The sequence below is a fragment of the Deltaproteobacteria bacterium genome, assembly GCA_005879535.1.
Lineage (GTDB): Bacteria > Myxococcota > Myxococcia > Myxococcales > 40CM-4-68-19 > 40CM-4-68-19.
Genome location: VBKI01000098.1, coordinates 1 through 52,802, shown reverse-complemented (window position 1 = coordinate 52,802; position 52,802 = coordinate 1). Strand labels below are relative to the sequence as shown.

At 68.4% G+C, this 52,802-nt stretch carries 51 protein-coding genes and 1 pseudogene; 15 read left to right on the top strand and 37 right to left on the bottom strand.

Annotated elements, in window-relative coordinates:
- Positions 1-238 precede the first annotated feature (238 nt).
- From E6J58_23405 to E6J58_23395, 3 genes are all read right to left on the bottom strand, one after another.
- Positions 239-457: a hypothetical protein gene (locus E6J58_23405; protein ID TMB32313.1), complete on the bottom strand. Its 219-nt coding sequence runs from the start codon at positions 455-457 to the stop codon at positions 239-241.
- A 149-nt stretch (positions 458-606) separates the two neighbouring features.
- Positions 607-1,704: an exo-alpha-sialidase gene (locus E6J58_23400; protein ID TMB32312.1), complete on the bottom strand. Its 1,098-nt coding sequence runs from the start codon at positions 1,702-1,704 to the stop codon at positions 607-609.
- The gene (locus E6J58_23395; protein TMB32311.1) at positions 1,701-1,970 is read right to left on the bottom strand and encodes a MoaD/ThiS family protein; all 270 of its coding nucleotides are present in this window, start codon (positions 1,968-1,970) and stop codon (positions 1,701-1,703) included. Before E6J58_23395 ends, E6J58_23400 begins: the two co-directional genes overlap by 4 nt.
- A gap of 49 nt (positions 1,971-2,019) precedes the next feature.
- Between E6J58_23395 and E6J58_23390 the strand changes: the two genes are divergently transcribed.
- Entirely contained in the window at positions 2,020-3,075 is a 1,056-nt protein-coding gene (locus E6J58_23390; protein TMB32310.1) for a 3-deoxy-7-phosphoheptulonate synthase, read from the top strand.
- A gap of 8 nt (positions 3,076-3,083) precedes the next feature.
- Here E6J58_23390 and E6J58_23385 read toward each other — a convergent pair whose 3' ends face one another.
- Positions 3,084-3,467, bottom strand: coding sequence for a hypothetical protein (locus E6J58_23385; GenBank protein ID TMB32309.1), 384 nt, complete (start codon positions 3,465-3,467; stop codon positions 3,084-3,086).
- A 129-nt stretch (positions 3,468-3,596) separates the two neighbouring features.
- Here E6J58_23385 and E6J58_23380 point away from each other — a divergent pair, with 129 nt between their 5' ends.
- The 5 genes from E6J58_23380 to E6J58_23360 all read left to right on the top strand — a co-directional run bounded on the left by E6J58_23380 (position 3,597) and on the right by E6J58_23360 (position 6,570).
- A complete protein-coding gene (locus E6J58_23380) occupies positions 3,597-4,511 on the top strand; it encodes a metallophosphoesterase (GenBank protein TMB32308.1) in 915 nt (304 codons plus the stop codon).
- Positions 4,511-4,834, top strand: coding sequence for a cytochrome c oxidase subunit II (locus E6J58_23375; protein TMB32307.1), 324 nt, complete (start codon positions 4,511-4,513; stop codon positions 4,832-4,834). Before E6J58_23380 ends, E6J58_23375 begins: the two co-directional genes overlap by 1 nt.
- Positions 4,831-5,256 (top strand): hypothetical protein, encoded by a 426-nt coding sequence (locus E6J58_23370; GenBank protein TMB32306.1) that lies wholly within the window; start codon positions 4,831-4,833, stop codon positions 5,254-5,256. Before E6J58_23375 ends, E6J58_23370 begins: the two co-directional genes overlap by 4 nt.
- A 100-nt stretch (positions 5,257-5,356) precedes the next feature.
- Positions 5,357-5,857, top strand: a complete 501-nt coding sequence (locus E6J58_23365; GenBank protein ID TMB32316.1) for a sigma-70 family RNA polymerase sigma factor — start codon at positions 5,357-5,359, stop codon at positions 5,855-5,857.
- A complete protein-coding gene (locus E6J58_23360) occupies positions 5,854-6,570 on the top strand; it encodes an anti-sigma factor (GenBank protein TMB32305.1) in 717 nt (238 codons plus the stop codon). The genes E6J58_23365 and E6J58_23360 overlap by 4 nt, the downstream gene beginning before the upstream one ends.
- Here E6J58_23360 and E6J58_23355 read toward each other — a convergent pair.
- On the bottom strand, positions 6,567-10,076 hold the full coding sequence (locus tag E6J58_23355; GenBank protein TMB32304.1) for a response regulator: 3,510 nt from the start codon (positions 10,074-10,076) through the stop codon (positions 6,567-6,569). The genes E6J58_23360 and E6J58_23355 overlap by 4 nt on opposite strands.
- On the opposite strand from E6J58_23355, the gene E6J58_23350 reads away from it, so the two are divergent.
- Entirely contained in the window at positions 10,024-11,328 is a 1,305-nt protein-coding gene (locus tag E6J58_23350) for a hypothetical protein (GenBank protein ID TMB32303.1), read from the top strand. The two genes, E6J58_23355 and E6J58_23350, sit on opposite strands and share 53 nt — an antisense overlap.
- Before the next feature lie 156 nt (positions 11,329-11,484).
- Here E6J58_23350 and E6J58_23345 read toward each other — a convergent pair whose 3' ends face one another.
- Genes E6J58_23345 through E6J58_23315 form a run of 7 tightly spaced genes read right to left on the bottom strand, consistent with a single transcriptional unit; the run spans position 11,485 to position 18,532 of the window.
- Positions 11,485-13,854: a carbon-monoxide dehydrogenase large subunit gene (locus E6J58_23345; protein TMB32302.1), complete on the bottom strand. Its 2,370-nt coding sequence runs from the start codon at positions 13,852-13,854 to the stop codon at positions 11,485-11,487.
- A 9-nt stretch (positions 13,855-13,863) separates the two neighbouring features.
- The gene (locus E6J58_23340) at positions 13,864-14,340 is read right to left on the bottom strand and encodes a (2Fe-2S)-binding protein (protein ID TMB32301.1); all 477 of its coding nucleotides are present in this window, start codon (positions 14,338-14,340) and stop codon (positions 13,864-13,866) included.
- A gap of 2 nt (positions 14,341-14,342) precedes the next feature.
- On the bottom strand, positions 14,343-15,215 hold the full coding sequence (locus tag E6J58_23335) for a xanthine dehydrogenase family protein subunit M (protein ID TMB32300.1): 873 nt from the start codon (positions 15,213-15,215) through the stop codon (positions 14,343-14,345).
- Positions 15,216-15,230: 15 nt separating this feature from the next.
- The gene (locus tag E6J58_23330) at positions 15,231-15,806 is read right to left on the bottom strand and encodes a hypothetical protein (protein TMB32299.1); all 576 of its coding nucleotides are present in this window, start codon (positions 15,804-15,806) and stop codon (positions 15,231-15,233) included.
- Positions 15,807-15,814: 8 nt separating this feature from the next.
- Positions 15,815-16,708: a YHS domain-containing protein gene (locus tag E6J58_23325; GenBank protein TMB32298.1), complete on the bottom strand. Its 894-nt coding sequence runs from the start codon at positions 16,706-16,708 to the stop codon at positions 15,815-15,817.
- Positions 16,708-17,310 (bottom strand): nucleotidyltransferase family protein, encoded by a 603-nt coding sequence (locus E6J58_23320; protein ID TMB32297.1) that lies wholly within the window; start codon positions 17,308-17,310, stop codon positions 16,708-16,710. The genes E6J58_23325 and E6J58_23320 overlap by 1 nt, the downstream gene beginning before the upstream one ends.
- The gene (locus E6J58_23315) at positions 17,300-18,532 is read right to left on the bottom strand and encodes an XdhC family protein (GenBank protein TMB32296.1); all 1,233 of its coding nucleotides are present in this window, start codon (positions 18,530-18,532) and stop codon (positions 17,300-17,302) included. Before E6J58_23315 ends, E6J58_23320 begins: the two co-directional genes overlap by 11 nt.
- On the opposite strand from E6J58_23315, the gene E6J58_23310 reads away from it, so the two are divergent.
- The 3 genes from E6J58_23310 (at position 18,517) to E6J58_23300 (ending at position 21,907) form a co-directional block, all read left to right on the top strand.
- Positions 18,517-19,395 (top strand): MoxR family ATPase, encoded by an 879-nt coding sequence (locus E6J58_23310; GenBank protein TMB32295.1) that lies wholly within the window; start codon positions 18,517-18,519, stop codon positions 19,393-19,395. The genes E6J58_23315 and E6J58_23310 overlap by 16 nt on opposite strands.
- Positions 19,392-20,498 (top strand): DUF444 family protein, encoded by a 1,107-nt coding sequence (locus E6J58_23305; GenBank protein ID TMB32294.1) that lies wholly within the window; start codon positions 19,392-19,394, stop codon positions 20,496-20,498. The genes E6J58_23310 and E6J58_23305 overlap by 4 nt, the downstream gene beginning before the upstream one ends.
- Before the next feature lie 794 nt (positions 20,499-21,292).
- On the top strand, positions 21,293-21,907 hold the full coding sequence (locus tag E6J58_23300) for an iron-sulfur cluster assembly scaffold protein (GenBank protein ID TMB32293.1): 615 nt from the start codon (positions 21,293-21,295) through the stop codon (positions 21,905-21,907).
- On the opposite strand, the gene E6J58_23295 is transcribed toward E6J58_23300, so the two are convergent.
- From E6J58_23295 to E6J58_23275, 5 genes are all read right to left on the bottom strand, one after another.
- Positions 21,888-23,594 carry a hypothetical protein gene (locus E6J58_23295; protein ID TMB32292.1) on the bottom strand — a complete coding sequence of 569 codons (1,707 nt, stop codon included), beginning with the start codon at positions 23,592-23,594 and terminating at the stop codon, positions 21,888-21,890. The two genes, E6J58_23300 and E6J58_23295, sit on opposite strands and share 20 nt — an antisense overlap.
- A 129-nt stretch (positions 23,595-23,723) precedes the next feature.
- The gene (locus E6J58_23290; GenBank protein TMB32291.1) at positions 23,724-24,596 is read right to left on the bottom strand and encodes a xanthine dehydrogenase family protein subunit M; all 873 of its coding nucleotides are present in this window, start codon (positions 24,594-24,596) and stop codon (positions 23,724-23,726) included.
- Positions 24,597-24,607: 11 nt separating this feature from the next.
- Positions 24,608-26,953: a xanthine dehydrogenase family protein molybdopterin-binding subunit gene (locus tag E6J58_23285; protein ID TMB32290.1), complete on the bottom strand. Its 2,346-nt coding sequence runs from the start codon at positions 26,951-26,953 to the stop codon at positions 24,608-24,610.
- A 3-nt stretch (positions 26,954-26,956) separates the two neighbouring features.
- A complete protein-coding gene (locus E6J58_23280) occupies positions 26,957-27,418 on the bottom strand; it encodes a (2Fe-2S)-binding protein (GenBank protein TMB32289.1) in 462 nt (153 codons plus the stop codon).
- A 165-nt stretch (positions 27,419-27,583) separates the two neighbouring features.
- Complete coding sequence (locus E6J58_23275; GenBank protein TMB32288.1) at positions 27,584-28,099, bottom strand: hypothetical protein; 516 nt, start codon at positions 28,097-28,099, stop codon at positions 27,584-27,586.
- Between the two features lie 244 nt (positions 28,100-28,343).
- Between E6J58_23275 and E6J58_23270 the strand changes: the two genes are divergently transcribed.
- A complete protein-coding gene (locus E6J58_23270; GenBank protein TMB32287.1) occupies positions 28,344-28,559 on the top strand; it encodes a hypothetical protein in 216 nt (71 codons plus the stop codon).
- Positions 28,560-28,639: 80 nt separating this feature from the next.
- Here E6J58_23270 and E6J58_23265 read toward each other — a convergent pair whose 3' ends face one another.
- Together E6J58_23265 and E6J58_23260 are read right to left on the bottom strand one after the other, a co-directional pair.
- Positions 28,640-30,232 carry a 4-hydroxyphenylacetate 3-hydroxylase gene (locus tag E6J58_23265; protein ID TMB32286.1) on the bottom strand — a complete coding sequence of 531 codons (1,593 nt, stop codon included), beginning with the start codon at positions 30,230-30,232 and terminating at the stop codon, positions 28,640-28,642.
- Between the two features lie 42 nt (positions 30,233-30,274).
- Positions 30,275-31,036, bottom strand: coding sequence for a hypothetical protein (locus tag E6J58_23260; GenBank protein ID TMB32285.1), 762 nt, complete (start codon positions 31,034-31,036; stop codon positions 30,275-30,277).
- 109 nt (positions 31,037-31,145) lie between these two features.
- Here E6J58_23260 and E6J58_23255 point away from each other — a divergent pair, with 109 nt between their 5' ends.
- Both E6J58_23255 and E6J58_23250 read left to right on the top strand, forming a co-directional pair.
- A complete protein-coding gene (locus E6J58_23255; GenBank protein ID TMB32284.1) occupies positions 31,146-32,369 on the top strand; it encodes an NAD(P)-dependent oxidoreductase in 1,224 nt (407 codons plus the stop codon).
- A gap of 10 nt (positions 32,370-32,379) precedes the next feature.
- Positions 32,380-33,162 (top strand): TIM barrel protein, encoded by a 783-nt coding sequence (locus E6J58_23250; GenBank protein TMB32283.1) that lies wholly within the window; start codon positions 32,380-32,382, stop codon positions 33,160-33,162.
- On the opposite strand, the gene E6J58_23245 is transcribed toward E6J58_23250, so the two are convergent.
- The 9 genes from E6J58_23245 to E6J58_23205 form a co-directional block, all read right to left on the bottom strand.
- Positions 33,159-33,563 carry a tautomerase gene (locus tag E6J58_23245; protein ID TMB32282.1) on the bottom strand — a complete coding sequence of 135 codons (405 nt, stop codon included), beginning with the start codon at positions 33,561-33,563 and terminating at the stop codon, positions 33,159-33,161. The genes E6J58_23250 and E6J58_23245 overlap by 4 nt on opposite strands.
- Before the next feature lie 10 nt (positions 33,564-33,573).
- On the bottom strand, positions 33,574-35,145 hold the full coding sequence (locus E6J58_23240; protein ID TMB32281.1) for an AMP-dependent synthetase: 1,572 nt from the start codon (positions 35,143-35,145) through the stop codon (positions 33,574-33,576).
- Positions 35,145-36,953, bottom strand: coding sequence for an amidohydrolase (locus tag E6J58_23235; protein TMB32280.1), 1,809 nt, complete (start codon positions 36,951-36,953; stop codon positions 35,145-35,147). The genes E6J58_23240 and E6J58_23235 overlap by 1 nt, the downstream gene beginning before the upstream one ends.
- Positions 36,575-37,411: a class I SAM-dependent methyltransferase gene (locus tag E6J58_23230; protein ID TMB32279.1), complete on the bottom strand. Its 837-nt coding sequence runs from the start codon at positions 37,409-37,411 to the stop codon at positions 36,575-36,577. The genes E6J58_23235 and E6J58_23230 overlap by 379 nt, the downstream gene beginning before the upstream one ends.
- Before the next feature lie 12 nt (positions 37,412-37,423).
- The gene (locus E6J58_23225; protein TMB32278.1) at positions 37,424-38,503 is read right to left on the bottom strand and encodes a P1 family peptidase; all 1,080 of its coding nucleotides are present in this window, start codon (positions 38,501-38,503) and stop codon (positions 37,424-37,426) included.
- Positions 38,504-38,641: 138 nt separating this feature from the next.
- Positions 38,642-38,896: a hypothetical protein gene (locus E6J58_23220; GenBank protein ID TMB32277.1), complete on the bottom strand. Its 255-nt coding sequence runs from the start codon at positions 38,894-38,896 to the stop codon at positions 38,642-38,644.
- A gap of 85 nt (positions 38,897-38,981) precedes the next feature.
- Complete coding sequence (locus E6J58_23215; protein ID TMB32276.1) at positions 38,982-39,737, bottom strand: hypothetical protein; 756 nt, start codon at positions 39,735-39,737, stop codon at positions 38,982-38,984.
- A gap of 92 nt (positions 39,738-39,829) precedes the next feature.
- Positions 39,830-40,168 (bottom strand): P-II family nitrogen regulator, encoded by a 339-nt coding sequence (locus E6J58_23210; GenBank protein TMB32275.1) that lies wholly within the window; start codon positions 40,166-40,168, stop codon positions 39,830-39,832.
- Between the two features lie 7 nt (positions 40,169-40,175).
- Positions 40,176-41,510 carry an ammonium transporter gene (locus E6J58_23205; protein ID TMB32274.1) on the bottom strand — a complete coding sequence of 445 codons (1,335 nt, stop codon included), beginning with the start codon at positions 41,508-41,510 and terminating at the stop codon, positions 40,176-40,178.
- A 164-nt stretch (positions 41,511-41,674) separates the two neighbouring features.
- Here E6J58_23205 and E6J58_23200 point away from each other — a divergent pair, with 164 nt between their 5' ends.
- Together E6J58_23200 and E6J58_23195 are read left to right on the top strand one after the other, a co-directional pair.
- Positions 41,675-43,426, top strand: a complete 1,752-nt coding sequence (locus E6J58_23200) for a GAF domain-containing protein (protein ID TMB32273.1) — start codon at positions 41,675-41,677, stop codon at positions 43,424-43,426.
- Between the two features lie 269 nt (positions 43,427-43,695).
- Positions 43,696-45,456 (top strand): hypothetical protein, encoded by a 1,761-nt coding sequence (locus E6J58_23195; protein ID TMB32272.1) that lies wholly within the window; start codon positions 43,696-43,698, stop codon positions 45,454-45,456.
- Here E6J58_23195 and ureG read toward each other — a convergent pair.
- The 9 genes and pseudogenes from ureG to E6J58_23150 form a co-directional block, all read right to left on the bottom strand.
- Positions 45,450-46,139 carry an urease accessory protein UreG gene (gene ureG / locus E6J58_23190; GenBank protein TMB32271.1) on the bottom strand — a complete coding sequence of 230 codons (690 nt, stop codon included), beginning with the start codon at positions 46,137-46,139 and terminating at the stop codon, positions 45,450-45,452. The two genes, E6J58_23195 and ureG, sit on opposite strands and share 7 nt — an antisense overlap.
- Positions 46,140-46,151: 12 nt before the next feature.
- Positions 46,152-46,799 carry an urease accessory protein UreF gene (locus tag E6J58_23185; GenBank protein TMB32270.1) on the bottom strand — a complete coding sequence of 216 codons (648 nt, stop codon included), beginning with the start codon at positions 46,797-46,799 and terminating at the stop codon, positions 46,152-46,154.
- A gap of 9 nt (positions 46,800-46,808) precedes the next feature.
- Positions 46,809-48,518 (bottom strand): urease subunit alpha, encoded by a 1,710-nt coding sequence (ureC, locus tag E6J58_23180; GenBank protein ID TMB32269.1) that lies wholly within the window; start codon positions 48,516-48,518, stop codon positions 46,809-46,811.
- Positions 48,515-49,279 (bottom strand): urease subunit gamma, encoded by a 765-nt coding sequence (locus tag E6J58_23175; GenBank protein TMB32268.1) that lies wholly within the window; start codon positions 49,277-49,279, stop codon positions 48,515-48,517. The genes ureC and E6J58_23175 overlap by 4 nt, the downstream gene beginning before the upstream one ends.
- Positions 49,280-49,292: 13 nt before the next feature.
- Entirely contained in the window at positions 49,293-50,015 is a 723-nt protein-coding gene (locus tag E6J58_23170) for an urease accessory protein UreD (GenBank protein ID TMB32315.1), read from the bottom strand.
- A gap of 37 nt (positions 50,016-50,052) precedes the next feature.
- Complete coding sequence (gene urtE, locus E6J58_23165; protein TMB32267.1) at positions 50,053-50,745, bottom strand: urea ABC transporter ATP-binding subunit UrtE; 693 nt, start codon at positions 50,743-50,745, stop codon at positions 50,053-50,055.
- Positions 50,745-51,568 (bottom strand): annotated as a pseudogene (gene urtD / locus E6J58_23160) (urea ABC transporter ATP-binding protein UrtD). Before urtD ends, urtE begins: the two are co-directional and overlap by 1 nt.
- The gene (gene urtC, locus E6J58_23155; GenBank protein ID TMB32314.1) at positions 51,478-52,620 is read right to left on the bottom strand and encodes an urea ABC transporter permease subunit UrtC; all 1,143 of its coding nucleotides are present in this window, start codon (positions 52,618-52,620) and stop codon (positions 51,478-51,480) included. Before urtC ends, urtD begins: the two are co-directional and overlap by 91 nt.
- 8 nt (positions 52,621-52,628) lie before the next feature.
- The coding region (locus E6J58_23150; protein TMB32266.1) for an urea ABC transporter permease subunit UrtB at positions 52,629-52,802 on the bottom strand (174 nt) is incomplete at its 5' end.

Below are 52,802 nucleotides of genomic sequence, written 5' to 3'. Positions count from 1 at the left end.
CAGGCATCGAATCGGAGATAGTACCGTCGCGCTGTCCGCGACGTTCCGGGCATCAATGCTACCCGACGGCACGAATCGGTTTCGCGCGGCGCCAACCGGTCGCGAGTAGCCAGGTCGTCGGTGGCGATGTCAACGGCGGGTCTTCCGGGAGCGCGGCCGAGGAGAACGCATCCAGCTCGTCGCCGCGATCGACGATGACTCCCATGCGCCGTTCGTGGATCTGGTCATTGCGCAGGACTTAGCCAAGGGCGTTTGCAACCTCGCGTGGGGTCCGCAAGACGCGCGCGAAGAAGCGGTCGTCGAACACGCGCCCGCGGCGGCCGCTGACCCGATTGATCCGTTTCGAAATCGAGGCGCCGAGCCCCTGCAGCCCGCGGGAGAGCGATTGGACGTCGTCGCCTTCGGCCACGGCGTGGACGTGGTTGCTCTGCACCGAGATCGATGCCAACGCTCTCACGGCGAGTCACGTCGAGGTCATGCCGCGACGTCGAAAGCGATCTCTGCCCAATTCAATTGTTTGATGGCGACATCCCGACAGGCGCGTCGCTTCCAAGCGCACCGCCGTCATACGCGGATTGAAAAGGGCAGAGATCGCCCAAAGGGCGGCTAGGCGGCGCCGCCGAACCGTACGCAGTACACCGGCGGCAAATCGCGTGACAGGGCCGTCCAGGATTCTCCCGCGTCGCGGGACAGCCAGAGCGTGCCTGTGGTCGATCCCATCGCCAGCGTCTGCCCGTCCGGCGCAACCTCGAGGCCGTGCCTGTAGATGAGGTGATACGCGTGCCGCTGTGGCAGCCCCGACCGCAGCGTCTCGAATGACTTCCCGCCGTTCCGCGTCCGCGTCACGACCAGTGCTCCCTCCACCGGCACCCGCAGCTCATCCTTGATCGCCGGGACGAACCACGCGGTGTCCGGGTCGCGGGGATGCACTGCCACGGCGAACCCGAACGACGACGGATTGATCTTCACCTCTTGCCACGACTGCGCCCCGTCGATCGACCGGAACACCCCGTTGTGGTGCTGCGCCCAGAACACGTCGGGCGCGCCGGCGCAGCGCACGATCCGGTGTGGGTCCTGGATCACCGGATCTTCTGCCTTCTCCGGCGGCATGTACGCCGCGAACATCCCGCGGGACGCGACCGACCACGACTCGCCGCCATTGTCCGTCTGCCAAGCCCCACCGCACGAGACGCCGACGAGAACACGCCGAGGATCGCGAGGATCGACGCAGATCGAATGGATGCCGGGGAAATCATATCCGCCGCCGAACCACTGCCGGCGTTCCGGCTTGTCCCAGAGCGGACGCAACAGCCGCCACGAATCGCCGCCGTTCGTCGAGTGGAAAAGCCCGCCCGGAATGGTTCCGCACCAGAGCGCCTGGGGCTCGCGTGGGTCCGCCTCGAATACCCACATCTGATTGAGGCTCCACGGCACCGGCGCGCCCGTGGTGGGGCTCCGATCGTCGATGTCGGCGGGCTTCTCCGGCCACTTCGGCGCCGCCACCTCCTGCCAGGTTTCGCCCTCATCCATCGACCGATGCAGCTTGGCTCCGAAGTGACCGTGCCCCACCGCGGCGTAGATGGCTCCGTTCCGCTGCAGTACCGCGGTCACTGCCGTGCCGAGAAACGAGACGCGGGCGACCTCGTTGCCGCGCAGCGTGAAGAGGCCCTTGCGGGTGCCGACGAGCAGCGTATCCATGTTCATCCTCCCGAGAGCGCCTGCATCACTGCGATCTCTGCGTCCGGCGCGACGGCGTCCGTCAGCCGCACGCGATCGCGCACCGCCTCGCCGCCGACGAAGACCACTACGTGCCGCCGCAACGCCCCTTGGTCGTCGACGATGTAGCCGCGCAGTTGCGGGGTCCGCGTGAACACCGCCTCCAGCGCCTCGCCCACCGTTGCGCCCGCCACCTCTGCTGCCGGGCAGTCGACGAGCCGTCTCAGGTTCGCGGTGAACGTCACGCGGGGCACGGCGGCTATCCTACGTGATCTGGAGCGTCGGGATACAATCACCGCGGCGATGAAAACCCGCGACCTGCACGTCGAGAGCAACCGTCCCCTGCTTCCGCCTGCGATCCTCCTGGAGGAGCTTCCGCTGACGGAGAGCGGGTCGCAGGTGGTGGCCCGCGCCCGCGACGAGATCAGCCGCATCCTCAAGAGCGACGACGACCGTCTGCTGGTCGTCGTCGGGCCCTGCTCGGTCCACGATCCGAAAGCGGCGCTCGAGTATGCGCGGAGGCTGCAGGCGCAGGCGTCTGAGCTCGAGGCCGACCTGCGCATCGTCATGCGCGTCTACTTCGAGAAGCCGCGCACGACGGTCGGATGGAAGGGCTTGATCAACGACCCGCATCTCGACAACTCGTTCGCCGTCAACGAAGGGCTCCGCTTGGCGCGGAAGCTCCTGCTCGATCTGGTCGACCTTGGCCTGCCTTCCGGTTGCGAATTCCTCGACCCGATCACGCCGCAGTTCATCTCCGACCTGGTCTCCTGGGGAGCCATCGGCGCCCGCACCACCGAGAGCCAGGTGCACCGCGAGCTCGCCTCCGGCCTCTCCATGCCGGTGGGATTCAAGAACGGCACCGAGGGCGGCATCCAGATTGCCATCGACGCGGTGCGCGCCGCTGCCCACCCGCATCACTTCATCGGCGTCACCGAGGAGGGGTTGGCGGGCATCGTCTCCACCCGTGGCAATCCCGACTGCCACATCATCCTCCGCGGTGGCACCGCGGGGCCCAACCACGACCGCGCCAGCGTGCGCAAGGCGCTCGACGCATTGCGCGACGCGCGTGTCGCGCAATGCCTGCTGATCGACGCGAGCCACGGCAACAGCGGCAAGGACTATCAGCGGCAGCCCGCTGTCGCCGGCGAGATCGCTGCCCAGGTCGCGGAGGGCGAGCGCGGCATCGTCGGGGTGATGATCGAGTCGTTCATCGCCGACGGCCGCCAGGACCTGAAGGACCCGAAGCAGCTCGCCTACGGCCAGTCGATCACCGATGCGTGCATCGGCTGGCAGCGGACGGTGCCCGTGCTGCAGGAGCTGGCGACGGCCGTCCGCGCGCGACGTTCCGCGCGCTGACGCTGCGGTCAGGGACCGGCCTGCAGCGCGTCCCAGTCGAGCTGCTTCGCCAGCTGGAACGAGCCGGCGCCCTGGGCATCCACGAACGTACCTTCCATCGTCTCTCCTGCGATCTCGCCTTCGAACACGCCCATTCGCGGCACCTCGAAGCGCACCGAATGGCCGAGCTCCACTCCGGCCAGCGCCACCCGCTCGCCAGGCGGAGCCATCCCCCAGTAGTTCCCGCGATAGCCGGCATCCGTCCGCGTGAAGTCGAACCACACGACGCTCTCGACCAGGCCCTTGCGGACCACGCCGCGCCATGTCCCGCTCAGCGCGTCGTCTCCAGATGAACGGGAAAGGGTCGCGCAGGCGCACACCGACAGCAGGGCAATCAGCATCTGCTTCTTCATCACATCCTCCTTCGGCAAAAAGCCGTCGGCGGAGCGATTGCGAAAGTCTCGGACAAATTCCCGCGCACGGCGCCCGGGAATAACCAGACAGCGCTTCGAGTCCCCGCGGTGGACCAACCGGAGGGCTTCATGAAAACGAGGCGTGAGTTCATCCAGCTGTTGGGAGTGGGCGGAGCCGTTTTCGCTTCCGGCCTCGCCGGAGCTTGCACGCGGATTCTCAAACGCACCGAGGCCGACGACTTCTTCTTCGTCCAGCTCAGCGATACCCACTGGGGCTTTCAGGGTCCTCCGAACCCCGATGCGGAAAACACGCTGCGAAAAGCGGTCGCAGCGGTCAACGCGCTGCCGCGCGATCCCGACTTCGTCGTCTTCACCGGAGATCTGACGCACACCACCGATGACGACTCAGAGAGACGGCGGCGGATGCGCGAGTTCCAGTCGATCGTCTCCGGCCTGCGCGTGCAGACCCGCTGGTTCATGCCGGGCGAGCACGACGCCTCGCTCGATCGGGGCAAGGCCTACGAGGAGAGCTTCGGACGCATGCACTATTCGTTCGACCACAAGGGCGTTCATTTCGCCGTGCTCGACAACGTCTCCGATCCCGCCGCGGTGATCGGCGACGCGCAGATCGACTGGCTGCGCTCGGACCTCAAGCCGCTCGCCGCGGATGCTCCGATCGTCATCTTCACCCACCGCCCGCTCTTCGATCTCTACCCGCAGTGGGACTGGTCCGCGAAGGACGGCGGCCGCGCGATCGATCTGCTGCAGCACTGGAAGAACGTCACCGTTTTCTACGGCCACATCCACCAGGAGCACCACTTCATGACCGGGCAGATTGCCCACCACGCGGCGAAGTCGCTCATCTTCCCGCTGCCGCCGGCGGGTTCGCAGCCGAAGCGCGCGCCGGTGCCGTGGGACGCCGCTCATCCGGGCCGTGGCCTCGGCTTCCGCGACGCCGTCGATGCCGACCGCGCGCGCTCCTGGCGCCTGACCGAATACTCGATGGAAGGCCTGGCCGTGCCGGCTGCGGCGAGGGCCGGCTGATGATCTCGCTCCTTCTCGCGGCAGCCATCCTCGTCCCGAACGACGGCGCGCAGGTCATCCAGCTCACAGCGAAGAAGTTCGAGTTCTCGCCCGCCGTGATCGAGCTGAGAGTCGGCGTTCCGGTGGTGCTCGAGGTCAGCTCGCTCGATCGCAAGCACGGCTTCGCCTTGCCCGACTTCAAGATCGACGAGCAAATCGAAGCCGGCGGCGTGACGCGGATCCGCTTCGTTCCGGATCGCGCAGGCAGCTTCGCCTTCCACTGCAGCGTCTTCTGCGGCAGCGGACACGAAGACATGGGCGGCACCATCGTGGTGAAGCCATGATCGAGAAGCGAATCGCCGGCGTGCTGCTCTCCGGGGCTGCGTTTCTCCTGGTCGAGGTGCGCTTCGAGCATCGCGAGGTCCTGGGCGAGACGTGGCGCGGCTGGATCCCGCTCGCCTGGGCGGCGCTGGTGATCGCCGCGGGCGTCCCGGCGTGGCTTGCCTGGGCACGTGGGGGGCGCAAGCTCCTCACCGCCCTCTTCGGAATCACCGCCGCCGTCGGCCTGCTGGGGGCCTGGTTTCATTCCGACGGCCGCCCCGACCGCGCCGTTGCGCGCGTCGTGTCCGCCTGGGCCCTGTCGCCTGGCCAGAACGGAGGAGAAAAGCCCGGCGCCGCTCCTCCCGTTCTCGCTCCGCTGGCCTTTTCGGGGCTCGGGCTCCTCGGATTTCTCGTCTGCGCCGGCCGCGATCGCGGCATCCGATGAAGGGCGGAGGCGCGGGAATAACCAAAGGCGCATTCGAGTCACGGGAGACGAGGGACCCGAATTGACCGATGCCGCGAAACCCGGCGAGTTCGAGCGCACGATGAGGCCGCACTTCCGCGCCGCCTACAACCTCGCGCGCTGGCTGGTGCGCGAGCCCGCCGATGCGGAGGACGTGCTGCAGGAGGCTGTCATGCGCGCATTCCGGCACTTCCAGACGTTTCGCGGCGAGAGAGCGCGCAGCTGGCTTTTGACTATCGTGCGGAACAGCTGCTGGTCGTTCATCGCGCGGCGGGGCGAAGCGGAGGAAGTCTTCGACGAGGAACGCGACTCTCCGGGACTGGTCCCGTTGCAACTCGTGCCCGAGCCCGAGGCCCAGCTCCTGCGCACGGATCAGGCAAAGCGAATCCAGGAGGAGGTCGCGGCGCTGCGGCCCGAGTTCCGCGAGGCCTTCGTCCTCCGCGAGGTGGAAGGCATGTCCTACAAGGAGATCGCGGACGTCACCGGAGCACCGATCGGCACGGTGATGTCGCGACTCTCGCGCGCGCGCCGCGAGCTGCAGGCGAGGCTCGGCGGCGAAGCGAGAAAGGCGGGCGGGTCATGACCTGCGCCGAAGCCACTCCTCTCGTCGAGCTGGAGCTGGACGGCGAGCTGGACGCGCGCTCCGTCCTCGAGCTGCGCGAGCACGTCTCGCGCTGTCCCTCCTGCACCCGCCACGCTGCGTCGCTGCGCGCGCTCAGCGATGCGGCGCGGGAACATCTCCGCAGATTCGAGCCCCCCGCCGGGTTCGAGGATCGGCTGCTGCGGTCCGTACGTCCGCGCCGGATCAGCCGCGCGTGGACCGGGACCGCGATTGCCGCCGCTGCTGCCGCCGCCGTGGTGCTGGTCGCGATGCCCCGTCGCAATGCGCTGGTCGAGGAAGCCGTGGCAGCGCACGCGCGCTCGCTGCAGATCGATCACGCCCTCGACGTCGAAGCCAGCGATCAGCACGTAGTCAAGCCTTGGTTCGAAGGAAAGGTGGGCTTTGCGGTGCCGGCTCGAGACTACGGTTCGGAGGGGTACGCGCTCGCCGGCGGCCGGTTGGACTATCTCGAGGGACGGCCCGCGGCGGCGCTCGTCTACCGCCACGGCAAGCACTTGCTGAACCTCTTCGTGGTCGACGCGGAAGGCGACCGGGATGCCCCGCCGAAACGCGACACCCTGCGCGGGTTCGGCTGCTGGCGCTGGACCTCGGCAGGGCTGCGGTACCTGCTGGTCGGCGACGTCGAGGAGGCGCAGATGGGCGCCCTCGCCCGCCGGATGGCAGGCATCGACTAGCGGGACGCGGCTCGCCACTTCTTCAGCAGCCAGATCAGCGTATCCGGCGCAACCGGCTTCGTGGCGAAGTCCGAGCACCCCGCCTCCAGGCACCGCTCACGATCTCCGGGCAGGGCCTTCGCGGTGAGCGCGACGATCGGCACCGACGCGCGGTCCGGCCGCTGCCGGATCCGGCGCGTCGCTTCCAGGCCGTCGATCTCGGGCATCATCACGTCCATCAGTACCACGTCGACCCCGGGGTTGTTGTCGAGGAGATCGAAGCACTCCTGCGCATTGTTCGCCGGAAGCACGCGGGCGCCGTACCGCTCGAGCAGGCTAGTGACAGCGTACAGGTTGTGCACGTCGTCGTCGACGAGCAGGACGGTGCAGCCGCGCAGCTCGGCGGGCGCCTGTGGGGGCTTGGGCTGGGCAGGCGGAGGCGGTTCCGACTCTTGCGGCTCGATCTCCGCCGCTTGCAGCAGCGGCACGTAGAGCGTGAACGTGCTGCCCTTGCCGGGAGAGCTCCGCAGCCGGATTTCCCCTCCCAGCAGTCGCGCCAGCTCACGGCTGATGGTCAGCCCCAGCCCGGTACCCCCGAAGGTGCGGCTGGTCGAGGTGTCGGCCTGCTGGAACGCCTCGAAGATCAACTCGTGCTTCTCGGAAGGAATGCCGATCCCGGTATCGGAGACGGCAAAGGCGAGCACTTGCTCCGCGCTCCGGAGCGCGGCGGAGCTGAATCCGTCGGCGCCGAATTCGACCTCGATCGAGAGCGCGACCCGCCCCGACGGCGTGAACTTGAAGGCGTTGGAGAGCAGGTTCTTCAGCACCTGTTGCAGTCGCGGTGCGTCGGTGAGGATCATTCCCGGGACCGCCGGCGAGATCGAGATCGAGAACTCGATCCCAGGCGTAAGGGTGGGCCGGAACGTGCGCTCGAGCGCCTCGGCTACCTCGCTGATCTTCACCGGGCGGACGTCCACCTGCAGCCTTCCCGACTCGATCTTCGAGAGGTCGAGGATCTGGTTGATGAGCGAGAGCAGGTCCTGCCCGCTGGAGTGGATGGTCGCCGCATACTGCACTTCCTCCGCGTTGAGCGAGCCGCGCGGGTTCTCCGCCAGCAAGCGGGCCAGGATGAGCACGCTGTTCAGCGGCGTGCGCAGCTCGTGCGACATGTTGGCGAGAAACTCCGACTTGTAGCGGGAGACGAGCGCGAGCTGGCGCGCCTTGTCCTCCAGGTCGCTGGTGCGCTTCGCCAACTCTGCGTTGGAGGCTTTCAGCTCCTCGAGCAGGTGCTCGGTCCGCGAGGTGGTGGCGACGGTGTTCAGCACCACGCCGATGCTCTCTGCGAGCCTCTCCAGCAGCACGCGATGGATGGGCTTGAATCGCGCCAGCGAGCCGAGCTCGATGACGCCTTTCACCTCGCCCTCGAAGAGCACCGGCACGACCAGCAGGCTCGCGAGAGGCGCGTCGCCAATGCCCGAGCGGACGCGCACGTATTCGCCAGGGAGCCCGTCGACCGCGATGATGCGCCTCTGCGCGGCGCATTGCCCGACGAGACCTTCGCCGGGCCCGAAGTGCTCCGCGGTTCCGGCGCCGGGGTGCCCGTAGGTGCTGACCCGCCGCATGGACCGTGCGCCGCCGACGAAGAGCGCCGCATACTGCGCGCTGACCTGCGGCGCCAGCTCGTCGAGCACGATCCGCCCCAGCTCCTCCAGCGATCGCCGCCCCTGCAAGAGCCCCGAGAGCCGGGCAAGATTGGTGTTCAACCAGTCCTGTTCCTCGTTCGCCTGCGTGCTCTCGCGCAGATCGACGATCATCTCGTTGATGCTGTCGGTCAGGTCCTTCCAGCTTCCTGCCACCCCGGGGACGTTCGCCTGTCCGCCCAGTTGTCCCTGCGCGCCTACCTCGCGCGTGACGCGGATCACTTCCGCCGTGAAGGCGCGGAGCTGATCGACCATGGCGTTCACGGTCGACTTGAGCTCGCGGATCTCGCCTCGCGCGGGCACGGTGATCTTGCGCGACAGCTCTCCGTTTGCCACCGCGGTGGTCACCAGCGCGATGTTCCGCACCTGCGAGGTGAGGTTTCCCGCCAGCGTGTTCACGCTTTCGGTGAGGTCCTTCCAGGTGCCGGCGACGCCGGGAACCTGCGCCTGCCCGCCCAGCGTTCCCTCGGTGCCGACCTCGCGCGCGACCCGGGTCACCTCCGCCGCGAAGGCGCGAAGCTGGTCGACCATCTCGTTGACCGTCTCCTTCAGCTCGAGGATCTCGCCTTGCGCCGGGACGGTGATCTTGCGCGAGAGATCGCCGCGGGCAACCGCGGTGGTGACGAGCGCGATGTTGCGCACCTGGTCGGTCAGGTTGCGCGCCAGCACGTTGACGTTGTCGGTGAGGTCCTTCCACACCCCGGCCACGCCCGGGACGTCGGCCTGCGCGCCCAGACGCCCTTCGGTGCCCACTTCCTTCGCCACGCGGGTCACCTCGGAAGCGAAGGAGCGCAACTGGTCGACCATGGTGTTGATGGTGTTCTTCAGCGCCAGCACCTCTCCGCGTACCGTGACGGTGATCTTCTGCGAGAGGTCGCCGTTGGCCACGGCGGTCGTGACGTTGGCGATGTTGCGCACCTGGTCGGTGAGGTTTCCCGCGAGGATGTTCACGTTGTCGGTGAGGTCCTTCCACACGCCCGAGACGCCCTTCACGTCGGCCTGACCGCCCAGCTTGCCTTCCGTTCCCACTTCGCGGGCCACGCGCGTTACCTCGGCGGCGAACGCCCGGAGCTGGTCGACCATCTCGTTGACGGTCTCCTTGAGCTCGAGGATCTCGCCCTGCGCGGGAACGGTGATCTTCCGGGACAGATCTCCTCGCGCGACGGCGGTGGTCACGAGCGCGATGTTGCGGACCTGGGAGGTGAGGTTCGCCGCCAAGAGGTTCACTGCGTCGACCTGTTCCTTCCAGGCGCCCGCTGCTCCGGAAACCCGCGCTTGTCCACCGAGCGTTCCTGCGGTTCCCACCTCGCCGGCGATGCGGATGACTTCGCTGCGGATGGCGCGCAGCCTGGAAACCAGCGCGTTCATGCTGCGAGCCACGCGCAGGGACTGCCCGCGCAGAGGAGCGCCCTCCGGCGACTCCAGCGGCATGGTCCGCCGCAGCTCGCCTTGCTCGAGCGCCCGCGCGACCGCCTCGGTCTCCCGGGCGTGCCAGGTGAGTTGGTCGAGCAGGTCGTTCAGGGCGCCGAGCGCCTCCGCATACTGCCCCGGGACCAGTGATGCGTTCGCCCTGTCCGAAAGACGACCTTCGGCGGCGACGCGCCGGAATACCCGCGTCAGCTCGCGCACCAGCAATGCGTTCGTCGTGATGAGGCGGTCGGCGGCGGCAGCGACGGGAGCGAGGGGATGACCGGGATCGAGGCGGACGCGAGAACGAAGATCGCCTTCCGCTGCGTTCTCCAACACGGCGGCAATGCGCGCGATATCGGCATAGATGGACCGCGCCCGCGCCGTGGTGGGCGGCGTCGTTTCCTCCGAACCGTCCAAAGGATCCTCCGGCGGATTCCTCACGTCGCGGTATAGTCTGGTACCGATGACATCGGACGGCACACGGACAGGGGCATCTCCGCTGCGGCACTACCTGCGCAGCTACGTCGACGCCATTGCCGCGAGCTTCGAAGCTGCCGCGGGAGCGCCGGGCGGCAGCCCGAAGCGGCGAGCGCTCGAGCGCTTTCTCCGCGCCCTCGACGACCTCGGTGCCGCCGCCGACGGCCTGGGCCGTTCCGATCCTCCCGAGCAACCCCGGTTGCCGCTCGTCCTCGTTTCCGCGCTGCTCGCCGAGGAGATCGAAGGCGCGGGATGCGAGGTCTCGGTGCTGCAGGGGGCGGCGGAACCGTCCAGCCTGGCGTCGGCTCTCGAGAAGCACCCGGCGCTGGTCGTCGCGGCCGGCGAATCAGGTGCCGCGTGGATTTCGCGACTGCGCGAGTTGCAGCCCGGATTGCCGGCGATCCTCGTCGCGGAGGACGAGCTCGCCTCGCGCACCATCGAGACGTTCGCGTCGGACCCGATCGTCGTCCTTCGCTCGTCGGCGCGCTCGGATCTACCCCTCGCGGTCCGCGCGCTGGCGGCGCTTCGGAGATCGCACGTCCCGGGCGTCCACCAGGCGCCATCCCATCCACAGATCGATCCGCGCTCGTACGGGCACCTCGCCGGCCTCCTCCCGCGGGCGCTGGAGCGGACCATCGCGTTCGATGTCGGCGCGTCGGTGATCGCCAAGCCCGGCTCGGATGCCATCGTCGACGCTTACGCTCCCTCCGGCTGCGCAGCCGAGACGGTGGAGTGGGTGCGCCGGCGCGCCTTGGAGCTTTACGAGATCGTGCGGGGTGGCGCGCGAGAGGAAGTCCAACGCGCCGCGGGTCAAGAGACGCCTCCGCCGGTGCGGTCCTGCCTGTACTCTCCGCTCGCTACCGGCGGGGTGGTGGTCGGCCTGACCTATCTGGGTTCGCTGCGGGAAGGGGCATTCACCGACGATGACGCGCGCGTGCTTGCCTCGATGGCGACGCACGCCTCCGGAGCGTACCGCCGGCTCGAGGCTTCGCTGCACCAGCTGCGCCTGAGCCCCCGTCAGTCACAGGTGCTGGCGCTGATCGCTTCCGGCCTCTCGGACAAGGAGGTCGCGTCGCGGCTCGGTCTCGCGCACCGCACCGTGCGCACGCACGTCGATCGCATGCTCCGCGAGCACGGCCTGCGCAGCCGCACCGAAGCCGTCGCGGCGTGGCTGCGCGGCCAACAGGGATGACCTCGCTCTAAGCGATTACCCGCCATCCGACGGCGGCGCCGTGGGACGAATGCGCCGCCGCCCGCAGCGACCAGGCCCAGCAAAGCGCGGAAACGGCAATTCCCGCGGTCCCGAGCGCGAGTTGCTCGCGCGAAACCCGCAAGAACGCCTGCGCGCTCACTCGGCCAACCCTTTCTCCTTCAGGAGCCGCCAGACCCTCTCGGGCGTCACGGGGATCTCGACGTGCCGGACGCCCACGTGCGCGAGCGCGTCGACCACCGCGTTGACGATGGCCGGCGGAGCACCGACGGTCGCGGATTCGCCGACGCCCTTTGCCCCGAACGGGTGATGTGGAGACGGAGTCACGGTCTTGCCCGTCTCCCAGTTCGGCGTCTCCATCGCCGTGGGCACGAGGTAATCCATGAAGCTGCCGCCGGTGATGTTTCCGTCGTCGTCGTAGCTGATCTCCTCGAGCAACGCGGGCGCCAAACCCATGGCCAGCCCGCCGTGGATCTGTCCGTCGACGATCATCGGGTTGATGATGTTGCCGCAGTCGTCGACCGCGACGAACCTGCGCACCTTCACCTGGCCGGTGCCGCGGTCGATGTCGACGACGGCGATATACGACCCGAAGGGGAACGTCAGATTGGGCGGATCGTAGTACGAGGTTGCCTCCAGTCCTGCCTCCATCCCCTGCGGATGGTTGGTATAGGCGGCCAGCGCGATCTCCTGGATGGTCTTGCTCCGCGAGGGCGCACCCTTCACCGAGAACTTCCCCGGCTCCCAGACCAGGTCGTCCGGCGAGCACTCCAGGAGGTGCGCGGCGATTTTCTTCGCCTTCTCCCGCACCTTGCGCGCGGCGAGCGCGCCCGCCGCTCCCGCAGTCGGCGTGGACCGGCTGGCGTAGGTGCCGAGCCCGTACGGAGCGGTGTCGGTGTCGCCTTCCTCGACCTGCACGTGCGCCGCCGGGATCCCCAGTTCCTCCGCGACGATCTGCGCGTACGTCGTCTCGTGCCCCTGGCCTTGCGATTTGGTTCCGAAGCGCGCCAGCGCCTTGCCGGTGGGATGGACGCGGATCTCGCAGGAGTCGAACATCTTCAGACCGAGGATGTCGAACTGCTTGCTGGGACCCGCGCCGACGATCTCCGTGAAGCTGGAGATGCCGATGCCCATCAGCTCGCCTCGAGCGCGCTTCTCGGCCTGTTCCTTGCGGAGCGCTTCGTAGCCGACCATGTCCATGGCCTTTCGCAGCGCCGCGGGATAGTTGCCGCTGTCGTACTCCCAGCCCAGCGCGGACTTGTAAGGGAAGCTTGCAGGCGGAATGAAGTTCTTCATTCGCAGCTCCGCCGGGTCCATCTTCAGCTCCTGGGCCAGCACGTCGGTGATGCGCTCGATGCAGTGCACTGCCTCGGTGACGCGGAACGAGCAGCGGTACGCGATGCCGCCGGGCGGCTTGTTGGTGTAGACGCCGTCCACCTCCGCGAACGCATGCTGCAGGGCGTACGATCCGGTGCAGATGGAGAACAGGCCGGCGGGGAACTTCGACGGGTTCGCCGCCGCATCCGCGTAGCCATGGTCGGCCACCGTCTTGATCCGCAACGCCGTCATCGTGCCGTCCTTCTTTGCCGCCAGCTCCGCGTGGATCCAGTAGTCGCGGGCGAAGGAGTCGGCCTGTAGGTTCTCCATCCGGTCCTCGACCCACTTCACCGGCTTTCCGATCACCACCGAGGCGGCGACCGCGATGACGTACCCGGGATAGATGGGGACCTTGCCGCCGAAGCCGCCGCCGATGTCCGGCGAGACGATGCGGATCTTCTCCTCCGAGAGACCGACGTGGCCGGCGACCAGGGCGAAGACGGTCCGGACGGCGTGCGGTGCCTGCGTGGTCATGTAGACCGTCAATTTGCCGGTGACGCGATCGAAGTCGGCGACGCAGCCGCACGTCTCGATCGAGGCCACATGGATCCGCGGCAGGTACATGTCCTGCGCCACCACCACGTCCGCGTCCGCGAATGCCTTGTCGGTCGCGGCCCGATCGCCGGCCTCCCAGTGGAAGATGCGGTTGTCCTTCTTGTCCTTCTTGTCCGTGCGGAGCACCGGCGCGGAAGGAGCAAGCGCCTTGAACGGATCGACGACGACGGGAAGCGGCTCGTAGTCCACCTCGACGGCCTCGACGCCGTCCGCGGCGACGTACCGGTCGGTGGCGATGACCGCCGCGACCTCCTGCGCCTGGTACATCACCTTCTCCGTCGGCAGCACCATCTGCGTGTCCGACATCAAGGTCGGCATCCAGTGCAGGTTGTACTTGGCCAGCGTCTCGCCGGTGATCACCGCGAGCACGCCGGGGATCTTCAGCGCCTTCTCCGCGTTGATCGACTTGATCTTCGCGTGCGCGAAAGGGCTGCGCACGATGTCCATGTGCAGCATCCCGGGAAGCTGGATGTCGTCAACGTAGTTGCCCCTGCCGCGGATGAAGCGCGGGTCCTCCTTGCGCTTCATCGAGTGACCCATGCCGCAAACTTCCGGGCTCGTCCTGGGCTCGCTCATAGGATCCTCCTACTGCTGCCGCAGCCGCTCGGCTGCGGACTGGATGGCCTTGACGATGTTCGAATATCCGGTGCAGCGGCAGAGGTTGCCGCTGATGGCTTCGCGGATCTGCGCCTCGGACGGATCCTTGTCCCGGGCGAGCAGGGCGCAGCTGGTCAGGATCATCCCCGGCGTGCAATAGCCGCACTGGAGCCCGTGCTTCTCCCAGAACGCCTCCTGGACCGGATGGAGCTTGCCGTTCTGCTCCAGCCCCTCGACGGTGGTGATCTCCGCGCCCTCGGCCTGCACGGCGAGGACGGTGCAGGACTTCACGGGTTCGCCATCGATCAACACGGTGCAGGCGCCGCAATGCGTGGTGTCGCAGCCGATGTGCGTGCCGGTCAGGCGGAGGTTCTCGCGCAGGAGGTGGACGAGGAGCAGCCGGGACTCGACCTGGACGCGGTGGGAAACGCCGTTGACGGTCAACTGGACGTCATGCCTGGACATGGCTACCGACCTCCCGCGCGCTCGACGGCCTTCTTCAGCGCGCGCGCGGCGAGCACCCGCGCCATCTCGCGCTTGTATTCGACGGACCCGCGCCGATCGGCGGTGGGCGACGCGGCCTCGGCGGCGCGCCGGGCGGCCTCTGCGATGTTGGTATCGGCGGCCCTCTTTCCCACCAGGAAGTCCTCGGCGGCGGTAGAGCGCACGGGCACCGGGCCCGCATTCGTCAGTGCCAGCCCGACCTGGACGAAGTCCCCGCCGCCGTCGAGCGTCACCTGCGCGGCGGCTGCCGCGGTGGCGTAGTCGCCGACCTTCCGCTCCAGCTTGACGTACGCTCCTCCGGTCCGGTTGGGCGGGACGGGAATTCGGATCTCCGTGAGGATCTCGTCCGACGCCAGCGCGGTCGCGAACAGGCCGGTGAAGAACCGGTCGATGGGAACCGTCCGCTCGCCGCCGGGGCCCTGCGCGACGACCGTCGCCCGCAGCGCGAGCATGGTCGCGGGATGGTCGTTGGCGGGATCGCCGTGCGCCAGGTTGCCGCCGACGGTGGCGCGGTTGCGGACGAGCGGGTCGGCGATGACGCGCGCCGTGTCGGCGAGGATGGGATATCGCTCCTGGACGACGGCGGAGCGCTCCAGCACGGCTTCGCGCGTGCGCCCGCCGATGCGCAGGAAGCCTCCTTCCTCGCGGACGTACTCGAGGCCCGCGATGCGGCCGATGTCGACCAGATGCTCCGCGGTCCCCAGCCGCAGCTTGAGCAGCGGCAACAGGCTCTGTCCTCCGGAGATCACCTTCGCCGAGTCGCCGAACCGCGTGAGCAGGGCGATCGCCTCGGGCACCGAGGTTGGTGCGTGATAGTCGAACGCGGACGGGATCATCTCTCCCTCCTGGGTTCATCGGAACAGCATGTAGAGCAGTCCGGCGGCGAGCGCGACGGCAATCCAGAAGATCGGAGATCGAACCGCGGCGCGAGCGCCGAGCGTGCCGACGTCCAGCGCCTCGGGCTTTGCTCGCGGCTCAGGCGCGGCAGCGGGAGCGGCGGTTTGCGCCTGCGGTGCGGTTTCCAGCACCGCGCGGAGCCGCTGCGAGAAGATCTGGAACATCTGGTCGCCCACGTCCTGCACCATCCCGCGGCCCATCTGCGCCAGCTCTCCGGGCGCCTTCGGGAGCAGCGTGCTGGTCAAGCGCAGGTCGGCGCCGCCGCGGCCGCGGACGTCCTGGCCGGTGGCGACGATCTCGGCGGTGCGCGAACCGGCGTCCAGCTTCTCGAATGCCACCTTCCCCTTGTAGCTCGAGGAAACCGGTCCGACCTTGACCGTCATCGTGCCTTGCCACGTCTTCTCGTCCAGTTTGCCGGTGATTGCGGCCCCGGGCAGGCAGCTCGCGACCTTCTCCGGATCCGTCAGGAAGCTCCAGACCCGATCCGGCGGGGAACGCACCACGAACGTCTTCACGATTTCGAACGCCATTCTCTGCCTCAGGCCGCGAGGAAACGGACGGGGTCGGCGAGGAACTTCTCGCGGCAGCGCGGGTTGCAGAAGAAGTAGTCGTGCCCCTGGTGCGTGGCGCGGTGCCGCGCCGTCGCCACTTCCACGGTCATTCCGCACACCGGATCGATCTCGGAGGCGGGCTGGTCCTGCGGCGCCGGCCGCGGTTGCCTTGCCCGGCGAAGCTGGACGATTTCGGCGAGGATGCTCACCGCCACCTCCTCGGGGAGGCGCGCGCCGAGGTCCAGTCCGGCGGGGTTTCGCACCTGCGACAGCGCCTCCCGCGGGACGCCGCGCTCGAGCAACGCATCGCGCATCTCCGCGAACCGGTTGCGGCTGGCGACGACGGCGACGTACTCGCAGCGGGCGGAAATGGCTGCGGCGATGCTGTCCTCGTCGTTTTCGCCCATCGTGGCGACGACAGCGAACGTGGGTCCCTGGCCTGCGCCACCGTCGAGTCCACGAGCGATTCCGTAGCCCATGACCTCTCCGAGGCGGGCAAGCGCGCGTGCACAGGGCGATTCACCGAAGATCAGAAGCTGCGGCGGCGGCAGCATCGGCTCCAGGTAGATGTCCACGCTGCCTCCGCTGTGACACGTCATCGGTAGCGCCGTCACGCCAGGACGTTCTTGCGACTTCGGATCCGGCGACAGCGAGACGAAGCGAGGCCTGCCGTCCGCCAGCGCCAGCCGCGCTTCGCGTTTCACGGTAGGCTGCGTGCAGTTGCCTCCCAGCCAGCCATGGTAGGAGCCGTCGGCCGTGATGATCGCCATGTCGCCCGGCTGCGCCGAGGTATAGGGCTCGCGCCGGACGACCATCGCCAGGACGAACGGCTCGCGCCGCCTCGAAAGGTCTGCCGCGAGCTGGAGCAGCTCGGCGCGCATCACGCCGCCTCGAGCCGCGCCCGGACGCGCTCGAGATCCTCGGGCGCATCGAGGTCGCTGAGGGCTTCCTTCGGCCAGCGAAGCTCGGCGGCTTCGGCGCGATGCCGCCGCACGACGCTCTTTCCGCACGCTTCGGCGTCGAGGGCACGCAGCTCTTCGAAGAGCGCGCGGCCATAGAGGATGGGCGGTGCGACGACGCCATCATACGTCGAGATCACGAGGGGAGGCTGCTCGCGACGGAAGGAGTCGACCAACGTCCGCACCATCGTCGCGTCGACGAGCGGCATGTCGCCGAGCAGGACCACGGCGCCCTGCACGTCCTCCGCCAGCGCGCGGACTCCCGCCCGCAACGATGTGTTCATGCCCGCCGCGTACTCCGGGTTGTGCACGGCCGTGCAAGAGAGGCCGTGCAACTCGGCTTCCACCCGCTCGCGCTCATGGCCGACGACCACGAGCACCGGATCGAGCCGTGCCGAGAGCGCGGTCTCCACGGCCCGGCGGACGAGGCTGCGGCTACCGATTCGGAGGAGCATCTTGTTGCGCCCCATCCGGGTGGACAGGCCCGCCGCGAGCACCACGCCGGCAACGCGCTCACCGGTCATGGATACCGCCCTCTCGCCCGCGCAGATGGCTTCCCGGACGCCGCGCGTTCACCGCCAGGAGCTCGGCGACGATGCTGATTGCCACCTGCTCGGGGCCATCCGCGCCGATGTCGAGACCGACGGGCCCAAACAGCTCCTGATCTTCCCAGCGGAGCGCCTGAAGGACTTGCTCCTTGCGCGTGCGCGGCCCGAGCAGACCGAGGTAGGCGAGCGGCTGCCCCGCGAGCGCCCGCAACCAGTCGCGATCGTGCGCCAGCGTATGCGTTTGCACCACGGCGAAGTTCTTGCGCGTGATGGTCAGTGGCAACCCGGAGACACCGTCGGACGGGCGCCGCAGCGCCAGCCGCAACGGGGGCGGGAACCGCTCGGCGTTCAGATACGCAGGTCGGTGGTCGACGACGGTGACCTCGAAGCCGGCATCGGCCGCGATCGCCGCGAGCGGACGCGCGTCGTCGCCCGCGCCGAAGATGAGCAGGCGCGGTGGCGGCCGGAGGACGTCGACGAACGCGGCATGGTCGCCGATCTCGAGAAGGGCGGAGCCGCCGTCGCCTTCCAGCAGCGGCCCGGCGCGTTGCGCCAGGTCGCGATCGAGCTCCGGCGCTCCCGAGCTTCCGATCAGGGAACCGCGGGCCAGCATCAGGGTCTTGCCCTCGAACGGACCGCGAACGATGGTGATCGCGGCGAACGGCATGCCGGCTGCGGCGAGCTCGCGCATCTGCTTGCCGGCTGCATCGACCCAGCCGGTGCCGATGCGCTGGAGGTACACGTCGACGGCGCCCTCGCAGCCGAGACCCAGACCCCACAGCGTCTCTTCGTCGGAGCCCGTGTCGTAATGCAGCATCCGGCTGGCACCGCCGCGCAGCACTTCGAGGGCGAGGGCGCGGACGTCGTTCTCCAGGCACCCCCCGCTGACGCCGCCCTGCATCGTTCCGTCTTCTTCGACGAGGAGCTTCGCGCCGGGACGGCGATACGCCGAGCCGGAAATCCGCACCACGGTGGCCAGCGCAGCGCTGTGACCGGCACCGATCAGCTTCGAGAGTCGATCGAGGATCGCGGTGGTTTCGACCCAGTGCTTCACCGGCACCTCCCGGGGGCGGCGGATTCTAACGGCCGGGCGCTGTCGTTTCCAACCAGGTGGGCCCTCGCGCCCGTTTGACGCCTCGCCCGCACGCGTGCTTTGACTGCCCCTTTCGCAGGGGTGCGCTCGTGGATCGCATCGCACAGCTCCTCGAGCAGCTCGATCACGAGGCTTACGTGGCCGACCAGGCCATCGCGACCTCGCTGCACCTCGCGCTGGAGCTGCGCAAGCCGCTCTTGATCGAAGGCCACGCGGGGGTGGGGAAGACGGAGATCGCGAAGGTCCTCGCCCGCGTCCTCGACACCGAGCTGATCCGCCTCCAGTGCTACGAAGGCCTCGACGCGGCGAGCGCGCTCTACGAATGGAATTACGCGCGCCAGCTTCTGCACATCCGCCTCCAGGAGCGCGACGGTCACGGGGCTCCGGAGGCGGAAGCGAAGATCTTCAGCGAGCCGTTCCTGCTCAAGCGGCCGCTGCTCCAGGCCATCGCGCACGAGGGGCGCGCGCCGGTCCTGCTGGTGGACGAGATCGACCGCAGCGACGAGGAGTTCGAGGCCTTCCTCCTCGAGGTGCTCTCCGACTTCCAGGTCACGGTCCCGGAGCTCGGGACGCTCCGCGCGCGGGAGCGCCCGCATGTCGTTCTCACCTCGAACCGCACGCGGGAGCTGTCCGACGCGCTCCGGCGGCGATGCCTCTATCTGTTCATCGATCACCCGCCGTTCGAGAAGGAGCTGTCGATCGTCCGCCGGAAGGTGCCGGGCGCCAGCGAGGACCTGGCCGCGCAGATCGTCGGGCTCGTGCAGAAGCTGCGGCGCGCGAAGCTCGCCAAAGTTCCCGGCGTCTCCGAGACCCTGGACTGGGCGCAGGCGCTGGTCATTCTGCACGCCGCGCATCTGACGCCGGAGGTCGTCGCTTCGACGCTCGGGTGCGTGGTGAAGGACGAGTCGGATCTGCGGAGGGTCAGGGCGGAGCTGGAGGCGGGCCGGCTCCCCGCGGGAGCTGCATGAGCGCCGACCTCGTGCAGCGGACCGTGGCGTTCTGCCGCGAGCTGCGCGGCCGCGGCATGACGGTGACGACCGGACATGCCATCGACGCGGTTCGCGCCCTGCGCTGCGCCGGAATGGAATCCCGGCAACGCGCATATCTCTCGCTGCGCTGCGTGCTGATGGCCCGCCCGGAGGAGGCGGACGTCTTCGACGAGGCATTCGAAGCGTTCTTTTCCGCGCCGGTGGCTTCGGCTCGCGACGGTGTGGTCCGCGTGCACAAGCGACCTCCCCCGCGCGACCCCGCCGTGCCATCGTTGAGCTCCTGGGGAGAGGAAGGCGGCGGAACGGACGGCGAGGAGCCCGAGCCCGTTCCGGCGGCGAGCGACATGCCCGCGGTCGCGCAGAAGGACTTCAGTACGTTCGGCGCTGACGAGCTCGCGGAGATCCAGCGCCTCGCCGCCGGCATCGCCCGGCGACTCGCAGCGCGGCCCAGCCGGCGTTGGGCGGCCGCGAATCGCGGTCGCCGCATCGACCTGCGCCGCACGATGCGCCGGGCCCTGATCGAGCCGATCGACTTGCGCTTCCGCCGCCGCAAGCCGCGCAAGACGCGCATCGTTGCCATCTGCGACGTCTCCGGCTCGATGGACCTGTACAGCCGCTTCCTCCTGCAGTTCCTCTACGCGCTGCAGGGGACGGTGGCGCGGGTGGAGAGCTTCGTCTTCTCCACCGTCCTGCGGCGCGTCACCGGCGTCTTGCAGCAGCCCGACTACGCGCAGGTGCTGCGCGGGCTCGCGTCTGAAGTCCACGACTGGTCGGGTGGGACGCGGATCGGCGAATGCCTTGCGGCGTTCAACCAGGACTGGGGCAAGCTGATCGACGGCCGGACCGTGGTGGTCATCCTCAGCGACGGCTGGGACACCGGGGAGCCGACGTTGCTCGGAGCGGAGATGGAGATCCTGCGCAGGCGCAGCCGGCGGTTGATCTGGCTGAATCCGCTGCTCGGGAGTGCTGACTACGAGCCGCTCACCCAAGGCATGCAGGCAGCGCTGCCGCACGTGAGCGTGTTTGCGCCCGCGCATAACCTGGCGGCACTGCGCGCTCTGGAGCGGCATCTACTCGCCTAGGAGAGAACGATGAACCAGCGGCGAATCGTGCGGGGAGAGAAGGTTGCGCCGGGCCTGGTCCTGACGCGTGATCTCGGCAGCCTGAAGAAGGGCCGCGTGCTCTCGGAAGCGGACGTGCGCGCGATCGACGCGGCGGCATGGAAGGAGCTGGACGTCCTCGAGCTGGAGGCGGGCGACGTCCACGAGGACGTCGCGGGCCGCAGGCTCGCCTCCGCCGTCGCAGGCGACGGAGTCGGCGTCGGCGAGGTCGACGGCGGGTCCTTCCCGTTGGTGGCCCGGCGGCGGGGGCTGGTCGCGATCGACGCCACGCGGCTCCGCGACGTCAATCTGGTGCCCGACCTGGCCGCGTATGCGCACCCGCAGGATTACGTCGCCGTCGAAGGCGACGTCATCGGGCGCGCGAAGGTGGTGCCCTTCGTCACCCGCGAGCAGCGCGTGCGGCAGGCGGAGGAGATCGCGTCGGGCGGCCTGGTTCGCGTGCGCCCTTTCGTGCCCGCGCGTGGCTCGTTGCTCGTCCACGAGCAGATCGCCGAGGTCGCGTTGGAGAAGGCGCGCCGCTCCTTTCACGAAAAGCTCTCCTTCTTCGGTTCCAGGCTGGAGACGGCGCGATCGGTGCCGGGAAATCCGCGGGCCCTGGCCGAGGCGCTGGCCGGCGAGCAGCGCGCCGGAGCGCAGCTCATCGTCCTCGCCGGTAGCCGGTCGATGGATCCGCAGGATCCGGTGCTCCAGGCGCTGGAGGTGGCGGGCGCGCGAATGGAGCGGCACGGAGTTCCGGCCTACCCGGGAACGCTGCTCTGGATCGCCTATCTCGGCGACGTTCCGATTCTCGGCGCGCCTTCCTGCGGGATCTTCTCCCGCGCCACTTCGCTCGACGTGGTGCTGCCGCGTGTGATGGCAGGCGACCGGATGGGGGCCGCCGAGATCGCGGCGCTCTCGGCGGGCGGAATCATCGCGCCCGAGACCTCGTACCGGCTCGCGCCGTACCGGCAAGGCGTGCCCAGGGGACAACTCGATTGAGCGCGCCGCTGTATGGCGAAGTGATCGCGGACCATGCGCGCAATCCCCGCAACCGCGGCGCCCTGGAATCGCCCGATGCCGCGCACGAAGGGGTCAATCCGCTCTGCGGCGACCGCGTGCGCATCGAGCTGCGCATCCGCGATCGGCGCTTGGCCGCGCTGCGCTTCCAGGCGGAAGCGTGCATGGTCTCGATCGCCGCGGCATCGATCCTCGGCGACCTCTTGAACGGGGTTCCGGTCGAAGCCGCGCGCAAGCTCGCCGACGCGGAGCTGCTCGCAGCGCTGCGGACGGAGCTGCGCCCTTCGCGGGTCAGCTGTGCGCTGTTGCCTCTCCAGATTCTGCGGTCGGCGCTGGAGGCCGTGGCGGATGTGGCTACTTCAGCCGGCGGATGATCGAGCTGGCATGGAAGTAGTACACGGCGTCGTCGTCGACGGCCAGCCCATACCAGGCCGCGTCGTTGCTGCTGGCGACGGCGCCGAAGCCGGTTCCGTCGCCATTGACGCGGAAGATTCCGTAGACCGGCCCGAGGCCTCCGATCCTGTTCCAATACACGACTCCAGCATTGACCTGGAGGTCTGCATAGACGGTTGACCCGTCCGACCCATTGCCGCCATCGAGCGTGCGCACTGCGCCGGTCTTCTTGTCGCGGGCGAACACCCTTCCGCTGTAGGCTTCGCGCCAGTAAACGTTCTCTGCGTCGACCCGCACGCCATAGACGGAGCAGGTCGCGGCGCAGTCCAACAGCGACTCGACCGTGCCTCCCTTGCGCGGAACGCGGCGCACGGCGCCGCTCGCGGTGGAGGTGGCGAAGTACACGTAATCCGCGTCGACGGCAACGGCGCCCGCGGGGTACTGGTCGCTGGCGATCACCGAATCCGCCCGGTTCTGCATCCGGTGCACCGAGCCGTTCGTGCCGATTCCCGGGCCGACCGTCCAATAGAGCGCGCCCACCTCGTCGAGCGCGAGCTTTTCGATCGGCCACGCCGAAGCGAGCTGTGCGACCTCCCCTCCGCCCACCGGAACCGAGTACAGGCTGTGCTGATCCGTCCAGTACAGGTAGGCGTCGTCCGCCGCCATCGCCGTGACGCTCGCGGCGACGACGCGCACGGCTTCCCCGCCCTTTTTCGGCATCGACCAGATCGCGCTGCCGTTCGTCCAGCGCGGCCAGAAAAGGCGCGTCGAGTTCAGCGCCATCACCGGATAGATGTTCGTCCCGTCGCTGGGGGCGAGCGCCATCACCTCCGACTGGAACTCCGCGGTGACCTTGGTGTCCGCGTTCACCGTCAGCTCGCAGGTGGTGGTCGTGCCGGAGCACGCGCCGCCCCAGCCCATGAACCGCGTCCGGCCTGCCGGCGACGCGGTGAGGGTGACCGTGCTTCCCCCGGCGAGAGTGACGTCACACGTCGCGGTCGATTCGCCGCAGTTCAGGCCGCCGCCGGTGACCGTTCCCGGGCCGGTGACGGAAGCGACGAGGTGCGCTTGCGACGGCGGTGGAGGGGGTGGCGGCTGCTGCGCGGTGAAGTTCGCATACACCGTGCGGTCGCTGCGCAACGTCAACGTGCAGCCTCCAGGCCCGCTGCAGCCGGCGCCCCAGCCGTCGAAGTTGAAGCCGCTCGCCGGCGCCGCGTCCAGCGAGATCGAAATCCCGTCCGCGAAGTCCGCGCTGCAGGTCGATGAGTCGCAATCGAGCCCGGCCGGCCGCGAGGTGACGCGGCCGTGGCCCTGCACGATCACGGTGAGCCGGCGCTGACCGGGGGGAGGCGGCGGCGAGCCCGCAAACGTCGCCGCCAGGTCGCGATCCGCATCCAAAGTCAAATCGCAGGCGGCGGTGCCGCTGCACGCTCCTGACCAGCCGCTGAAGCTGGAGTCGGCATCCGGCACGGCAACGAGATGGACCTGCGAGCCTTTGACATACTGCGCGCTGCAGCTGGACCGGCAGTCCGAGCCAGCGCCCCGCACCAGGCCGCTGCCGGAGGTGGTCACGCGGAGCGTCACCTGCTGCGGGTTCCGGTTTTGATCTGTCTCGTTCGAGCTGACGCCGCAGGCCGCTGCAAAGAGCGCGAGAGCGAACGCCGACATTCCGCCGCGCATGTAACCCCCGATACCGAATGAACCCTTCGCACTCGGACGGTTGGCCGCAATGGTGAACCGCCCCTCCCCAGCGTGCGGGCAGGCGCTCGAATCCTCGCCACGTACGAAATCGTGATGTCAGCGCTCGCGGGCGCGCGAGACGGCGCGGAGCACGGCGCGCTCCGTGTACACGGCCGCGAGCTGCGCCTTGTACGCAGCCGACCCGGTCAGGTCGGGGCGGAGCTCCATCCCCGCGGCTGCGCGGGCGGAGGCCGCCTTGACCGTGGCGGCATCTGCAGTCTTGCCCTGCAAGGCCTGCTCGACCGCCGTCGCGCGCGTCACCTTCGGGGCAAGGCCGGTGATGGCAATGCGCGACCACTGCACCGTGTTTCGCGCATCCAGCGACACTTCGGCCGCGACGCCGACGATCGCGAATCGCGACGCCGGGTTGGGCAGCTTCTCGTACGCTCCTGCGGTCCGCGCGGGCGGTAGCGGAATCTTGACTTGCGTCAGCAGCTCCCCGTTCTCGAGGACCGTGCTGAGCGGGCCCGTGATCAGGTCCTGCACTTTCAGGGTCCGCTCTCCCCGTGGGCCGGCGAGAACCACCGTGGCGTCCAGCGCCGTAAGCACCGCGGGCCAGTCCGCCGACGGATCCGCGTGCGCGAGGCTGCCGCCGATGGTGCCGAGATTGCGCACCTGCGGATCGCCGATCTGGCTCGCCGCCTCCGCCGCCATCGGCAGCTTCGCGCGCACCAACTCGGAGGCGGCCATCGCCGCGTGCGTGGTCAGCGCGCCGACGAGCAGCGCACCCTGCGCCTCGCGCACGCCAGTGAGGCCGTCCACCTTGCGCAGATCGACGACGTGGGCTGGCTGCGCGAGCCGCAGCTTCATCAGCGGGATGAGGCTCTGGCTGCCGGCGAGGACTTTCGCCTCGTCGCCGTAGCGGCCGAGCAGGGCGATGGCTTCCGAGAGCGTCGCGGGAGCGTGGTACTCGAACGGAGCGGAGTACATGATGTCCTCCCTCAGCGGCCCTGCAGGGCTTCCCAGATCCGGCCTGGAGTGAGCGGCATGTCGATGTGGCGGACCTCGAACGGCGCGAGCGCATCCATGACCGCATTGGAAACGGCGGCAGTGGAGGCGATGGTGCCGGTCTCGCCCGCCCCCTTGATGCCGAGCGGGTTCACGGGGCTCGGCGTCTCCGTCCGGCCCACCTGTACCGAAGGCAGGTCGTCGGCGTGCGGCAGCGCGTAGTTCATGAACGATCCGGTGATCAGCTGGCCGTTCTCGTCGTACTCCGCGTGCTCCCACAGGGCTTGCGAGACGCCCTGCGCAACGCCGCCGTGCACCATGCCGTCGACGATCATGGGGTTGATGACGCGTCCGAGATCGTCGACCGCCAGGTAGCGAAGCACCTTCACCTGCCCGGTGTCGCGCATTACTTCCACCACGCAGATGTGCGTCCCGAACGGGAACACGAAGTTGCCCGGATCGAAGAAGCTGATCGCCTCGAGGCCGGGCTCCAGGTTCTTCGGCATGTTGTGCGCGAGATAGGCCATCAGCGCGATGTCGCCGAAGGTCTTGAAGCGTCCCGGCGAGCCCTTCACCGAGAACTTGCCGCCTTCGTAGACGACGTCGGCTTCGTTCGCCTCCAGCAGGTGCGCGGCGATCTTCTTCGCCTTCTCCTTGATCTTCTGCGTGCCCATGTAGACGGCGGCCGTGCCGACGGGTCCGCTGCGGCTGCCGTACGAGCCCATCCCGAACGGTACCTGGCCGGTATCGCCGTGGACGATCTCTACGTCTTCGAGCGGCAGCTGCAGCTCGTCCGCGGCCACCTGGGCGAACGTCGTCTCGTGTCCCTGCCCGTGGCTGTGCGAGCCGGTAAAGACCGTCACCTTGCCGGTGGGATGCACGCGCACGGTAGCGCTCTCGTAGAGACCTGCCTGCGCCCCCAGCGCCCCCGCGACCTGCGAAGGGGCCAGACCACATGCCTCGACATAGGTGGAGAACCCGACGCCGAGATAGCGGCCGCGCTTGCGCGCCTGCTCCTGCTCCTTGCGGAACGCGGCGTAGTCGAAGCTCTCCAGCGCCTTGTCGAGCGCGGCCGCATAGTTCCCGCTGTCGTAGAGGACCGCGACCGGCGTCTGGTAGGGGAACTTCTCCTTGGGGATGAAGTTCTTGCGGCGGATCTCCAGCGGATCCATCCCCAGCTCGCGCGCCGACAGATCCACCATGCGCTCGAGGAGGTAGCAGGCCTCGGGCCGGCCCGCGCCGCGATAGGCGTCGACCGGCGTGGTGTGGGTGAAGACCGCAGTGACGTCGACATGGATCGCCGGCGTCTGGTAGGCGCCCGCGAGCAGCGTTCCGTAGAGATAGGTCGGGATGGCGGGGGCGAAGAGCGACAGGTACGCGCCCATGTTGGCGATGGTCTTCACCCGCAGCGCGAGGATCCGTCCATCCTCGGAGAGCGCCATCTCGGCGTCACTGTAGTGATCGCGGCCGTGCGCGTCGCTGAGGAACGCCTCGCGCCGATCGGCGGTCCACTTGACCGGACGCGAGAGCGCGCGCGATGCCCAGGTGACGACGCACTCCTCCGGATAGACGAAGATCTTCGATCCGAATCCGCCGCCCACGTCGGGCGAGATCACGCGCAGCTTGTGCTCCGGCAGCCCGAGGACGAACGCCGACATGATCAGCCGGTGCACGTGCGGGTTCTGCGTCGTCAGCCAGAGCGTCACCTCGCCAGTGCCCGGATTGACGCTGGCGAGCGCGGAGCGCGGCTCGATGGCGTTGGGGATCAGCCGGTGGTTGCGGAAGCTCTCCTTCACCACCTTCGCCGCGCCGGCAAAGGCCTTGTCGGTCGCCGCCTTGTCGCCGAGCTGCCAGCGGAAGCAGACGTTGTCGGCGGCCTCGTCGTGCACCGCCGGAGCGCCGCGTTGAACCGCTTTGGCCGGATCGGCGACGGCGGGCAGCGGCTCGTATTCGACGTCGATCAGCTCGGCGGCGTCGCGGGCGACGTAAGGCGACTCCGCGATCACCACCGCGACGGCGTCTCCCATGTAGCGGGCGCGATCGGTTGCGAGCGGGTAGTGGGCCGGGATCTTGATGTTCGGGATCAGCCAGCCAGTCGGGATCGGTTTCACCCCGCCGTCGACCAGGTCCTTGCCGGTGTACACGGCGACGACGCCCTGGAGCCGCTTCGCCGCCGACGCGTCGATGCGCGCGATGCGGGCGTGGGCGTGAGGGCTGCGAACGAACGCCGCGTACGTCGTCCCGGGGACGCGCACGTCGTCCACGAACTGCCCCTTGCCGGTGATCAGGCGCGGGTCCTCGCGGCGCTTGATGCTGGCTCCGAAGAGTCGCTCGGGCATGGGTCACCTCGCGGCGGCGGCCTGCTGCACCGCCTTGACGATGTTCGTGTATCCCGTGCAACGGCAGAGATTGCCTTCGAGGCCCGCGCGGATCTCGCTCTCGGTCGGGCTCGGGTTGCAGGCGAGCAGCTCGCAGGCCGAGAGGATCATTCCCGGCGTGCAGAACCCGCACTGCAACCCATGCTGGTCCCAGAACGCCTGCTGCACCGGATGCAGCTTGCCGTCCTGCGCCAGGCCTTCGATGGTGGTGACGGAACGCCCTTCGACCTGGACCGCGAACAGGGAACAGGACTTCACGGCCTTGCCGTCGAGGAGGACGGTGCAGGCGCCGCATTGGCTGGTGTCGCAGCCCACGTGCGTCCCGGTCAGGCCGAGGACGTCGCGCAGGAAATGGACGAGCAGCAGGCGGGGCTCGACCTCGCGGGTCTGAGCAACGCCGTTGACCTCGATGGCGATGGAGCTCACGGCGGACCCCCTTCGGGGTCGTGTGAGCGACCGTGCCCCGGAGGGCCGTGGGCGTTACCACCCGGCGGTCAGGCGGTCAACACGCGGCGCGCCAGCCCACATGTGGCTGGCGCGCCGAGAATGGATAGTCTAACTGCAATAGCTGGGCTGCCTTCGGCAGTCCCGCTACTCGACCTCGAGCGACTCCACGACCCACTTCCCGTTCTTCTCCGCCAGCTTCAGCCGCGCCTTGCCGGTGTAGTCCTGGTCGCCGACCTTGATCTGCGCCTTCTCGATGGTGACGCCCTGGACGTCGAACGCCTCGCGCCAGGTGCTCACCTTGGAGAAGCGGACCAGCATCGCGTCGCTGTGGCCGGCCTGGGCGTCGATCACCAGTTCCTTGCCGGCCCACTTCACCGGCACCTTGTCGACGGACACGGACCGCAGGTCGGCCCACGCCTTCGTGCCGGCGTCGCCCGACCGATTCGTGTGGCTGAGCGAGGTGAGGAACGTGATCGCGGAATCGACATACGGCCGCGCCGGGGCAGCCTCGGTCTTCGGCTCGGCCGGAGCCGCGGTCGCGGTGTCCGCCGCGGGCTTGGGCGCGTCGGCCTTCGGCGCCGCATCGTTCGTGGTTGACTGCGCGCGCGCGACGTTCGCGGCGAGCAGGAAGCAAAACGCCAGCTTGCTGAAAAGTCGCATCGAAATCCCTCCGGGGAAACGGTTAAACGGTAGCCTTCAGAGGGACGGTACCATCGCGCCAATCGAGCGCGCGATGTGCGCCGACGTGGGTCGCGAGTCGGCAAGAGGGCGCGCTGCACCCCGCTTTTTGTGGCGCCGCTGTAGCGCTACACATCGATCGCGCCCGAAGAGGACGGATTCGGCTGGTTCGCGCCGTTCGCCGCTGGCACCACTTCTGCGTATGCACCTTCGCGGAGGTGTCAACATGAAATGGCTCAGATGGTCGACCGTCGCGGTCAGCCTCGTCGCGCTCTGCCTCGTCATCGGAATGCTAGCGACCTTCCGCTTCGACGTGGAAGCAGCCGTCCAGAACCAGGTGGAGACCATGACCCCGCCGATCCCCTCGCTCGACGAAGCTTCGACTTCGCACCAGCCGCCGCCGCCCAGCAACGAGATCGGCGAGTTCCAGCAACTCGACTAGCTCAATTCGCGGCGGGCTCCAGGACCTCACGTCGGTACCGCATCCCGTTTCGCGGTCCTCGAGCCCGGCGCGCACCAACCTCAGGAGCCGGACTTCTTCGCCAGGGTTAGCGGCACGACCTCCGGCTCACGCGCCTCCGAAAGCGGCAACATGTGCGGTGCGTCCGGCACGACGCATCCCGCCGCACAGCAGCGGCCGGGCTGCCGGTTGCGCGTGATCTTGCGCGTCTCGTCGTCGAGGACGCCGCGCTCGAGCAGCCGCTCGACCAGCTCGACCTTGTTTCCCACGGGATAGTGGCGCCAAATCTCCTGCTTCATCGCCTCGGGCGATCCGCCGCCGTGCAGGCTGATCACCGAATACCAGCCGCCCTGGTAGGAAGCGGTGAGATCCTCGATCAGTCGCGCGACCTCGATCCGCTTCTCATACGGCACGTCGGAGCGCGCGCCGAGCACTTCCGAGAGCCTGCCGGCCGTCGCCGGGTTGTGGTCCTCGTGGGGGCCCGGCAACGTCACGATCAGCCCGCCGGAAACGTGATGGGCGAGGCGGTGCATGTCGTAGATCTGCGTCGCGAGCAACAGCTTGCCGATGTTCGCGAAGACCGGCTCGGGTACGACGTCACCGGCAGGATCCTCCTTCGCGTAGACCGAGGCGGCCACGCCGCAGGCGTAGAAGCCCTCGACGATCTTGATCAGCTCGACCATCGCCTCCCGGAGGTATGGCGTCTGGTCGAGGTCGAGGCCGTTCGCTTCCGTCATCAATGCGCCGGCGCCGATGAGCAGGTCTCCGAACCCGGCGCGCGCGCCGATGCACGTGTGCCGATGGTGCGTCGCGTAGCTGTAAGTGAGAAAGCCCGAATGCTCCCATTCGCCGGCGAGGAACACTCGCTCCCAAGGGACGAACACGCGCTCGAAGAGCGCGACGCCGGTCGACTGTCCATATCTGCCGCTGAAGGTGGCCGCGGGCTCTCCGGGTCGTCCGGCCGGGCGGGCGACCAGGGTGAGTCCCTCCGCATCGACCGGCACCGCGCAGCAGACCGCGAAGTCCGCGTCGGCCTCGGTCATGTTCCGGCACGGCATCACCAGGATCTCGTGCACGTACGGAGCGCCGGTGATGATCGCCTTCACGCCGGAGAGCACGATGCCGTCCTTGCGCCGCTCGGCGATGTGCACGTAGCTGTCCGGGTTCTCCTGCTGGTGTGGCCGCCGCGACCGATCGCCCTTGCCGTCGGTCATGGCGACGGCGAGAGCGAGATCGTCCGCCTGCGCGCGGTGCATGTACGCGAGGAACCGTGCCTTGTAATCGGTGCCTTTGTCCTCGTCGATGCGGTGCGTGGCCTGAAGGATGGCGCTGAAGGCGTCGCCGCCGAGATAGCGCATCGCGCAGCCCGTCTCCTGGCAGATGACCCGGACGGCCTCGAGCTTGTTGAGCAGGTCGGAGCTGGTGGTGGGGACGTGCAGCATCCGGTTCACGGGCTGCCCGGAGGTCTTCTGCGTCGCCGTCATCACCGGCGCGAGCACCGTGCGCAGCGCGAAGTCGTACGTCAAGCCGACGGCGTTGATGCCGGGCGCGAGCCGCGGTTCGTCAGCGACGGACTCGACGGCGTCGCCGTCGACGTACACGTGCGGCCGGTAGCGCCGGAGCGATTCGCGGTAATCGGCTGAGGACATGAACATGGCGACCTCCGAAGGCGCGGGATAGTACGCACCTGCCGCTCTTCAGCGCCACACCTCGAGCTGCACGTCGTCGTAGAGCACCTGGCCGCGGTAATAGTTGTTGTGCGGGTCGCCGAACATGAACCAGTCGGGCCAGGTCTGCCCCGCCGGCCAACGCGGGTACGCGGCGCCGAGAGAAGGCCAGCCGGTCTCGTCCAGGCATCCTGAAGCATCCTCGGCCGGCGTGCGGTTGAAATGCCAGACGCAGTTCGCCTGCGCATCGATGGATGCGCGATACGTGCGCTGCCCGCCGTAGCGGAACCGTCCGGCGATCTCCAGCGTGTACACGTTGTCGGACCGCTCGATCGACACGCGATACCACTCGCCGGGAAGGTATGCGTCGACGCCCCGGATCGCGCCGGAAGGCTGCCACGCGCCTGCGGAGTACGAGAGGAACGGCTTGCCGGTCATCTCCGTCCCCGCGCCCCGGCCGTCGAGGGCGAACATCATGATCGGGTGCTCTCCGTTCAGCGAGAATCTGCTTCCGTCGAACATCTCCATCCAGGGCGGGTAATTGTTGTCCGAGTCGACGACGACCTTCCGGTGATGGTGGATCCAGGTGTTGTTGTGCGGTCGCGGCTGCGCGTCGAGGATGGTGAGCCAGTAGAAGCCGTTCTGCGTGGTCGCGTCGTCGTTCCACCACGGTTCGGCGCGCTCGCCGCCCGCGTAGCCGTTCGAGCCGGGTCTGCCGTCGCCGAAATCCGCGAACCCGACGCGGAGCGAGATCCGGTATCTGTCCGGCAAAGGAGTCGCGGAGCGGATCACCGTCGCATCGGTATGTGCTGGCGATGTGATTCGCAGGACGCGGTTCGAGGGGTCGGCCGGGTCCGCCGTCACTTGCGCGAGGTCGTGGAAGGCGCGTGAGGCGGAGCGCGTGTACGACTCGATGCGGAGCCAGCCATCCGCCCCGAGCGGCGCCGAGGTTCGATATGCCACAGGCGGCACCACTCCCCGCGCACGGAAGAAAGCTCCGTCATCCGCAAACGGGCCGTCGTCCGGGACGGGATCGCGTTCCCACGCCGCATCCGGGATTGAGGTCTGCTGGAAATCTTCGCGAGAGGCGACAACCCAGCCGGGCTGCGTTCCTGCGTCGCCCGGCCCCCCAGAGCCGCCGCCGTCGCCCGGGGGCCCGACGTGGCCGCTGGCGCATGCGCAGCCGAGGACGACTCCGACGGACGCAGCGGCGCGAGCCGCGTGGTATAGCGCCGCCATGGCAAAGGTCGCCTTCATCGGTCTGGGAAAGATGGGACGGCCGATGGCCGCGCGCTTGCTGGAGGCGCGGCATCAGGTCCAAGCGTTCAATCGTTCACGCGGTCCCACCGACCAGCTCGCAGCCCTCGGCGCGACGCCCGCCAACTCGGCTGCCGAGGCAGCGGCCCACGCCGATTTCGTCCTGACCGCCCTGCCGACTCCGGCTTCCGTCGACGCCGTGTACGAAGAGCTCGCGTCGGTGGCCCGTCCCGGGCAGATCTTCGTGGATCATTCCACCGTCAGCCTGGAGCAGAACCGGCGCTGCGCGGCGAAACTGCGCCAGCGAGGCGCGCAGTTCCTCGACGCGCCCGTCTCCGGCGGTCCGGCGGGCGCGCAGGCGGGGACGCTGACGGTGATGGTCGGTGGCGAGAAGGAGGCGTTCGAAGCCGCGTTGCCGGTGTTCCAGGCCTTCGGCAAGAACATCCGCCTCTGCGGGCCGACCGGTGCAGGGCAGGCGGTGAAGCTCGTCAACCAGCTGCTCGTCGGCGTGCACACCGCTGCCATCGCGGAAGCAGCCGTGCTGGGCGCGAAGATGGGCGCCGATCCGAAGACCGTCCTGGAAGTGATCGGCACTTCCTTCGGCGGATCGACGATGATGACGCGCAATCTCCCGCGGTTCATCTCGCGCGACTTCAGCGAGGCGACGTCCATTCGCCTCCTGCTCAAGGATCTCGGGATCATCCACGACGAGGCCAAGGCGGCGCAGGTGCCGCTGTTGCTCGGAGCGGTCGCGGAGCAACGGTTCCTCGAGGCGGCGGCGCGCGGCATGTCGGATCAGGACATGGCCGCGCTGGTACGGCTCTGGGAAGACGCGGCCGGCGTCACGGTCGATCGGCCGGTGCGATGAGGGAGTGGCCATGCCGCGATTCGCCGCCAATCTCACCATGCTCTGGCCGGAGCTGGACGTGTACGACCGCTTTCGCGCCGCCGCGGAGGCGGGGTTCCGGCGTGTCGAGATCCTCTTCGTCCATGAGCTCGATCCTGCGCGGGTCGAGCGGGCGCTGAAGGAGCATGGTCTCGAGCTCGTGCTGTTCGATCCCGCGCCGGGCAATTGGGCGGGCGGAGAGCGCGGCCTCCTCTCCCTGCCGGGACGCGAGGAGGACTTCCTGCGGACGGTGCGCGATGCCGTGACGTCCGCGCCGCGCTTCGGAACGCGGCTGCTCAATGCGCTCGCGGGAATTCCGCCGCCAGGTGTATCGCGGGGCGACGCGGAGCGGACGGCGGTCGCCAACCTGCGCGCGGCGGTGCCGCTGGCGCAGGAGATCGGGGCGACACTGCTGGTGGAAGCGATCAACTCCGTCGACATGCCTGGCTACTTCGCCGACACGGTCGATCGCGCCGCGGCGCTGGTGGAAGCGGCGGGAACGCCGTCGGTGCGGCTTCAGCTCGACCAGTACCACGTGGGAATGGCGGGGGCGGACGCGCGCGCGGCGCTGCGGCGGTATTCATCGCTCGTCGCGCACGTGCAGGTTGCAGACGTGCCCGGACGGAATCAGCCCGGCACCGGAAAGCAGCCGATTCCTGAGCTCCTCCGTGATCTCGACGAGCTCGGCTATCGCGGCAGCGTCGGGCTCGAGTACCGCCCGCGCGGCGACATGGACGAGGCGCTGGCGTGGCTGCCTCGGGCGCAACGCGGCTAACGCAAATTCTCCAACGGATTCTCTCCCGCTGACCAGGAGGGCAGAACGCCGTCGTGCATCTGGAAGTCGGGACCGTCGTGCTCGGTGAAGATGACGTACACGGCGGCGCGCGGAACGCCGAGCGTGCGCTCCAGCTCCTCTATGGCGGCCAGCGCGAACAGGCGTTTCTGGTCGGGCGTCCGACCACGCCGGAGGTCGGCATTGAGGAACGCGATCCCCTGGGTGGGGTCCTCCGCGCGGCCGAAGGTCAGGTCCCCGCGAGCCCCACAGCGAAGGGAAACTGCGATGTGATCGCTCCCGGTATCCATCACTCGCGCGAAGTGCTCCACGATAGCGGAGGCGAAGCGGGTCTTCTGTTCCGGGCTCGGCGTGAAGCTCAGGTCGAACTGCAGATGCGGCATGGCAGCACCCTCAGGCCTTCTTCGGCGAGCGCAGCGCCCGCCGGATGATCTTGCCCGTCGCCGTGAGCGGCAGCTCCTTCACGAACTCGACGATGCGGGGATATTCGTGCGCGGCGAGCCGGGAGCGCACGTGCTCCTGGAGCTCCGCCTTGAGCGCGTCGCCCGGCGTGAACCCTTGCTTGAGGACGATGACGGCCTTCACCACTTCGGTGCGGACGGGATCGGGCTCACCGACCACTGCAGCGAGCGCCACGGCGGGATGGCGGGTGAGGCAGGCCTCGATCTCGCCCGGGCCGATGCGGTAGCCGCCGCTGGTGATCAGGTCGTCGTCGCGTCCGACGAAGCGGAAGTATCCGGCTTCGTCGCGCAAGCCGAGGTCGCCGCTGACCAGCCAGTCGCCGCGGAACTTGGCGCGCGTAGCGCTCTCGTTGCGCCAGTACTCGAGGAACATCACCGGGTCGGGTCGCTTGTACGCGATGCTCCCCAACTCGCCCGCGGGCAGCTCGCGACCCTGCTCGTCCACGATCGCCACGGTGTGCCCCGGAATGGCGGTGCCGGTCCAACCGGGCCGTACCGGTGGAAGCTCGGCGCCGTTTCCCACCACCAGGTTGCATTCGGTCTGTCCGTAGAATTCGTTGATGGTCAGACCCAGCGTGCTGCGTCCCCACTCGATCAGCTCCTCGCCGAGGCTCTCGCCGCCAGAGGCGAGGCTGCGGAGGCGAACGCCGGGATCGCGGGCGCCGGAGGCGCGGAGCAGCTTCAGCGCCGTCGGCGGCATGAAGACGTTGCGAACCTCGTGACGCGCCATCAGCCGCATGGCTTCGCCGGGATCGAACTTGCGCGGCCGGTGAGCGACGACGGTGATCCCGTGATGCCAGGCGGGCATCACCACGTCGAACAGCCCGCCGATCCAGGCCCAGTCCGCAGGCGTCCAGAAGCGGTCGCCGGGTTTGGGGAAACCGTCGTGCGGGTACTCGACGCCCGGGAGGTGACCGAGCAGGGTGCGGTGGGCGTGGAGCGCGCCCTTCGGCTGGCCGGTGGTGCCGCTGGTGTAGATGATCAGCGCCGGATCTTCAGCGCTGGTGTCGACGATCTGGAATCGATCCGACGCCTGCGCAGCCAGAGCGTGCAGATCGAGGGCGCCTTCCGCTTCTCCGTCGACGCAGAGCACCGTCTTCAAGTCGGGCAACGCATGGCGCAGCCGCGTGAGCTTGGGAAGTTGCTCCCGGTCGGTGACGATGGCGCGGGCGCCGCTGTTCTGCAGCCTGAACTCGAGCGCCTCCTCGCCGAAAAGCGTGAAGAGGGGGACGGAGATCATTCCCGCCTTCCAGGCCGCGGCGTGTGCGACGGCGGTCTCGTGACGCTGCGGGAGCAGGATGGCGATGCGATCGCCCCGCCGAAGTCCGCGCGCGACCAGTACGTTCGCCAGCCGGTTGGAGAGGGCGGAGATGGCGTCGAAGGTCAGCTCGCGCGTCTTGCCGGACGGCTCGATCTCGACGAGCGCCAGCGCGCCTCGATGGCGATCGGCGACGTCGGCGCCCATGTTGAAGCGTTCGGGAATCAGCCAGCGGAAGTCGACCATCAGAAGACCTGCGGTTTGGCATCTGCGGCGAGCGGGCTGACGTAGGGTTTTCCCTGCGTCGACCTGGCGAACTCCTGCTTTGCCTGCGCGACCGCCTGCGGACCGGTGAGGAGATCGACGAGCGACGCGCCCAGCACCTTCGCTGCTACGTGCATCCCCTTGAATCCGAGCGGGTGCGCGGCGCAGGAAGTCTGCGACCAGTGGTGCGAAGCGGTGCCGAGCGGACGGGCGGCGACGTTCAGCTCCGCGAGCGGGACCACGGCGCTGACTTCGCCGATGTCCGAGGACGCAGTGCTGCCGTGGCCGGGACCGAACGGGATCACTTCCGTCGCGAGGCCCGCCTGCGGTACGCCGATTTCCTTCTGCAGTGCCTTCGCGAAGGTCTGGTCCTTGTCGTCGAAGCGCGGTGGCCCCACTCGATCGAGCTCGGTCTGCATCACCTTTCCCAGGACTGCGTTGCTGAAGGGATCCCGGACCGAGGCGAGCACGCTGACCTTGGCCCGGGTCTCCGTCCCGAGCGCCGCGCCGTCGGCCGCCTTGCGCATGCGTCCGATCATCTCCTCCACGCTGGCAATGTTCTTGTCGCGCAGCCAGACCTGCACCTTGGAGTAGTCGGGGATCACGTTCGCCACCTTGCCGCCGTCCTTGATCACGCGGTGGATCCGCGCCGTGGGCTGGATGTGCTCGCGCATCAGCGACATCCCGTGCTCGAACAATTCCAGCGCATCGAGGGCGCTGCGGCCGAGCCACGGCGACGCAGCGGCGTGCGCTGTCTTGCCGAAGAACTCTACTTCCGTGGCGGTCAGCGCCAGCCGGGTCCCGTTGGAGATCTGGTTCTTGTCGTCGGGGTGCCAGGACAGGACGACATCGGTGTCCTTGAAAGCGCCGGCCATGATCATGAAGGTCTTGCCGATCAGGATCTCCTCGGCGGGCGTTCCGAAGACCTTGATGGTGCCGGGCAGCTTCTGCGAGATGCGCGCTTGGTTCGCGGCGACAGCGGCGGCGACAGCGGAGGTTCCGAGCAGGTTGTGCCCGCAGCCGTGCCCCGGCGCATCGGGCGTGCGCGGATCCTTTTTCGCCTCGCCGGCCTGCTGCGAGAGGCCGGGGAGCGCGTCGTACTCGGCGAGGATGCCGACGACGGGCGAGCCGGAACCGGCGGTGGCCACGAATGCCGTCGGCATCCCGCCGACGTTGCGCGCGATCTTGAAGTCCTCCTTCTCGAGCAGGTCCGCCATCATTCCCGCGGACTTCGTCTCCTGCAGGGCGGGCTCGGAGAACTCCCAGATCTGTCTCGCGACTTGCTCCCAGCGCGTGCGGGTCTGATCGAGATAGGCATCGGTCGCCGGCGTACCGGCGGCCACCAGAAGGGCGGCAATCGCGGCGGTCATACCTGCTGAGTACAAAATTCGGGGCCCGCCGGGAAGGGCGCCTATGCCGAGGCGTCTCGTGACGCGGTCGCGACCAGCGCCATCGCCGGGAGCTCGATGCCGCGCGGTGTCGCGAAGGGTACGAGCGCGGCGCGCAGATCGGCTTCGATCACCGGGCGGAGGCGTTCGGTCGCTTCGCCGGCGTCGCGGAGGATTGCCGCCGAAGGGCCGAGTTGGAGGAGCAGGCGCGCGGCGGCTTCGACCGTCGCGCCCGAGGGGTACGGCAAGCTCAAGGGTGTGACGCGCGGTCGCGAGAATCCGGCTCCCGCGAGCAGCTGCTCCAGGAGAGCGGGATCGGAGAGCGAGAACGGTCCCGGCCCCGACGTGGGTGGCGGGGGCGGCAGGTAAGCGGTGACAACGCGGAGCGGCACTTCCACCCATGCGTTCTGCCGCGCTGGTGCCCAGACCACGGCGGCAAATCGGCCGCCAGGGCGCAGGGCGCGGCGCAGGTTGGCGAAGGCGGCGGGCGGGTCGTCGAAGAACATCACGCCGAAGCGGGAGAAGCAGAGATCGAAGGCCGTGTCGAAGGCCTGGGTCTGCGCATCGGCGCTCAGGTATCGGACGTTGGCGGGCGCTTCGGCGCGCGCCGCGGCGAGAAAGGGCTCGCAGACGTCGACGCCGAGGACGCGTCCGGAAGGGCCGACCCGGAAGGCCAGATCGGTGGTCGTCGCGCCGAAGCCACATCCGACGTCCAGCGCGGAATCGCCTCTGGCCGGCGCGAGCGCGTCGATGGCTGCCCGACCGAACGGCGCCAAGGCCTTCTCCAACTCGCCGCGGAGGGCGAGGAAGCGCGGCGCGTTGACTTCGTTCCAGATCCGGTTCTGCTCTTCGTTCGCCATGGGTCGATGAGCTTACCGGACCGCAATACCGTGGCGCTGCAGGATCTCGCGAACGCGTTCCAGCGGTAACGCCTCGACGGTCCGGCGGGCGCTGCGCACGGTAGTGGCGCGGAAGAGGGAATTGTAGATCGCCTCCTCAGTGGCTTCGACGGTCGCCTCGAAGAGCGGTGAAAGCGCATCGTTGGGCAGCGGCGCCGAGCCTCGAGCGGTGGAAAAGGCGATCACGAAGTCTCCGGAGCCATTGGTCATCGGACTTCCCGTGCGACCCACCCCAAGCAGTGCGCGCCGGCCCACCCGCTCGAGCTCGCGGTGGTCCAGCGGTGCGTCGGTGGCGATCACCACGACGATGCTCCCGGTTTCCCCCTCGAGAAAATACCTCCCCAGCTCCAGGCCCACCGGCGCACCCGCGATGGTCAGGATGCCTCCGAAATTGCTTTGGACGAGAGCGCCGAGCGTCCAGCCTCCCAGCTTCTTCGTCAGCCTGCGGCTCGACGTCCCGATTCCGCCCTTCCAGCCGAAGGCCACGGTCCCGCGCCCCGCGCCCACGCTGCCTTCCTCGACGGGGCCCTCCTTCGCGCTGCGCAGTGCCTCCAATATGTCGCTCGCGGCAATCGGGCGCTGCCGGATGTCGTTGAGGGTGCCATCGTTGGTCTCCGCAATCAGCGGGTTCACCGAGCGGACCTCCTCGTTCCCGGGCAGGGAGAGAAGCCAGGCGGCGGTCGCGTCCCAGGCTTTGCCGACACAGAGCGTACACGTGAGCACGACCGGGGACTCCAGCTCGCCCAGTTCGTTGACTTGAAGCGCGCCAGCGAGCTTGCCGAAGGCATTTCCAACCACGACCGCGGCAGCCACCTTCTCGCGGAAGATGTTTCCGGCGTGCGGCAGCACGACCGTGACTCCGGTGTTGACGGACGGAAGCGGCTCGCCGCGCACCACGGTCGCATGCCCGACCCGAACCCCGGCCACGTCGGTGATCGAATTCAGCGGGCCGCTCTCGAGGATTCCGACCCGCACGCCCCACTCCCGGATGCGTGGCCGCGGCAGCGCCGCCTCGGCGGCTACAACTTCGGCGAGGACGAGCGCCAGCAGCATCAGCCTCCCGGGACGAGGATGCAGCGTGCACGCAACATGTTTACGCCAATCGCCGGCATTGGCGACTTGAAAGGGCGGGACACCTATCGCCGTCCGACCCTCTCCGTAAGGAGCCGGAGTTCATTCCGCTATCAAGCCTCACACGGTTCCGACGCGGGTGCGCCTTTCGAGCAACTTTGCTGCAGCCGCAGCAAGGACGGAGACTCCCGTCAATGCGGCGGCAATCTTGTTCATCTGCACGCTGTAGAAAAACGACTGATAGAAAGGGTCAGTTGCTGGCGCGCGATCCCAGTACTGCAGCATTAGAGGGACCTTGCCGCTGGCCGAGAGGAACCAGAACAACGCCCCGGCGAACCCCGTCGCAATAGAAATCAACTCGAGAATCGTCGCCATGGCTGCGAACAGTAGCAGCAAGGCCGGGCGCTGCCGTTCCTTTTACTCAGCGTCCACGCGTCGCACGTGCCTTGGCACCTTCCCGCTAAATGGCGAGAGCGCGCGCCGCGAACTTGGGAGTCCCGAGTCGGCACGCCGCGCGATGGGCACCCACGCAAAGGAGCCACCACTGCGCTTTGGCGACGAGCCGTGGGCCCTGGTCGTCCGGCCAGGCGGAGCACCGCGGATCCGGCCCTTCGGGCGGGATCTGCTTTTCGCGAGCTCCGTGGATGGCCCAGTTGTCGAGCACGTACCGGATGGCGTGGAACGCCTCGCGCGGAGAGCGAAGCAGGTGCACGTGGTAGCGATCGGCAAAGACGGGGCCGCGGCGCGACATCACTTTGTTCAGCGACCTCGCCATCCGCACCTCGAGTCCCTTCATTGCCCGGCCAAGCGCGACCACGTCGGGAGCCTCGACGATCATGTGGATGTGGTTGCCCTGCACGGAGAATTGGACGAGCCGATAGCCGAACTTTTCGCATCCGGCGGCGAATGCGCGCTTCAGTGCACGGAAGCATCGATGCGTGCGCAGATTCCAGACTTCGCGGCGCACGCGAACGGTGACGTGTAGCGCGCCTTGGCGGAACTTCTTTCGCGGCCGGTGCTGAACGTTCTTGCGCGGAGATTTCCGCTTCCGGCCCGCGCCTTTGCGGGCGCCTCCCCAGCGCGGAAGCGGGAGCTCCTGTTGGATCGCCTTCATGATCCGCAGCGTACGGGTGGGGTCTGACACGCCCGTCACCGCATGACGCCGGTCGCGGCTACGTTGGCCGCGCCGCCAGAGAATGAATGTCCGCCCAATCATCTTGAAAGGGCGGACATGCCTTCGGCCCGGGCGACTCGGCCGGGGCCGGGGAGCGACGGCGACGATCAGAATCGAGCCCGTCCGTGAAACGGTCAGAGCGCAAGGTTCCCCCGCTCTCCGGTCCGGAGCCGCACTGCCTCCACCACCTCGACGACGAAGATCTTCCCATCCCCGAGGTTGCCCGTCTTGGCGCTGCGCTCGATGGCGTCGATGGCCTGCCCGACGAAGTCGTCCTGGACCACGACCTCCACCTTGATCTTCGGGACGAAGTCCACGATGTACTCCGCCCCGCGATACAGCTCCTTGTGGCCCTTCTGGCGGCCGAAGCCTTTCACCTCGCTCACCGTCATTCCGCTCACGCCGACAGAGTTGAGCGCCTCCTTCACCTCGTCGAGCTTGGAGGGACGGATGATGGCCTCGATCTTCTTCATCCTTGCCTCAGCTCTTCCCCAGCGCGCTCATCAAGGCGCTGCTGCTGCTCCGCCGGGAGAGCTCTTCGCGGGGGGCGCCGCCGACGTGCTCGCCGACGATCGAGCCGCCGAGGGCGTATGCGTTCTCGGAATGCTGTGAAAGGTCGAGGCCGGTCACTTCGTCGTCCGAGCTGACGCGGATGCCAACCAACGCATCGACGACCTTCAGGATCACGAACGTCATCGGTGCGGCCAGCAGGATGGTCGCGAGCACCGCTACGAGCTGCGTCCAGAATTGGCCGGGGTTTCCGTGGAACAGTCCGTCCGCGCCGCCGCCGTTCACTGCTTTCCAGGCGAACAGTCCGGTGGCCAGCGCGCCCCAGGTGCCGCCCACGCCGTGGACGCCGACCACGTCGAGCGAGTCGTCGTACCCGAGCCGCGCCTTGAGATGGCAGCCGGCGAAGCAGAGGATTCCGGCCACGCCGCCGATCACCATCGCGGCCAGGGGGCCGACAAAGCCGCAGGCCGGAGTGATGGCCACGAGGCCCGCGACCGCGCCGGATGCCGTGCCGAGCGCCGTCGGTTTGCCTCGCAGCTTCCACTCCGCCGCCATCCAGCCCAGCGCGGCCGCCGCCGCCCCGGTGTTGGTGGTGAGGAACGCGCTGGCGGCGACCCCGGACGCCTCCAACGCGCTGCCTGCATTGAACCCGAACCAGCCGAACCAGAGCAGCCCCGCGCCGATCAGCGTCAGCGGCAGGTTGTGGGGCGGCATCGGAGTGTGCGGATAGCCTCTCCGTTTGCCGATCATCAGCGCGCAGACCAGCGCGGAAGTGCCGGAGGAGAGGTGGACGACGGTGCCGCCGGCGAAGTCGAGCGCGCCCAGCTTGCGGAGGAAACCGCCCTCCGCCCAGACCCAGTGCGCGAGCGGGTCGTAGACCAGCGTGGACCAGAGGATGATGAAGAGAAGGTAGGCGGCGAATCGCTTCCGCTCGGCGAAGGCGCCGGTGATCAGCGCGGGGGTGATCACCGCGAACATCATCTGGAAGAGCATGAAGGCCTGGTGCGGGATCGTCGGCGCGTAACCCGATGGCCCGGGACCGACGCCGCGCAGCCCGACCCACTCCAGGCCGCCGATCAGCCCGCCCTTGTCGGGCCCGAACGCGAGCGAGTATCCGAACAGCACCCACTGCAAGGAGATGACGCAGAGTGCGGCGAGCGACTGCACCAGCGTGGAGAGCACGTTCCGCTGCCGGACCATCCCGCCGTAGAAGAGCGCGAGACCGGGCATCGTCATCAAGAGGACGAATGCGGAGCAGATGAGAACCCACGCGGTGTCGCCCTTGTCGAGGGCCGCAATCGGCATTCTTCCTCCTTGCGGCGGGGAGTCCGCCGCTGGTGCTGAGCGCAAAGCGTGCAAACGCAGGACCACTTTAGCCGCCACGCGCGCCGCTGCAGTGGAAATCCCGCCCTACAGGATCGGCGCACGATTTCGTCGGAAATGACCAAGATTGAGACAAAAGTGTCGGTATGGTGCGACGGGCTTGGTCCGAACACCCGAGAGACGCATCGCGGTGGCCGGAGCATGCCGTTCTCCGAGGGAAGTCGGGTCCGGGTTGGCGATCCTACAAAGGCGTATCTTCATGGGAAGTGCCAGACATTTTCGTCGCTGCTAACCGTTCGTCCGTGGCCGTGGCAGCAGCCAGCGAAGCACGCACGGACATCCGTTTCCTCTCGGTCCTCTCCGAGATTGGAAAGACCCTCGCCAGCGGTCCCGAGCTGCGCGGCTCGCTCGAGCGGGTGCTCGAGAAGCTCGAGCAGCATCGCGGCACCGTCCGCGCCGCCGTCTTCCTCCTCGACGAGTCCACCATCGAGATCGGCGTCGAGGCTGCGGTGGGCATTCCCGCAGACGGGCTTCGCGCCCGATACAAGGTCGGCGAAGGTGTAGTCGGCAAGGTGGTGCAGAGCGGGCGGCCCATCGTGATCCCGGCCACCGGACGGGAACCGCTGGTGATGAACCGCGCCTTCCAGCGTCGCTCGGGCTCTACCGAGTGGAGCCTGGTCTGCGTCCCCATCCTTCTCGAGCGCAAGCCGGCCGGCGCGCTCGCCGTCGACTTCCCCTTCGACGCCAACCGCGACTACCAGGCCGACGCGCAGTTCCTTTCCGTCGTCGCCTCCATGATCGCCCAGTCCCTCCGCGCCAATCGCACCATCGAGGCGGAGCGCAACCGCCTGCTCGCGGAGAACAGCCATCTGCGGCAGGAGCTGGAAGAGCGCTACGATCTGTCGAACATCGTCGGCACCAGCGGCCCGATGCGGCAGGTCTACGAGCAGATCGCGCAGGTGGCGCAGACCAACACTACCGTCCTGGTCCGCGGTGAGTCGGGCACCGGCAAGGAGCTGATCGCCCACGCCATCCACTACAACTCGCCGCGCGCGGCGAAGCCCTTCATCCGCGTGAGCTGCGCGGCGCTTCCGGACACGTTGATCGAGGCGGAATTGTTCGGGTACGAGCGCGGCGCCTTCACCGGCGCGCAGCAGCGCAAGCAGGGCCGGTTCGAGCTGGCGGAAGGCGGCACTCTCTTCCTCGACGAGATCGGCGAGATCCCGCTCCCCAGCCAGGTGAAGCTCCTGCGGGTTCTCCAGGAACGTGAGTTCGAGCGGCTCGGCGGCACCGAGACGGTGCGTGCCGACGTTCGCCTCGTCGCGGCCACCAACCGCGATCTGGAGGCGAGCATCAGCGAACGGCAGTTCCGCGAGGACCTCTACTACCGCCTCAACGTCTTCTCGATCTTCGTCCCGCCCCTGCGCGACCGCAAACCGGACATCATGCTGCTCGCGGACCACTTCCTCGCCAAGTACGCCCGCCAGCACAAGCGCCAGATCCGCCGCATCTCCACGCCGGCCATCGACATGCTCGTGAGCTACCACTGGCCGGGCAACGTGCGCGAGCTGGAGAACATCCTCGAGCGGGCGGTGCTCACCTGCGATGGGCAGGTGATCCACGGTCACCACCTACCGCCCACGCTGCAGACGGCGGAAGCGTCCGGCACCGTGATGCACACGTCGCTGTCCGACTCGGTGGAGCAGTACGAGAAGGACCTCATCGTCGACGCGCTGAAGAGCGCGCGCGGGAACCGCGCCAAGGCGGCGCGCCTGCTCGGCACCACCGAGCGGATCATGGGCTACAAGGTGCGCAAGTACGGTATCGACCCGGGTCGTTTCCGCGGATCGCAGGTCGTCACGCCGCCGCCGCCACGCTGGAAGTCAGTGGGCCGCTAGGCCGCGAAATTCGTCTGATCTTCGACACCCCTTCGCTTCCCTCGATGGCTAGATTCGCGCGCATCGGGGGGGGGGAACGCGTGCGCATTGCGTGGCTCGCGGCTGCGGCGTGTCTTGTTGGGGGCTGCAATACGTCTCGCTTTGCTGGTTATCAGCAGGGTGACGGCGGGATCCCAGACATCACCGATGCGGGGCAACTTGACGATCCGGTACCCGGCGCCGCGTCCAGCGACGAGTTGCCGCCGTCTTTGCGCGGCAACCTTGCCGGCGTGTACGCGGGCTGCGACACGTCGGGGTTCTGCCAGCTGAACGCGCCGATTGGAAACGACCTCACGGGGATCTCGGGATCCGACGCTCGCAATGGTTGGGCGGTCGGAACCAGCGGCATGGCGCTTCACTGGGACGGCGCGCGATGGAACGTCACTCGCACGCCGACGCGGGCGACGCTGCGCGCCGTCTGGACGCACGGTTCCGACGAAGCGTGGGCGGTGGGAAATGGTGGCGTCGCCCTGCATTGGGATGGCAAGCAATGGACGCAGGTCCCGAGCGGCGTCTCCGACAATCTGACCAGCGTCGCTGGCGTCGGCGCGGATGACGTCTGGGCCGTGGGAGCGGCCGTCGTGCTGCATTGGGACGGCAGCGCTTTTACGACATCACCAGGGTGGACGCCGGCGGTGTCCGATCCGTACTACCATAACGTTCCCGGGGCCCGAGTCGTCGCATTTTCCCGCGACAACGCCTTCGCCGTCAGCAGCGACGGAACGCAGCGCTGGAACGGGAGCACCTGGCTCAAGGAAGGATTGGGGGGTGGCTGGACCGTCCACCTCGCCGCGAGCGGCCCGGACGACATCTGGACGACCGGTCGCAGCGGAGGCATGAACCCGAACGGGACACGCGCGCACTTCGACGGAACGCGGTGGACGTCGGAGGGGTTCGTCCAGGCCGACAATTGCGACGGCCTTTGTCCGGTCCATTTTGAGGGGGGCGTCGGGGCCATCTGGACTTTTGGCGCCAACGACGTCTGGACGAATGGCAGGTCGCATTATGACGGCGCGAAATGGACGACGCTCCTGCCTGATCATCCGGAGCAGTCGGAGATGGCGGCTCTCGGCCACGACCTCGTCGGCATCACGCACGAGACCATTTCACGGATCAGTCTCTCCGCGACCGCAGCCGTCGCAACGACCACGGCGGGCATCATCGCGATGGGCGGCGAGCGCGCGAGCGACTTGTGGGGAATGGCTACGAACAACGACATCTACCGATTCGACGGAAGGCGGTGGTCATTTGTCGCGCCCGCCGCGTACTTCGCAGGATTTTCCGGAGCGGCCCTGGGCAGCGGCTCACGCGACGTGTGGTTCGTGTACGGCGACCTCTGGCATTGGGATGGTTCCGCGTGGACGAAGTTGGACCTTGGCGGAATGGTCGGATCCGGCATCTCGCTCGGCCCCGCCAAGGCGGCCTTTCTCGTCGATCAGATGCCCGAGCAGGTGGTCCACGTGAAGTCGTACGACGGCACGGCCTGGCATGACCTGGGCGGATGTGGCGGCGACTGGATGTATTCCCTCTCTGGGACGGCGAATGATCTCTGGGCTAGTGGGGAGACCGGCCAGGGTTCCAACCGACGCGGGGTCATCTGGCATTGGGACGGGTCGGCGTGGAAGAAACTGTACGAAAGCCCGATGCCGTCGAGAACCATCTACTCCGTGTCTTCGCCGATGCGAGGCGTCGCCTGGGCCGTCGAACGCGTCGAGAGTCAGTTGCCGTTCACCGCCCGGGTCCTGCGCTGGGACGGCATCGCTTTTCAGGAAGCGGGGGAGTTTCCTACGCTTGCGGTCGTGGCTCGCTCGGACGACGATGTCACGACGGTCGATCGCATGGACCAGGATGTCTCGGTCCATCACTTCGACGGCAAGTCGTGGACGATGGAGCGACTGTTCACCGGTGGCGCCAGCGCGCAATACTTCCCGCTGCCGGATGGGCGATCGTATTTTCTCACCGGCCGCGGTGCGATGTTCGTCCGTCACTGAGTCCTGCGCCGCCAGGCGGCGAGCAGGTTCGATACGATCTCGTCGACACCGACGCCTTTCGTCACCTCAGCAAACACGGTAGGGCCGTCGCCGCGCATCCGGCGCGCGTCCCGGTCCATGACTGACAGATCCGCACCGACGTGGGGCGCCAGATCCGTCTTGTTGATCACCAGCAGATCCGACTGCGTAATCCCCGGGCCGCCTTTGCGCGGGACCTTGTCTCCGCCCGCTACGTCGATGACGTAGATGGTGTAGTCCGCGAGCTCGCGGCTGTACTGCGCCGCCAGATTGTCCCCACCGCTCTCCACGAACAGCAGATCGGGATGCACCTCCTCCATCAACTGCTCGAGCGCGAGCAGGTTGTGGCTGATGTCCTCCCGGATCGCCGCGTGCGGGCAGCCGCCCGTCTCCACCGCGCGGATCCGCTCCCGCGGCAGCGCCTCGTTGCGCACCAGGAACTCGGCGTCCTCCCGGGTGAAGATGTCGTTGGTCACCACTCCGAGGCTGACGCGGTCGCGCAGCGCACGGCAGAGGGCCAGCACCAGCGCCGTCTTCCCGCTGCCGACGGGGCCTCCGACCCCAACCGTGAAGGCGCGCGCGCTATAGTCGCGCCGCCTCGGCGTCTCGCGCTCGTGGAAGTGGCCGGGATGATCCGCATGCTCGTGCTCGCCCTCGTGCGCCATCGGTGACCTCCGTCAGGACTGGAAGAGCCGTGAATAGAGCCGGTCGTGAGTTCCCTGCAGCAGATCGGCCAACGGCGCGGCTTGCGCCAGGTCTTCGACGCCCAGGCCGCCGCAGGCCCGGTGAACCTCGTCGAGCACGTGCCCGAGCTGCGCGAGCAGCGCCTGCGCTTCGTGCGTCCCCACCAGCCCGAGCCGCACCGCGGCGGACAACACGTTGCGCGCGGTGCTCCAGAGGAGGACGCGCTGCGCATCGTCCAGCCCGAGACCGAGCGCATGCCAGACCGCGCCCCAGAGCGGGGCGAAGTGCTGCTTCAGACCCGTCGCCCGCGCGTGCACCGGGCCAACCCGCTGCGGAAACACCCGCGCCGCCGTCGAAACAAACGCGCGTCCCTGCGTCCGGCTCGCGCGGTTCGCGACGTGGTTCACGAGAAACGTCTCGGCGCGCCGGTCGAGCCGAGGCAATGCCGAGGGATCCTCGAACGCCGCGCGCACCAGCGGCAACGCGCCCCACCCGGCTTGCCAGATCGCATCGCGGACGAACCGCGCGACGCCTTCGGGGCCTTCGACCTCACGCGCCTGGGCCGCCGCTTCCAGGCCTGCCGAGTGCGCGAAGCCCCCGGTTGGAAACGCGGAATCCGCCAGCTGGAGCACTGTCCACATGCGCGCTCCTCAGAACAGCGAGTACCTCTGCGACAGGGGCAGCCGCGTGGCGGGCTCGCACCGCAACACCTCGCCGTCGGCCCGCACCTCGTAGCTCTCCGGATCCACCTCCAGCTTCGGCAGCGCGTCGTTCAGCTTCATGTCGCGCTTGCCGAGCGACCTGCAGCCGCGCACCGCGTGCAGCCGCTTGCGCAACCCGAGCGGCGTCACCGTGCCGTCGTCGAGCGCCCGCCGCGAAACGAACGCGAGGCTGATCGCTCCCGGCGCCCGCGCCCCGAACATCGGGCGCATCAGCAGCGGTTGGGGCGTGGGGATCGACGCTCCCGCATCCCCCATCTGCGCCCAGGCGATGAATCCTCCCTTGATCACCAGCTCCGGCTTGATCCCGAAGAACGCCGGCTTCCAGAGCACCAGGTCGGCAAGCTTCCCGATCTCCACCGAGCCGACCGCGTCGGCGAATCCATGCGCGATGGCCGGATTGATCGTGTACTTCGCCACGTACCGGCGGATGCGCAGGTTGTCGTTCTCTCCGTGCTCCCCGGCCAGCCGCCCGCGCTGCTCGCGCATCTTGTGGCCGGTCTGCCAGGTGCGCGTGATCACTTCGCCGACGCGGCCCATCGCCTGGCTGTCGCTCGACATCATGCTGATGGCGCCCAGATCGTGGAGGATGTCCTCGGCGGCGATGGTCTCCCCGCGGATGCGGCTCTCCGCGAAGGCGACGTCCTCGACGATCTCGCGATCGAGATGGTGACAGACCATCAGCATGTCGAGGTGCTCGTCGAGCGTGTTCACGGTGAAGGGCCGGGTCGGGTTCGTCGAGGACGGGAGCACCGAGGCGACGCCGCAAACGCGGAGGATGTCCGGCGCATGCCCTCCACCTGCGCCCTCCGAGTGATAGGTGTGGATGGTGCGCCCCTTGAAGGCGGCGATCGAGTCGTCGACGAATCCCGACTCGTTGAGCGTGTCGGTGTGGATGGTCACCTGCACGTCCTCGCCTTCGGCGACGGAGAGGCAGCAGTCGATGGCCGCGGGGGTCGTGCCCCAGTCCTCGTGCAGCTTCAGCCCGATGGCGCCAGCGCGAATCTGATCGAGCAATCCTTCGGGCCGCGAGGTGTTCCCCTTGCCGGTGAACCCGACGTTCAACGGCAGGTCGTCCACCGCCTGCAGCATGCGGGCAAGGTTCCACGCTCCGGGAGTGCAGGTCGTCGCGTTGGTTCCCGTCGCCGGCCCCGTCCCTCCGCCGACCCAGCTGGTGATGCCGCTCGCGATCGCGTCCGGCGCCTGCTGTGGACTGATGAAGTGGATGTGCGTATCGATCCCCCCGGCGGTGAGGATCAGGCCTTCGCCGGCGATCGCTTCCGTCGTGACGCCGACCACCATCCCGGGCGTCACGTCCGCCATGGTGTCGGGGTTGCCCGCCTTCCCGATGCCGGCGATGCGGCCGTCCTTGATCCCGACGTCCGCCTTGTAGATTCCCGTCCAGTCGAGGATCAGCGCGTTGGTGATCACGCAGTCGAGCGCCTCGGGGTCGGTGGCACCCGCCTTCTGCCCCTGGCCGTCGCGCAGGACCTTCCCGCCGCCGAACTTGCACTCGTCCCCATACGACGTCAGATCCCGCTCGACCTCGGCGATCAGCGCCGTGTCTCCGAGCCGTACGCGATCGCCCGTGGTTGGTCCGTACAGGTCCGCGTAATGGCGTCGCTCGATCCGCCGGCTCACGGCTTCTCCTCCGCGTGCCCGAATCCGCGGGAGGCGACGGCGTCGAGGAAGCGCGCCTGGTTCTCCCGGGTGGTCGGACCGTCGCCAAGCGAGTTTCCGCCGCGCACGATGCGCGCGCCGGCAAACGCGACGAGCTGCACGGTGCGGCTCTCGCCGGGTTCGAACCGGACCGCCGTCCCCGCAGGAATGTCGAGCCGCTTTCCGTAGGCGCGCCCGCGGTCGAACACCAGGGCCCGGTTCGTTTCCGCAAATGGATAGTGACTGCCCACCTGGATGGGCCGGTCGCCGCGATTCACCACCTTGAGCGCCACCGCCTCCCGCCCGGCGTTCAGCTCGATCTCACCGGAAGTAGCCAGCACCTCTCCGGCCACCGGCTCCTCGCGCGCGGCGGCGAACTTCGACGCGTCCGGCGGAGGCAGGAAACTGCCGTAAAGGGCCAGCGCGAGATCTCCCTGCTCGAGCGCGACGGGATGGTGGACGGTGACCAGCTTCGTCCCGTCCGGGAATGTCCCTTCCACCTGCACTTCCAGGATCATCTCCGGCACGCCGGACAGCACCTGGGCGCGCCCGAGCATGCGGCGCCCGAGATCCATCAGCTCGGCCACGCTGCGGCCGTCCCGAATCAACTCCAGAAGTTGCGTCGAGATCAGCGCGACCGCCTCCGGCTGGTTCAGGCGCAGCCCGCGCGCGAGCCGCTTCTGCGCCAGGACGCCGGCGCCGTGCAACACCAGCTTGTCCACTTCGCGGGGCGTCAGGTGCATGCGAGCACTCCTTTCAGGCGCGGCGCGCCCAGGGATCGTCTCCGAGCAGCGCGGGAATTCCGGCGAGACGGGAGCGCAGGGAGCGGACCAGCTCCTCGACCGATTCGGCGGCGAGACGGACGACGAGCCCGCCGCCTGCGAGCGCGCTCGCGGACTCGAGCACCGGCGCGCGTGCCGCGGGTGGCTGCGAGTCGAGCGCCGCGCGCCACTTCTCGGCCACCGTCGCGAACAACGGCCCGACGAGTAGCGCCGTGGCGAGGGCTTCGAAGCGGCCCAGACGCGAGCGCAGCGCGCCATGCGAGGGATCGAGGAGCCAGCACTCGTCGAGGAACGTCCGCCCATCTCGCCGCGCCGTGAGGGCGAGCGAGCAGCGATCGAGCGCCCAACGCTCTCCGCGGGCGATGCGGCCCGCCGAAAGGACGTCCCAGAGCGCGACGGAAGCGCCGTCCGCGAGCGCCACGTCGATGCGCTGCCGGAAGCGAGCGCCCGCGAAACAAGCCGTCGGATCCGGCGCCAGGACCAGCGCCCCGCCAGGAGCGATCTCGACCGCGGTCTCGCTCTCGCAGCCCCGCGGCGATCGGTAGATGCGCGTGGGTCCCTGAGAGGAGACGAACGCGCGCGCTCCCTCGGCGACGGAGATCCGCAGCCGCACCCGATCCCCGTCCACGAAGCCGCCACCCAGGGTGGCGTAGGCGGCGCCGACCACCGTGGCGGCGCCCGCGCGCTCGAACGACAACACGCCGTGCGCGATCTGCGGCACGGCCCGCGTTCTATCAGACGGAAAGGTGTTTTCCGACCTGCGCGGGATCCAGCTCCGCCGCGCGCCCGCGCATGACGATCTCGCCGCGCGAGAGAACCACGCAGTGCTCGGCGAGCTCGAGGGCGAAGTCGAGGTACTGCTCGACGAGGAGGATCGTCATCTGCCGCTCGAGCAGCTTTCGCAGGACGCGTCCAATCTCCTTGATTGTCGAGGGCTGGATTCCCTCCGTGGGCTCGTCCAGCAGCAGTACCCGCGGGCGGGGGACCAGCGCCCGGGCAATGGCGAGCTGCTGCTGCTGGCCACCGGAAAGATCGCCGCCCCGGCGCCTTTGCATGGTGCGCAGGATGGGAAAGAGCTGCTCCAGCTCTTCGCGGGGCGTGACCTCGCCACGGCGTGCCGCCGCCTCGGCGACGACGAGGTTCTCGGCCACCGTCAGGCGCGAGAAAATCTCCCGCCCTTGTGGAACGTACCCGATTCCGCGGCGGGCGCGCTCGTAGACCGGCATCGCGGTGACGTCCTCGCCGTCCAGGACCACTGTCCCTGAGCGCACCGGCAGCTCGCCCATCAGGCACCGCAAGAGCGTGGTCTTGCCCACGCCGTTCCGGCCGAGCAGGGCGGTGCAGGCGCCGGTGGGGATCTCCAGATCGATTCCCCGCAGGATGTGGCTTCCACCGTAATACTGGTTGAGCCCGCGCACGTTCAGCATCAGCGCCCCAGGTAGACTTCGACGACGCGCGGATCTTCGCGCACCACCTCGAGCGTCCCCTCCGCCAGAAGCCGCCCTTCGTGAAGCACCGTGATCTTCTGGCCGATGCTCTCGACGAAGTGCATGTCGTGCTCCACCACCACCAGGAGCGCAAGAGCTCCCCGGTGCGCGCCGTGTCGTCGTCGCTCATTCCGGCCACCGGCTCGTCGAGGAGGAGCAGCCGCGGGTCCTGCACGAGCAGCATGCCGATCTCCAGCCACTGTTTCTCGCCGTGCGAGAGGAGATCGGCCTTCTGGTCCGCCTTCCGTCGCAGGCCGATCACCTCGAGGACCTCGTCGATGCGCGCGTCCTGCTCCGGGGTGCGTTGCGCGCCCAGGGTGGGAAAGACGCGCTTGTCGGTCTTCAGCGCCACCTCCAGGTTCTCGAACACGGTGTGGTTCCTGAAGATGGTCGGCTTCTGGAACTTGCGTCCGATCCCCGCCCGCGCGATTTCGGGCTCCGACATGCGCGTGAGGTCGTGCGCATTGCCGAAGTGCGCCTCGCCAGCGTCGGGGCGGGTCTTGCCGGTGATGACGTCCATCATGGTGGTCTTGCCGGCGCCGTTGGGCCCGATGATGCAGCGCAGCTCGCCCGGGTCGACGATCAGGCTCAGGCTGTCGAGGGCCTTGAACCCGTCGAAGCTGACGGTCACGCCGTCGAGGTAGAGGATCGGTCCCTGCGCCGTGTCGAGGTTCACTTGCTCTCCCGACGCAAAAGGCCGAGCACGCCGTCGGGCAGCCAGCGCGTGACCACGATGAAGAGGAGCCCCAGCGCGTAGAGCCACATCTCGGGCGCGGCGACCGTCAGCCAGCTCTTGGCGCCATTGATCAGCGCCGCTCCCAGGATCGGGCCGAGCAGGGTGCCACGGCCGCCGACCGCCACCCAGATGGCGATCTCCACGGAGTTCGCCGGCGACATTTCCGACGGATTGATGATTCCGACCTGCGGCACATAGAGGGCGCCGGCGACGCCGCAGATGGCCGCGGAGAGCGTCCAGACGAAGAGCTTGAACCCCACCGGGTCGTAGCCGCAGAAACGGACCCGGTCCTCCGCATCGCGGATGGCGGTGAGCACGCGTCCGAACTTCGAGCGCACCAGCAGGCGGCAGCCGATCAGCGCGACCAGGAGCCAGGTGGCAGAGAGCGCGAACAACGCCACGCGCGTGCGGGGGCTGGCGAGGTGGAACCCGAGGATGCGCTTGAAGTCGGTGAAGCCGTTGTTCCCGCCGAATCCGGTCTGGTTCCGGAAGAACAGGAGCATGAAGGCGAACGTGAGGGCCTGCGTGATGATGGAGAAGTAGACGCCCCGGATGCGGGAACGGAACGCGAACCAGCCGAAGACGAAGGCGATCAGCGAGGGTGCGACGACCACCAGCAGCGCCTGCTGGAGAAAATGCTCCGAGCCCTGCCAGTACCAAGGCAGCTGCTTCCAGTCGAGGAACACCATGAAGTCGGGCAGGATCGGGTCGCCATATACGCCCTCGCTGCCGATGGCGCGCATCAGGTACATGCCCATCGCGTAGCCGCCGAGCGCGAAGAAGAGCCCGTGGCCCAGGCTGAGGATGCCCGCGTATCCCCAGACCAGATCCATGGCGAGCGCCACGGTGGCGTAGCAGAGGATCTTGCCGCCCAGCGTGACTGCGTAGTCTCCGACGTGCCAGGCGCTCGAGGCAGGCACGGCGAGGTGCAGCACCGGCACGACGACGGCGAGCAGCGCGTATCCACCGAGCACGATGGTCCACGTCCGGCGTGGAAAGAGAGTTCGCAGTCCTGCCCCCGGCAGGGGCCACTGCGGCCAGGAGAAGTTCGCGCCCAGGCTGAGCAGCCTCCGCGTCATGGTGGCCATCAGTCGTCCGCCGCCCGCCCGCGCAGCGCGAACAGTCCCTGCGGACGCCGCTGGATGAAGAGGATGATGAACACAAGTACGACGATCTTCGCCAGCACCGCGCCCGCGACCGGTTCCAGGAACTTGTTCGCGAGGCCGAGTCCCGCCGCCGCCGCGATCGTGCCCGCCAGCTG

Bases quoted from the DNA above. Each gene is read 5' to 3' on its own strand.
- urtC (TMB32314.1), bottom strand. From the start codon at position 52,620: ATGACGCGGAGGCTGCTCAGCCTGGGCGCGAACTTCTCCTGGCCGCAG.
- E6J58_23380 (TMB32308.1), top strand. From the start codon at position 3,597: ATGAAAACGAGGCGTGAGTTCATCCAGCTGTTGGGAGTGGGCGGAGCC.
- E6J58_23390 (TMB32310.1), top strand. From the start codon at position 2,020: ATGAAAACCCGCGACCTGCACGTCGAGAGCAACCGTCCCCTGCTTCCG.
- E6J58_23365 (TMB32316.1), top strand. From the start codon at position 5,357: ATGAGGCCGCACTTCCGCGCCGCCTACAACCTCGCGCGCTGGCTGGTG.
- E6J58_23340 (TMB32301.1), bottom strand. From the start codon at position 14,340: ATGTCCAGGCATGACGTCCAGTTGACCGTCAACGGCGTTTCCCACCGC.
- E6J58_23225 (TMB32278.1), bottom strand. From the start codon at position 38,503: ATGCTGCTGGCGCTCGTCCTCGCCGAAGTTGTAGCCGCCGAGGCGGCG.
- E6J58_23220 (TMB32277.1), bottom strand. From the start codon at position 38,896: ATGGCGACGATTCTCGAGTTGATTTCTATTGCGACGGGGTTCGCCGGG.
- ureG (TMB32271.1), bottom strand. From the start codon at position 46,139: ATGGCGCACGAGGGCGAGCACGAGCATGCGGATCATCCCGGCCACTTC.
- E6J58_23205 (TMB32274.1), bottom strand. From the start codon at position 41,510: ATGCCGATTGCGGCCCTCGACAAGGGCGACACCGCGTGGGTTCTCATC.
- E6J58_23330 (TMB32299.1), bottom strand. From the start codon at position 15,806: ATGGCGTTCGAAATCGTGAAGACGTTCGTGGTGCGTTCCCCGCCGGAT.
- E6J58_23400 (TMB32312.1), bottom strand. From the start codon at position 1,704: ATGAACATGGATACGCTGCTCGTCGGCACCCGCAAGGGCCTCTTCACG.
- E6J58_23235 (TMB32280.1), bottom strand. From the start codon at position 36,953: ATGGGTGGAAGTGCCGCTCCGCGTTGTCACCGCTTACCTGCCGCCCCC.
- E6J58_23320 (TMB32297.1), bottom strand. From the start codon at position 17,310: ATGACCGGTGAGCGCGTTGCCGGCGTGGTGCTCGCGGCGGGCCTGTCC.
- E6J58_23185 (TMB32270.1), bottom strand. From the start codon at position 46,799: ATGTGGACAGTGCTCCAGCTGGCGGATTCCGCGTTTCCAACCGGGGGC.
- E6J58_23345 (TMB32302.1), bottom strand. From the start codon at position 13,854: ATGAGCGAGCCCAGGACGAGCCCGGAAGTTTGCGGCATGGGTCACTCG.
- E6J58_23275 (TMB32288.1), bottom strand. From the start codon at position 28,099: ATGCGACTTTTCAGCAAGCTGGCGTTTTGCTTCCTGCTCGCCGCGAAC.
- E6J58_23250 (TMB32283.1), top strand. From the start codon at position 32,380: ATGCCGCGATTCGCCGCCAATCTCACCATGCTCTGGCCGGAGCTGGAC.
- E6J58_23295 (TMB32292.1), bottom strand. From the start codon at position 23,594: ATGTCGGCGTTCGCTCTCGCGCTCTTTGCAGCGGCCTGCGGCGTCAGC.
- E6J58_23175 (TMB32268.1), bottom strand. From the start codon at position 49,279: ATGCACCTGACGCCCCGCGAAGTGGACAAGCTGGTGTTGCACGGCGCC.
- E6J58_23245 (TMB32282.1), bottom strand. From the start codon at position 33,563: ATGCCGCATCTGCAGTTCGACCTGAGCTTCACGCCGAGCCCGGAACAG.
- E6J58_23335 (TMB32300.1), bottom strand. From the start codon at position 15,215: ATGATCCCGTCCGCGTTCGACTATCACGCACCAACCTCGGTGCCCGAG.
- E6J58_23325 (TMB32298.1), bottom strand. From the start codon at position 16,708: ATGCGCGCCGAGCTGCTCCAGCTCGCGGCAGACCTTTCGAGGCGGCGC.
- E6J58_23240 (TMB32281.1), bottom strand. From the start codon at position 35,145: ATGGTCGACTTCCGCTGGCTGATTCCCGAACGCTTCAACATGGGCGCC.
- E6J58_23270 (TMB32287.1), top strand. From the start codon at position 28,344: ATGAAATGGCTCAGATGGTCGACCGTCGCGGTCAGCCTCGTCGCGCTC.
- E6J58_23230 (TMB32279.1), bottom strand. From the start codon at position 37,411: ATGGCGAACGAAGAGCAGAACCGGATCTGGAACGAAGTCAACGCGCCG.
- E6J58_23385 (TMB32309.1), bottom strand. From the start codon at position 3,467: ATGAAGAAGCAGATGCTGATTGCCCTGCTGTCGGTGTGCGCCTGCGCG.
- E6J58_23210 (TMB32275.1), bottom strand. From the start codon at position 40,168: ATGAAGAAGATCGAGGCCATCATCCGTCCCTCCAAGCTCGACGAGGTG.
- E6J58_23305 (TMB32294.1), top strand. From the start codon at position 19,392: ATGAGCGCCGACCTCGTGCAGCGGACCGTGGCGTTCTGCCGCGAGCTG.
- urtE (TMB32267.1), bottom strand. From the start codon at position 50,745: ATGCTGAACGTGCGCGGGCTCAACCAGTATTACGGTGGAAGCCACATC.
- E6J58_23370 (TMB32306.1), top strand. From the start codon at position 4,831: ATGATCGAGAAGCGAATCGCCGGCGTGCTGCTCTCCGGGGCTGCGTTT.
- E6J58_23200 (TMB32273.1), top strand. From the start codon at position 41,675: ATGGTGCGACGGGCTTGGTCCGAACACCCGAGAGACGCATCGCGGTGG.
- E6J58_23265 (TMB32286.1), bottom strand. From the start codon at position 30,232: ATGTTCATGTCCTCAGCCGATTACCGCGAATCGCTCCGGCGCTACCGG.
- E6J58_23360 (TMB32305.1), top strand. From the start codon at position 5,854: ATGACCTGCGCCGAAGCCACTCCTCTCGTCGAGCTGGAGCTGGACGGC.
- E6J58_23285 (TMB32290.1), bottom strand. From the start codon at position 26,953: ATGCCCGAGCGACTCTTCGGAGCCAGCATCAAGCGCCGCGAGGACCCG.
- E6J58_23215 (TMB32276.1), bottom strand. From the start codon at position 39,737: ATGATTGGGCGGACATTCATTCTCTGGCGGCGCGGCCAACGTAGCCGC.
- E6J58_23375 (TMB32307.1), top strand. From the start codon at position 4,511: ATGATCTCGCTCCTTCTCGCGGCAGCCATCCTCGTCCCGAACGACGGC.
- E6J58_23350 (TMB32303.1), top strand. From the start codon at position 10,024: ATGGACCGCGCCCGCGCCGTGGTGGGCGGCGTCGTTTCCTCCGAACCG.
- E6J58_23290 (TMB32291.1), bottom strand. From the start codon at position 24,596: ATGTACTCCGCTCCGTTCGAGTACCACGCTCCCGCGACGCTCTCGGAA.